The 57671-nt window shown below is 47.2% G+C and carries 48 protein-coding genes (1 of these 48 running past the window's edge); 38 read left to right on the forward strand and 10 right to left on the reverse strand.

Translation table 11 applies throughout. From position 1 onward, the window contains the following. A partial coding sequence (locus tag HPT30_RS09795; RefSeq protein ID WP_217622327.1) for an S-layer homology domain-containing protein occupies positions 1-2754 on the forward strand: 2754 nt, incomplete at its 5' end. A gap of 24 nt (positions 2755-2778) precedes the next feature. On the opposite strand, the gene HPT30_RS09800 is transcribed toward HPT30_RS09795, so the two are convergent. Beyond that, positions 2779-3750 (reverse strand): SDR family oxidoreductase, encoded by a 972-nt coding sequence (locus HPT30_RS09800; protein WP_175371332.1) that lies wholly within the window; start codon positions 3748-3750, stop codon positions 2779-2781. A 207-nt stretch (positions 3751-3957) separates the two neighbouring features. Here HPT30_RS09800 and HPT30_RS09805 point away from each other — a divergent pair, with 207 nt between their 5' ends. The 3 genes from HPT30_RS09805 to HPT30_RS09815 are packed head-to-tail and all read left to right on the forward strand — an operon-like array spanning position 3958 to position 5923. After that, positions 3958-4152: a helix-turn-helix transcriptional regulator gene (locus HPT30_RS09805; protein ID WP_175371218.1), complete on the forward strand. Its 195-nt coding sequence runs from the start codon at positions 3958-3960 to the stop codon at positions 4150-4152. Next, positions 4153-4638, forward strand: a complete 486-nt coding sequence (locus tag HPT30_RS09810) for a DUF6773 family protein (protein WP_175371219.1) — start codon at positions 4153-4155, stop codon at positions 4636-4638. A 31-nt stretch (positions 4639-4669) separates the two neighbouring features. After that, on the forward strand, positions 4670-5923 hold the full coding sequence (locus HPT30_RS09815) for an erythromycin esterase family protein (protein WP_175371220.1): 1254 nt from the start codon (positions 4670-4672) through the stop codon (positions 5921-5923). A gap of 150 nt (positions 5924-6073) precedes the next feature. Here the strand turns inward: HPT30_RS09815 and HPT30_RS09820 are convergent, their stop codons facing one another. The 4 genes from HPT30_RS09820 to HPT30_RS09835 all read right to left on the reverse strand — a co-directional run bounded on the left by HPT30_RS09820 (position 6074) and on the right by HPT30_RS09835 (position 11514). Next, positions 6074-8476 carry an ABC transporter permease gene (locus HPT30_RS09820; RefSeq protein ID WP_175371221.1) on the reverse strand — a complete coding sequence of 801 codons (2403 nt, stop codon included), beginning with the start codon at positions 8474-8476 and terminating at the stop codon, positions 6074-6076. A 5-nt stretch (positions 8477-8481) separates the two neighbouring features. Further along, complete coding sequence (locus HPT30_RS09825) at positions 8482-9240, reverse strand: ABC transporter ATP-binding protein (RefSeq protein ID WP_312876324.1); 759 nt, start codon at positions 9238-9240, stop codon at positions 8482-8484. A 107-nt stretch (positions 9241-9347) separates the two neighbouring features. Next, entirely contained in the window at positions 9348-10793 is a 1446-nt protein-coding gene (locus tag HPT30_RS09830; protein ID WP_175371223.1) for a sensor histidine kinase, read from the reverse strand. Between the two features lie 19 nt (positions 10794-10812). Continuing rightward, positions 10813-11514, reverse strand: coding sequence for a response regulator transcription factor (locus tag HPT30_RS09835; RefSeq protein ID WP_175371224.1), 702 nt, complete (start codon positions 11512-11514; stop codon positions 10813-10815). A gap of 235 nt (positions 11515-11749) precedes the next feature. Between HPT30_RS09835 and HPT30_RS09840 the strand changes: the two genes are divergently transcribed. The 8 genes from HPT30_RS09840 (at position 11750) to HPT30_RS09875 (ending at position 20110) form a co-directional block, all read left to right on the forward strand. Continuing rightward, a complete protein-coding gene (locus tag HPT30_RS09840) occupies positions 11750-12352 on the forward strand; it encodes a TetR/AcrR family transcriptional regulator (protein ID WP_175371225.1) in 603 nt (200 codons plus the stop codon). 244 nt (positions 12353-12596) lie between these two features. Beyond that, a complete protein-coding gene (locus tag HPT30_RS09845; protein ID WP_175371226.1) occupies positions 12597-13622 on the forward strand; it encodes an aliphatic sulfonate ABC transporter substrate-binding protein in 1026 nt (341 codons plus the stop codon). A 79-nt stretch (positions 13623-13701) separates the two neighbouring features. Next, positions 13702-14550 carry an ABC transporter permease gene (locus HPT30_RS09850; protein WP_175371227.1) on the forward strand — a complete coding sequence of 283 codons (849 nt, stop codon included), beginning with the start codon at positions 13702-13704 and terminating at the stop codon, positions 14548-14550. Then, on the forward strand, positions 14547-15365 hold the full coding sequence (locus HPT30_RS09855; RefSeq protein ID WP_175371228.1) for an ABC transporter permease: 819 nt from the start codon (positions 14547-14549) through the stop codon (positions 15363-15365). Before HPT30_RS09850 ends, HPT30_RS09855 begins: the two co-directional genes overlap by 4 nt. A gap of 27 nt (positions 15366-15392) precedes the next feature. Then, on the forward strand, positions 15393-16763 hold the full coding sequence (locus HPT30_RS09860) for an LLM class flavin-dependent oxidoreductase (protein WP_175371229.1): 1371 nt from the start codon (positions 15393-15395) through the stop codon (positions 16761-16763). Positions 16764-17021: 258 nt separating this feature from the next. Continuing rightward, a complete protein-coding gene (locus HPT30_RS09865; RefSeq protein WP_175371230.1) occupies positions 17022-18230 on the forward strand; it encodes a helix-turn-helix domain-containing protein in 1209 nt (402 codons plus the stop codon). 51 nt (positions 18231-18281) lie between these two features. After that, positions 18282-19313, forward strand: coding sequence for an ABC transporter substrate-binding protein (locus HPT30_RS09870; protein WP_246317011.1), 1032 nt, complete (start codon positions 18282-18284; stop codon positions 19311-19313). Then, positions 19310-20110 (forward strand): alpha/beta hydrolase, encoded by an 801-nt coding sequence (locus HPT30_RS09875; protein WP_175371231.1) that lies wholly within the window; start codon positions 19310-19312, stop codon positions 20108-20110. Before HPT30_RS09870 ends, HPT30_RS09875 begins: the two co-directional genes overlap by 4 nt. 135 nt (positions 20111-20245) lie before the next feature. On the opposite strand, the gene HPT30_RS30935 is transcribed toward HPT30_RS09875, so the two are convergent. Continuing rightward, complete coding sequence (locus HPT30_RS30935; protein WP_175371334.1) at positions 20246-20467, reverse strand: TetR-like C-terminal domain-containing protein; 222 nt, start codon at positions 20465-20467, stop codon at positions 20246-20248. 704 nt (positions 20468-21171) lie between these two features. On the opposite strand from HPT30_RS30935, the gene HPT30_RS09885 reads away from it, so the two are divergent. The 3 genes from HPT30_RS09885 to HPT30_RS09895 all read left to right on the forward strand — a co-directional run bounded on the left by HPT30_RS09885 (position 21172) and on the right by HPT30_RS09895 (position 27887). Next, positions 21172-22239 carry an LLM class flavin-dependent oxidoreductase gene (locus HPT30_RS09885; protein WP_175371232.1) on the forward strand — a complete coding sequence of 356 codons (1068 nt, stop codon included), beginning with the start codon at positions 21172-21174 and terminating at the stop codon, positions 22237-22239. Between the two features lie 123 nt (positions 22240-22362). Next, positions 22363-22986 carry a hypothetical protein gene (locus tag HPT30_RS09890; RefSeq protein WP_066372548.1) on the forward strand — a complete coding sequence of 208 codons (624 nt, stop codon included), beginning with the start codon at positions 22363-22365 and terminating at the stop codon, positions 22984-22986. A 182-nt stretch (positions 22987-23168) separates the two neighbouring features. Next, complete coding sequence (locus tag HPT30_RS09895; RefSeq protein ID WP_175371233.1) at positions 23169-27887, forward strand: cadherin-like beta sandwich domain-containing protein; 4719 nt, start codon at positions 23169-23171, stop codon at positions 27885-27887. A gap of 378 nt (positions 27888-28265) precedes the next feature. On the opposite strand, the gene HPT30_RS09900 is transcribed toward HPT30_RS09895, so the two are convergent. Beyond that, on the reverse strand, positions 28266-29159 hold the full coding sequence (locus HPT30_RS09900; RefSeq protein WP_175371234.1) for a fructose bisphosphate aldolase: 894 nt from the start codon (positions 29157-29159) through the stop codon (positions 28266-28268). 138 nt (positions 29160-29297) lie between these two features. On the opposite strand from HPT30_RS09900, the gene HPT30_RS09905 reads away from it, so the two are divergent. The 16 genes from HPT30_RS09905 (at position 29298) to HPT30_RS09980 (ending at position 49247) form a co-directional block, all read left to right on the forward strand. Beyond that, positions 29298-29951 (forward strand): M48 family metallopeptidase, encoded by a 654-nt coding sequence (locus HPT30_RS09905; RefSeq protein ID WP_175371235.1) that lies wholly within the window; start codon positions 29298-29300, stop codon positions 29949-29951. 104 nt (positions 29952-30055) lie between these two features. Further along, positions 30056-31465 carry a DEAD/DEAH box helicase gene (locus tag HPT30_RS09910; RefSeq protein WP_175371236.1) on the forward strand — a complete coding sequence of 470 codons (1410 nt, stop codon included), beginning with the start codon at positions 30056-30058 and terminating at the stop codon, positions 31463-31465. A gap of 271 nt (positions 31466-31736) precedes the next feature. Then, positions 31737-32525 (forward strand): DUF4253 domain-containing protein, encoded by a 789-nt coding sequence (locus tag HPT30_RS09915; RefSeq protein WP_175371237.1) that lies wholly within the window; start codon positions 31737-31739, stop codon positions 32523-32525. Positions 32526-32679: 154 nt separating this feature from the next. After that, on the forward strand, positions 32680-33423 hold the full coding sequence (locus HPT30_RS09920) for an FCD domain-containing protein (RefSeq protein ID WP_175371238.1): 744 nt from the start codon (positions 32680-32682) through the stop codon (positions 33421-33423). 329 nt (positions 33424-33752) lie between these two features. Then, complete coding sequence (locus tag HPT30_RS09925) at positions 33753-35798, forward strand: hydantoinase/oxoprolinase family protein (protein WP_175371239.1); 2046 nt, start codon at positions 33753-33755, stop codon at positions 35796-35798. Continuing rightward, a complete protein-coding gene (locus HPT30_RS09930) occupies positions 35798-37768 on the forward strand; it encodes a hydantoinase B/oxoprolinase family protein (RefSeq protein ID WP_175371335.1) in 1971 nt (656 codons plus the stop codon). Before HPT30_RS09925 ends, HPT30_RS09930 begins: the two co-directional genes overlap by 1 nt. A gap of 537 nt (positions 37769-38305) precedes the next feature. After that, entirely contained in the window at positions 38306-39463 is a 1158-nt protein-coding gene (locus tag HPT30_RS09935; RefSeq protein ID WP_175371240.1) for an extracellular solute-binding protein, read from the forward strand. A 38-nt stretch (positions 39464-39501) separates the two neighbouring features. After that, positions 39502-40605, forward strand: a complete 1104-nt coding sequence (locus HPT30_RS09940) for an ABC transporter ATP-binding protein (RefSeq protein WP_175371241.1) — start codon at positions 39502-39504, stop codon at positions 40603-40605. 2 nt (positions 40606-40607) lie between these two features. After that, positions 40608-41516, forward strand: coding sequence for an ABC transporter permease (locus HPT30_RS09945; protein WP_175371242.1), 909 nt, complete (start codon positions 40608-40610; stop codon positions 41514-41516). Between the two features lies 1 nt (position 41517). Next, positions 41518-42333, forward strand: a complete 816-nt coding sequence (locus HPT30_RS09950) for an ABC transporter permease (protein WP_175371243.1) — start codon at positions 41518-41520, stop codon at positions 42331-42333. Positions 42334-42447: 114 nt separating this feature from the next. Continuing rightward, on the forward strand, positions 42448-43647 hold the full coding sequence (locus HPT30_RS09955) for a M24 family metallopeptidase (protein WP_175371244.1): 1200 nt from the start codon (positions 42448-42450) through the stop codon (positions 43645-43647). Positions 43648-43689: 42 nt separating this feature from the next. Continuing rightward, complete coding sequence (locus HPT30_RS09960) at positions 43690-44898, forward strand: MFS transporter (protein ID WP_175371245.1); 1209 nt, start codon at positions 43690-43692, stop codon at positions 44896-44898. Between the two features lie 357 nt (positions 44899-45255). Further along, on the forward strand, positions 45256-46515 hold the full coding sequence (gene tyrS / locus HPT30_RS09965) for a tyrosine--tRNA ligase (protein WP_175371246.1): 1260 nt from the start codon (positions 45256-45258) through the stop codon (positions 46513-46515). A 77-nt stretch (positions 46516-46592) separates the two neighbouring features. Then, complete coding sequence (locus tag HPT30_RS09970; protein ID WP_175371247.1) at positions 46593-47201, forward strand: dienelactone hydrolase family protein; 609 nt, start codon at positions 46593-46595, stop codon at positions 47199-47201. A gap of 231 nt (positions 47202-47432) precedes the next feature. Continuing rightward, a complete protein-coding gene (locus HPT30_RS09975; protein ID WP_175371248.1) occupies positions 47433-48320 on the forward strand; it encodes a YwqG family protein in 888 nt (295 codons plus the stop codon). A 21-nt stretch (positions 48321-48341) separates the two neighbouring features. Next, a complete protein-coding gene (locus HPT30_RS09980) occupies positions 48342-49247 on the forward strand; it encodes a DUF4261 domain-containing protein (RefSeq protein WP_175371249.1) in 906 nt (301 codons plus the stop codon). 77 nt (positions 49248-49324) lie between these two features. On the opposite strand, the gene HPT30_RS09985 is transcribed toward HPT30_RS09980, so the two are convergent. Further along, positions 49325-50074: a WecB/TagA/CpsF family glycosyltransferase gene (locus HPT30_RS09985; RefSeq protein WP_175371250.1), complete on the reverse strand. Its 750-nt coding sequence runs from the start codon at positions 50072-50074 to the stop codon at positions 49325-49327. Between the two features lie 72 nt (positions 50075-50146). Beyond that, positions 50147-51019 carry a LysR family transcriptional regulator gene (locus HPT30_RS09990; protein WP_175371251.1) on the reverse strand — a complete coding sequence of 291 codons (873 nt, stop codon included), beginning with the start codon at positions 51017-51019 and terminating at the stop codon, positions 50147-50149. Between the two features lie 111 nt (positions 51020-51130). Between HPT30_RS09990 and HPT30_RS09995 the strand changes: the two genes are divergently transcribed. Together HPT30_RS09995 and HPT30_RS10000 are read left to right on the forward strand one after the other, a co-directional pair. Further along, positions 51131-51550: a tautomerase family protein gene (locus tag HPT30_RS09995; protein WP_175371252.1), complete on the forward strand. Its 420-nt coding sequence runs from the start codon at positions 51131-51133 to the stop codon at positions 51548-51550. Next, a complete protein-coding gene (locus HPT30_RS10000) occupies positions 51547-51870 on the forward strand; it encodes a carboxymuconolactone decarboxylase family protein (RefSeq protein WP_175371253.1) in 324 nt (107 codons plus the stop codon). Before HPT30_RS09995 ends, HPT30_RS10000 begins: the two co-directional genes overlap by 4 nt. Positions 51871-53144: 1274 nt before the next feature. On the opposite strand, the gene HPT30_RS10005 is transcribed toward HPT30_RS10000, so the two are convergent. Then, positions 53145-53711, reverse strand: a complete 567-nt coding sequence (locus HPT30_RS10005) for a TetR/AcrR family transcriptional regulator (protein WP_175371254.1) — start codon at positions 53709-53711, stop codon at positions 53145-53147. Positions 53712-53907: 196 nt separating this feature from the next. On the opposite strand from HPT30_RS10005, the gene lpdA reads away from it, so the two are divergent. The 5 genes from lpdA to HPT30_RS10030 form a co-directional block, all read left to right on the forward strand. Beyond that, positions 53908-55293 carry a dihydrolipoyl dehydrogenase gene (gene lpdA, locus HPT30_RS10010; RefSeq protein WP_175371255.1) on the forward strand — a complete coding sequence of 462 codons (1386 nt, stop codon included), beginning with the start codon at positions 53908-53910 and terminating at the stop codon, positions 55291-55293. Between the two features lie 30 nt (positions 55294-55323). After that, positions 55324-55956, forward strand: coding sequence for a biotin/lipoyl-containing protein (locus tag HPT30_RS10015; protein WP_175371256.1), 633 nt, complete (start codon positions 55324-55326; stop codon positions 55954-55956). After that, the gene (locus tag HPT30_RS10020; RefSeq protein ID WP_175371257.1) at positions 55940-57079 is read left to right on the forward strand and encodes an ABC transporter permease; all 1140 of its coding nucleotides are present in this window, start codon (positions 55940-55942) and stop codon (positions 57077-57079) included. Before HPT30_RS10015 ends, HPT30_RS10020 begins: the two co-directional genes overlap by 17 nt. Before the next feature lie 78 nt (positions 57080-57157). After that, positions 57158-57580, forward strand: coding sequence for an SRPBCC family protein (locus HPT30_RS10025; protein WP_175371258.1), 423 nt, complete (start codon positions 57158-57160; stop codon positions 57578-57580). 1 nt (position 57581) lies between these two features. Beyond that, a protein-coding gene (locus HPT30_RS10030) for an ArsR/SmtB family transcription factor (RefSeq protein ID WP_175371259.1) crosses the window boundary here: on the forward strand, positions 57582-57671 show its 5' portion. 243 nt of this gene lie beyond the right edge of the window; 90 of the gene's 333 nt are visible here — the first part of the coding sequence; it begins with the start codon at positions 57582-57584; its stop codon lies off the right edge, out of view.

Below are 57671 nucleotides of genomic sequence, written 5' to 3' on the forward strand. Positions count from 1 at the left end.
ATCACGGTAACGGTGGCGCCAGCCGTCAATAGCGTAACGGTCAGCCCAAGCACGGCAAGCATCTTGCCAGGCGGAAGCAAGCAACTCACAGCGGCAGTTGATGTCGTTGGCGGAGCAGCAACCACGGTTACGTGGAGTAGTAGTGACGCCAGTAACAAAGTGGCAGTGGACAATACAGGGAAAGTAACCGTAGCAGCGAATGCAGCACCAGGCGTTTATACGATCACAGCAACGTCGACAGCAGACGCAACGAAGAAAGCGTCTGCGGCGATCACGGTAACGGTGGCGCCAGCAGTTAATAGCGTAGCGGTCAGCCCAAGCACGGCAAGCATCTTGCCAGGCAATAGCAAGCAGCTCGCAGCTACGGTTGATGCCGTTGGCGGAGCAGCGACCACGGTTACGTGGAGTAGCAGTGACGCGAGCAACAAAGTGTCGGTGGACAACACAGGAAAAGTAAGCGTAGCAGCGAATGCAGCACCGGGCGTTTATACGGTCACGGCAACTTCGACGGCAGACGCAACGAAGAAAGGTACCGCAACGATTATGGTCACAGCGGCACTTTCTTATTCGATTGATGAAATTACGGATCAATCGTTAGCGGCTCTTACTCAGGGATACCATTCAGGTACCCAAGAAACTAGACCAATCACCCTCACGAATACAGGTACAGGCGACCTGGTAAACTTGTCGGTAACGCTTAGCGGCAAGAACGCCAATGATTTTGTAACGACGCATCCATCATCAAACTTAACTAGCGGCACAGCAACAAGCTTTGACATCCATGCCAAGGACAATTTGCCTTCGGGCACCTATACGGCAACGGTTACGATAGCAGCGGATCATATGACGCCTGTAACATTTACCGTCACGCAATCCGTAAACTTGTCGAGTGTTCCTGCTAATCCGCAAAGCCTGGTCGCTGTTGACGGCGATCATGAGGTTACTCTTAATTGGAATACGGTAACGGGAGCTACGTATTACAACATTTATATGGCGACGACTTCGGGCCAATATACCGACGTTGAATTGACAACTGTCACTTCTTCTACCCACATCGTTAAGAATCTGACAAACGGTACGACCTATTACTTTGTGGTGAAGGCCGGGAGTGAAGGTGGTTTGAGCGCAGCATCGAATGAAGTTAGCGTGACTCCATCAACGATCCCTGGAGAGCCTACAAATGTGACGGTGACCGCTGGTGATGGAATAGCGATCGTTACGTTCACGGCTCCTATTGAAAACGGAGGTATCCCAATTACGGGATATGAAGTGATTGTTTCACCAGGCAATGTGATCGTTACCGGAGCGACAAGCCCGATTACTTTAACAGGGTTGACCAATGGAACGAGTTATAGCTTTACTGTAGTAGCGATCAATGCTGCAGGAAAAAGAAGCACAGCATCCGCCGAATCGAATACAATCATACCGAGAGCAGAATCTAGCAACAATGGCAATTCGGGCTCATCCCAGCCTTCCTCACCGACGGTACCTGTCAATACGAATACAAGTGTTGACATCCTTGTTAACGGGAAAGTGGAGAATGCGGGAACGGCCACAACAAGCAAGCGAAATGACCAGAGCGTTACAACGATTATCGTCGACCAGAAGAAGCTGGAGGATAAACTGGAGACTGAAGGTCAAGGGGCCATTGTTACGATTCCGGTCGGTTCTAATTCTGATGTCGTTATTGGTGAGCTTAATGGTCAGATGATCAAAAGCATGGAAAGCAAGCAAGCTCTTGTAGCGATCAAGACGGATCAAGCGACGTATACGATCCCGGCACAACAAATTCAAATCGATGCTATATCGGAAAAACTGGGCAAGTCGATTGTTTTGCAAGACATTAAGATACAAATCGAAATCGCCAAGCCAACAGCGGATGCAGTGAAGGTTGTAGAGGACGCGGCAGTGAAAGGCACGTTCACGCTTGTAGTTCCACCGCTGGATTTTACGATCAAAGCTGTTTACGAAAATACTAGTGTTGAAGTATCGAAGTTCAATGCTTATGTGGAAAGAACGATCGCCATTCCGGCCGGGGTTGACCCGAACAAGATCACGACAGGCGTTGTTGTTGGTCCGGATGGAAGTGTTCGCCACGTACCGACTAAGATCGTTCAAATCGATGGCAAGTATTACGCTCAGATCAACAGCTTAACTAATAGTACTTACTCTGTCGTCTGGCATCCGGTCGAATTCCTTGATGTCGTGAACCATTGGGCGAAAGATGCGATTAACGACATGGGATCACGGATGGTCATTGATGGTACGGGCAGCGGTCTATTTAGTCCAGATCGAGATATCACCCGAGCCGAGTTCGCAGCTATCCTTGTGCGCGGACTGGGATTGAAGCTGGAAGATAGCTCAACGGTGTTCTCTGATGTGAAGACATCAGATTGGTCTAGCAGCGCGATCAACACGGCATATGCGTATCAGTTGATTAGCGGGTTTGAGGACGGTACATTCCGGCCGAACGACAAAATTACTCGAGAACAGGCTATGACGATTCTCTCCAGAGCAATGACGATTACTGGACTGAAGGCAACGCTGTCCATCCAAGCGGAAGATGCAGCACTTCTTTCATTTGGGGATGCAGCAAACGTATCTGGATGGGCGCAAAGCAGCGTTGCTGACAGTGTTCAGGCTGGCCTCATATCTGGACGAAGCGCTACTGAGCTTGCACCGAAGTCATTCATTAGCAGAGCTGAGGTTGCAACCATTATTCAAAGACTTTTACAAAAATCAGGTCTGATCTAAGTAGAGATATCCCGTAGGTATAATTTAACATCCCTTCCCGGCAAGAGTTTCAATGTTGGGAAGGGATGTTTTTTTGTATTTTATGTATCTATAACCCTCAACATTCGCTGGTTTACCAGCATCTATGACCTCGGTTATGTAACGCCAACAATCCGGTTGTGAGCTGTCGAGATCCGTAAACCCATAAACCTGCGCAAGCTCTCCGCTTGAAAGGGATCGTCCATTCCATCTTGCTAATTCAGAATCTTGAGCAAGAGCAGCAACAGCCCGGCCAACAAAACGGGGGGATTCCGAAATGATAAAATGAGGTTCCTTGACTGCAGCATCTTTCCAATTTTCTTCATGTACTCCATAATGTTCGAGCATCATTTCCGAACGAATCCAGCCTGGCGTGAGCGCCACTGCTGTACATCCATAAGGCCCAATTTCTTGAGCAAGAGCCCATGCCATACGAATAACGGAGGTTTTAGCCTGATCGTAAAACATAGATACTCTGTAATTTTTATAATTATAATCAGCTGTTCCGTCGGTCATTTCTACAATTAAACCATTCTTATTTTTAAGCAGGAGGGGGAGTGTAAAATGGTTTGTAATGAGATGCGTGTCTATAGCGAGCCGCAACATACGCAGACCCTTTTCAAGTGAATGTTTCCACACAGGGGCATCCCAGTCAATCATCTTTTCAGCTCCCCATATATCATTCACGAGAATATCAAGCCGGCCTTGCTCTTGCTCAATGCGATCCACTAATTTCTTGACCTGATCAGGATCTAAATGATCGACTTGAACCGGGATTCCGTGACCGCCAGCCATGGTAACTAGTTCAGCCGTTTCTTCTATAGTTTCAGGACGATCGTATTCGGAACGATGAGCTATAGTTGACCTTCCTGTCACATAAACCGTCGCGCCTGATGCCCCTAACTCTACAGCGATACCTCGTCCAGCTCCCCGTGTAGCCCCAGCCACTAAAGCAATTTTTCCTTGTAAACAAGTCATTTCGTTCATACCTCCTTTGTTGAATACAACTTAATTATAGATTGTAATCACGACATCTCTTGTCATATATGGATCTTACTTTATTCTTAAGTCATTGCAATTTATATATATCTAAAAGGATAATATAAATTACTTTATGCAATATATAGTTTACATTTTGGAATGTATAACATATAATAAAATCCATAATAAGGAAGGATGGATTTCTTGAAAAATAAAAAAATGAAAATGGCTCGAATTGAAAACGATATGAGTCAAGAGGATTTAGCTGTCATTGTGGGTGTAACACGGCAAACGATTGGCTTGATAGAATCCGGCAATTATAATCCGACATTGAAACTTTGTATTGAAATCTGCAAAGCTCTTAACAAAACACTTAATGACTTATTCTGGGAGGACTAAATGAAAAATACGAAAATCAAAGATGAACAAATTATGCAGTTAAAGAACAAAGTTCAGAGCGAAGCCTATTGGGTAGTAATATTCTTGGCAGCTATTTCTTGCTTTATTAAATCCAATGTGCTGGATTTGGACTTTTCACAGTTCGCAGTTGAACTTGGGATTATTATTTTGTCCACAGCTTATATCGCAATAAGGAGCATGTTAATTGGATATGTTCTTAATTCCAAAGGTGGAAAAGTATTAACAATAACGTCTATTTTAGCGATAAGCCTTGCAATAAGTATTATAAACGGAGTAAGAAACTATTCTCTTTACAGTGATAAGTACTCTGGGATTTTCGATGGGTTATTTATTTCAGTATTAGTAGTAACGTTCATTTCTGCGCTTGTTTTTATTTCAGTTATATTTGCTCTTCTATATTGGTCCAACTTGCTAGGACAAAGAAGAATTGAAAAGAAACTCAATGAAATAGAAGAAGACGATTGAAATCTACAATAGAGATGGAAGGAGGTTAAGAATGAGAAGAAAAATGTTAACTATTGCAGCTATAGCAACCTTGAGTATTTCTCTGCTTGCAGGCTGTGGAAATGGAGCAGCAAAACTGCCAACGGACTTATCTATTTTACAGACAGATATCAGTACTCTTACTGTTTCAGAAAATGTGCAGGTTGTAGGGCTTGGAGAAGCAAGTCATGGCACAAAAGAATATCAACAGATGAAAGCAGAAGTGTTCAAAGCTTTGGTAGAAAACAATGGGAGTCGAACATTTATTATTGAGGGGGATTTTGGAGGAGCATTAAAGGCAGATGCTTATATTCATGGGGCTGAGGGATCCGCCGAAGATGTTGTTAAGGAAATAGGCTTCAAGATTTATAACACGCAAGAAATGGCTGATTTAGTTGATTGGATGCGTTCCTATAATAAAAACGCCCCCGCGGGAAAAGACTTACACTTTTATGGAATGGACATACAACGATACGATAATAACAAGGAAAAGCTATTTTCCATTTTAGATCTAGCTGCACCTGAATTGAGTGAAAAATATAAAACTGCTTTTTTACAATTGACTGATGAGGATAGACTGGCTATAAGTGTAGAGGTTTTGAAAAAGTCCAAAGAAGATGCTTTAGAGTTGTTGAAAGAAATGGACACTTACGAAAAAGATATTGTTGCCATTGCTGGACAGACTGGTTTTGATTTTGCAAGAGAAAGTGCAAATACAATCTATGCGTATAGTGATTTGCTATTAAGCAGTAATTCTGATTACAATTCTTTGCGAGATAAGTATATGTCTGAGAAAGTAAGTTGGTTTTTACGGCACGGAGACGGTAGTGTACTGTTTATTAATGGTCATAATGGTCATATCGGCAAAAAATCAGTTTCTAGTTATACTTCTTTAGGCGAACATTTAAGTAATGATGTAGGAGATAATTATTTCGCTATCGGAACTGATGCAGAGAATACGGAATTTCATTCACAAAACAGTAATGGAGATTTTAGTGTGATGGAAGTTGAAAATCGAAATGAATTAAATGATCAATTTGATCATATGGAGAATAAATATTACTATATGGACTTCTTGAAAGCAGCCGATGATGAAAATTTGAACAGAATTTTAGAGGGTAAGCAAACCATTACAACCTTAAACGTTGGAATTTCAAGTTGGCAAAAGATTCTGAAGCATTTTTATACAACAACCATCGTCCCTAGAGATACATTTGATGGAATGATTGTTTTCAAAAAGGTTACTCCTTCAACACTTCTTGAATAGAAGGTTGTTGGTGAAAGAACGCGTAGGGAGCCCTACATTTAAAAGCCTCTTCTTACACTTCCGCCCTAAGTCCGAAAACATAAGAAGAGGCTTAACATCTCCCCGAAAGATTTCATTTTCCAAAGTGGATACTACCGCCAGCTAAACCCGCTATTCCGAAACTAAAATACGCGGGGTAGTCTTCAAAATCACTCTGGATGCAATCCAGCAGCCGAGGCCTGCCACGGTTATACTAAGCAGAGCAAGTAGAGAAATCCCTGTCCAGTTCATAAAAAGCGGTAGTTTGACAATACCGTATGAGGATAGAAGCCCGCGCAAGAGGTGAGGCAGGAGAGAGATACCACATAAAATCCCTAATCCAGCACCTATAAGAGATAGCCCCACAATGCCCCAGGTTACAGCTCCACGTATTGTATTTGAAGTCAGTCCAATGGATTTATAGATACCATAGGGTTTTGTCTCCTTCCGGATATGAATCCGGCAAGTGCTATAGATGATAAGCCAGCTGACCATGAGAAATAGTAATCCCAATATGCTCATAGGGATGATCAGGACAGCACTGGCCTCCTTGAAGACTGAATCCAGCAGTGTCTGCTGCTTAACGGCCTGAATGCTGGAGCTGTATTGGTCATTTAGCTGCCGCACGATATCATCGGAATCCTGAACGTCCGACAGATTCATATATCCGTCATCCGGATTTAATTTGGTCACGACATCCGCTGTGACTCTGGCTTGAAAGGACATATTAGCAATGGATTGATAAATGCCGGTGACAGTAAAAGAGTGCCGTTTTCCTTCAATATAAAGCTCGATAATATCTCCAAGCTCTTTGCCAAGTTGCCGTGAAATATTAATACCGATCGAGATTTCATTTGGATTCTGCGGATTACGACCAGTAATATTGGCAAGGCCCATCTCATCCATACTTCCTTCTACGACGGTAAGCGGGATGCTGATGGATTGTGCTTGACCAGTTGTACTTGTAGAATGCTGCATCCGGTTACCAGGAACGACTCCAATAGCATGACCAGCCCAGTTCAGGTTCACAATTCTGGAATCGGCACGAATGTCTCTTTCCAAGGCTGCACGGTCCAGCTCCGATGCATTCACAATCCTTATGACAACGTTAGCGGAATCATAGCCCCACAGCGGAGCTGTTTTCTGCATTTGTGAGATGCTGTTAACCAGGACCAGACCAAAGACAAGTACCGCTGTGGTCACTGTGGTCAGCAGCAGCATCAACAGAGAACCTTTGACATTGCGGGTTACATTTCTCAGCCCAATTACTACAGACACTGGCCAGCGCTCAAAATCACTGCTACGTCGTTTATTTCGGTTCCCTCGTTTGTTGATGCCGCTATAGGCGGCTTCTGACATTCCGTAACGAATGGCTTGCATTGGCTGGATGGGTCTTGTTTTGCTCGCATACAGCCATACGCATAGTAGAATTACAAGGAGCATGCCGGCCCCCACGGATACACTTGTCCCTATGTTCTGAATGGGGATGGAGGTCTGTGCTGTTTTTAAAAAGGATAAGGATTGTTCAATAATGATGCGGGATAACAGGCGGCTGAACACGACCCCCGGAAGGATGGCGACCAGCGACAGCAGACTATATTGGAGAATATAGGTGACAATAATTTTCCTTGAAGATAGCCCTAGGGATTTGAAAATCCCGATGGTTGTGTAGCTGGACAGGATCGAGTCTGAAATGGTAAAGCCAATCGTAAACAAGGCAACCAGGATCATGACAATACCGAGGAAGCTCATTACAAAGCCGATGATTTTGTTCATGATAAAATAGAACGAGGAAAGTTCCTCATAGGTAAGCCGTTCCTCCATAAAAGGGACACCCAAGTAATTCTCAAACCGCTCCCAGTAAGCCTCATGTTGACTATAGTCAGTGAAACGAATACCCATGAAATAGGAATCGGAGCCTGGCAATCCTCCAAGATAATGACCATAATCCGTGTCGTTCAACCAGATGCGCGCAGTTGTGGAAAAGGGACCGCCCAGCGGAAGATCGATCACGATCGCTGAAACTTTTAGCGTAAGCTGTGTAGAACCAGCCTTGAACTGAAGCTCGTCTCCTACGGCAATCTCATTCTTATAGGCTAGAGAGGTAGGAATCCACACCGCTCCTGGCGCGGGAAGAGGCGTTTCCTTTCCTTGGGCAAAAACCAGCTCATCCGTGCCGAACGGCCGATCCGGGGTATTCATCATATATAAATACTGATTCGGTATTTCTTCTCCCTTGTAGGTCACGCCAGCTAAAGGCCGGTAAGGCAGCAGCACAGACGCCGTGACGCCTTCTTGGGAAGCCCACCAGTCAGCAATCTGCTGTGGATTGTGAAGCCCTTGAGTTAGATTCAGGATTTCATGCGACCCTTGTGTCTCCTGATGCAGGTCTTCATAGAGATCTTCTGAATTGGCAATAACGGTAATGGAAGTGTTCATTAAAAGCGTAGACAGCAGAATAAGCAGTGCAATCAGCAGGTTCTGAACCTTACGTTTTCGCAAATTCCCGAGGCAAATGGACGTGATCGCAGCCATCGACGTTACCCCCTCCCAGTGATATAAGAGAAGATAAGGGATTCTCGATCCTGCAGGCCATCCGGAGAATAGGGATCTAGTTCCAGCATGCCGCCCACTTTTCCATCCCGGATAAAGATAATTCGATTCGCCCGGCAGGCGGACTTGATATCATGTGTGACCATGACGATGGACTGGCCTTTGGCATTCATCTGTGTCAGGATATCCAGCACTTTAACCCCTTGTTCATAATTTAAGCTTCCAGTCGGTTCATCCGCGAAAATAATATCCGGTGTATTCATTATCGCCCGTGCAATGGCGGCTCTTTGCTGCTGTCCTCCCGATACCTCGGCAGGCAACCGTTTCTGCTGACCATCAATATTCATGGACTCCATCAGGGATAAGGCCTTTTGCTTCACTTCACGTTTGGACGTTCCTGCAACATAGCCGGGCAAGGCGATATTTTCAAAAAGGGTGAGGTCTGGCACCAGGTTGCTGCTCTGATAGACGTAGCCAATTTTTTGCGTTCGGAAAGCACCTAGCTCTTTTTCGAAAAATTGGTCAATACGCTGTTGTCGGAAATAGACCTCGCCCGCAGTTAGGGAATCCAGGCCGCTAAGCATATAGAGCAGTGTAGATTTTCCCGAACCGGAGTCACCCATAATTACTGTGAAATCACCCTGGAAGATATCCAGATCGATATTACGGATGGCGTGGAACTGTTCGCTGCCTGTGGAATAGGTTTTGCACAGGTTTTTAGCTTGGATGATGGCAGTATTCAGCACAATTAGATTCCTCCTGTAAGCTTCTTTCATTCATTGTAGAAGGGGAATCCTGCAATAATCTTATCAGAATATTAATAAAGTATTACAGCAAGACAGGATTACGCCAATTAACATAAGGGCAGAGTGAAGTAAAATGCGCTTCCCTGATGTTTAACACTTTTAAAAGAGATCGTTCCATGATGCGCTTCAATAATATGCTTGCAAATGGACAGGCCCAGGCCAGAGCCATCCTTTAATCTATTTTCGTAAGATGGAGGGGCTTGACCCTGAAAATATCGTTCAAAGATAAAGGGCATATCCTGCGGATGAATTCCTTCACCTGTATCCGATACGGTCACTTTTAACTGGTCTTGTTGCTGAATAATCTCTATTGATATTAAGTCGCCCGCCGAAGTGTGCTTAAGCGCATTCGCAATCAGGTTGGAGAGAAGCTGTTCCAGTCGCACCGGGTCTATCCGGATCAACACATTGGGAATCTCCGCAGGTTCAATAAAGTTGACGCCTGTGGTGCGGATATACGGACCGATGGGTCTCAGGATACTCTCGAACACCTCTTTGCTATAACACTCCGTAAGGGTAACGGAGATTTGTCCTAAATCTCTTAGGGCATGCACAAGCAGGTCTTCAACCAGCACAGCCATTTTGTTCGTTTGCGATTGCATGATCTCCATGTATTCCATGATGGCAGGCAGATCGGGGCAAATTCCCTCCTGTATGGCGTCAATATAAGCTTTCACAGTGGTCAATGGCGTCTTCAGATCATGTGAAATATTCGAAATCAGTTCTTTTTGCGCCTTACTCTGTGCATCTCGCTGCTGGCTGAGCTCCATAATCTCTTGTCTCATCTGGTCGAATACGGCATAGACTTCACCGATTTCATCTTGTTCCACATACTCTGCTTTCTGTTCATAGTTCCCCTTGAGAATCGCCTCGGAATGATCCTTCAAGCGGTTGATGGGCCGCAGTAGGCCAAGGTTTATTCTTCTTTTAAGCTGTAACAGGAGAAGCAGCAGAACGAGGAGAGCGGTAAGCATCAGCACTGGAAAGACGATGGGAACTGAAGAAGGTTGTTTATCGCCGAGGAGTTCTTCAGGTAAGGTGAAAATGGCATTGCCCGTCTGTCTTTTCGATACAGGATCGACCACAGGGAAGGCGAGTGTAAAGATGCCCGGACTTGTTTTGGAGGCATGCAGATCATAGTGCACACTGTTCTTGAGATCAAGTTTGTCTATAAGCGGCTGAAACTGATGGGAAGAATCAAAGAGGACTGTTCCGTCCAGTCCAGCGGACACCAGGTTCAGTTTTTTCTGCTGGCTCCAAGTCAGTAATTGATCTTGCAAGTCTTGCCGGCTAGGCAACACTGAATGCTGCTGCTCCAGAAAAAACATGATCTCGCTTACCTCTACCCGTGCTTGATTCACGGTATAGCGGGCGAGATCATTATGTTCTTGGGCCTCTAACTTGTAATAAATGAAGGCCCCGCATCCTACAAAAACTAAAATACAGGTTATCACCGAGATGAGCCATGTTTTGAACCAATTGCTCCAATACATCTCCTCTTACCCCATTCTCTCATTTCATCAGATTAAATTTATAGCCGACACCCCACACGGTTTTGAGATAGACTGGATTGGAAGGGTCTGCCTCAATCTTCTCTCTCAGCCGGCGAATATACACGGTAATGGTGCTCTCATCGCCATAAGAGGTATACCCCCAGACCTGATCCAGCAGCTGGCTTTTGGAGAATACTTGATTTTTATGCTCGGCCAGAAAATATAACAATTCGAATTCTTTAGCCGACAAAGAGAGTTCCTGTTCGCCTAGAGTGGCTTTATATGCTTTTTTATCTATAGTGAGAGAATCCAGAGTAAGCACCTCATCCTGCCGGGGTTGGAACTCCATGCCATCCATTCTGCGCAGATGCGCCTGAATTCTTGCTACCAACTCGCTTAAGGAGAAGGGTTTGGTCATATAATCATCTGCTCCGAATCCCAGTCCCAGCACTTTGTCTGTATCACTGCCCCGGGCGCTCAAGATGAGAATTGGACTGCGGGTGATATCCCGGATCTGCTGGCACAGCTCGATTCCGTTGACATCGGGCAGCATAATATCCAGGATGATGAAATCAGGGGTTAGTGATTCAACAAGTTGTAAACCCGTCGTGCCGGTGTCGGCGATATGTACTTCATAACGGTGCAATTGAATATAATCCTTCAGAATACGGGAGATGTCCTGTTCATCCTCGATAATAAGTATCACTTTAGTCTGATTCATCGATGTGCTCCTAATGGTAGATTCTTCTTTAATTTTACCATAGGAGGGGTTTTCAGGTAATGGGAGATGGGTAAGTGATTCTTGCGGCTGAAGCAGAGGATTTTGAATATTTAACTATAAAGAGATAGAATATGCAGATGAGCAGAGCGAATGGGGTGGAGTTGGGGGGTACCATCGCTATCTTGTTGTTGTCCTATCCGCGCTCTATACTTCGTATACTTCTAGGAGGTTTCCAGTGTCACCGAGAAATGTAGAGAAAGATCAACAATTAAGAGAAGTGAGACGGGAGCATATTCTGGATTGCTCTCTTCAGGTGATTGCCAGACGGGGGATTGATTCCGCCAGTGTGAAGGATATCGCCAAGGAAGCCGGACTTAGTGTCGGCAACGTCTACAATTATTTTGCGTCGAAGGAAGATATATTCAGTGCGGTGCTGCAGCGGGGGCAGATCGATTATGGCCTTCAAATCTCTAATCAAGCTGCGCTAATTATGGATGCCCGGGAAAAGCTGCATCTCATCTGTGAGAGCTGGATCGCCACACCTGAGAATTGGGCTTTTACGATCATGCTGCAAAGCATCCGGACGAACGAAACGGTGAATCCGGAGCTGCGGGAAGCGGCTACACGCAGATTCACTACAAATCTGGAGCCGATGGCCGAAATTATGCGGCAGGGACAGCACGCGGGTGTCATTATTGAGGGTGATCCGAAGGAGCTTGCCTTCTATTTTGTCAGCTTGATTCAAGGCTTGACACTACAATTGGCGCCCGGCTATGAAATTCCGGTGAAGATTCAAGCTGCAAACATCGTAACCTTATTTAGTGTGCCTAAGAAATGACAAAAAATAGTTTGACAAGTGATTTAAGTCATTGCTAATATAACAGGTAACAAAACGAATACATATTCAGTTTGTGGATGAACAATTGAATATTGTCCAATCGACCAGACAACCGGAGATTGACGGGGCAATACTGCTTGCAACAATGCAGCAGAATGTACCGTGGCATCTCTTTTTTTTATGCCTAATACCTAGTAATCATGTGAGAAAAGTTTATTTAAATCAATCGATGGGGGAATGGGAGATGAAATTATTCAAGGTATGGGCTTTGATTCTATTGATAGCGGTGCTTACAGTGGGTTGCGCCAACACAGAAAAAAGCGGAAGTGAAGCTAAAGAAACCAAAGAAGTCAAAGAAGTCAAAGAAACCAATAACTATGAGGGATTGACCGTGAAGCTGGGCGTTCAGGGCAGCGGCGGGCTGTGGGGCAAAGCGCGGGAGGAGAAATGGTTTGAGGATGAGTTCGGACAGTTTGGTGTGAAGGTCGAATGGGCAGAGTTCCAGAGCGGACCTCCGATGACCGAAGCCATTGCGTCCAATCATCTTGATTTTGCCGGTCTTGGTAACATGCCGATCATTGCCGCTCAGGCAGCGGATATTCCGTTCAAGGTCATCTCGCAATTGCTCGAAGGAAAGAACAATGTGGCGATCATCACGCCAACCAACAGTGCGCTTAAAACGATTGATGATTTGAAAGGTAAGAAGATAGCTGTAGCCAAAGGGAGCAATGCCTACAACTTCCTCTATCGCGGTTTGGCCGAATCCGGAATTAAAGACTCCGATGTCGAAATTATTCAGCTTCAGCCGGATGAAGCGCAGCCGGCATTCGAGTCGGGCGGTGTAGACGCATGGGCTACCTGGGATCCCTATATTACGCTTAATACGTTGACGGGCAAAGCTAAAGTGTTGACGGACGGCGAGCAGTTGGGTGTATTGTCCCCGTCTTTCCAGATCGTGCGTAAAGAGTTTGCTGAGAAATATCCGGAGCTCGTTACACTTTACCTGAAGGTATTCGAGAAAACCCGGCTATGGGAAGAGCAGAACCTGGACGAAGCGTTGAACCGTTATGCAACAGAACGTAAAGTTCCGGTTGAGGTGATCAAAGGAACACAGGTACGGTCTAAAATAATCAATATCCCTGTAAGTGACGAGATCATTGCCGAGCAGCAGAAAACGGCAGACTTCCAGTATGAGATCGGAAATATTCGCAAAAAGATTAACGTATCCGAGGTATTCGACAACCAATACGTGAAAGAAGCTTTGAAATAAAGGGAGTAAAGGTGAAATGGAACTACAGATAACAACTAAAATACTAGATAAATGAAATGAATGTAACGAGGTGGTAGTGATGGAGAATGCGGCAGCAACGCCGCTCGTACAGGAGAAAACGGGAACATCGAAGAGACCGAAGCGGCGGCGATCCATACAGGTTACTAATGTAGCGCTGGGGATCTTGCTGCCTGTAGCAACGGTTGTGTTCTGGGAAATTGCTGCTGGAATGGGGAAGCTGAATCCGATTTTATTGCCTGCTCCCAGTAAAATAGTAGAGGAATTCGTCAGTCTGACATCTTCCGGCGAGCTGATACGTCATCTAGGGATCTCGGCATGGCGGGCACTGCTTGGCTTCTTGCTTGGCGGGGGATTGGGGCTGGCGGCCGGCATTTGGGTAGGCTTCTCCTACAAAACAGAGCGGCTGCTCGATCCGCTGCTGCAAATGCTGCGTACGCTGCCTCATCTCGCAATTGCGCCGTTGTTCATTCTATGGTTCGGCTTTGGTGAAACGTCGAAAGTGCTGCTGATCGCCAAAGGGACGTTTTTTCCGCTCTACGTCAATACGTTCCTTGGCATTCGCTCGGTAGACAGCAGGCTGTTCGAAGTCGGCCGGGTGCTTCAATTCAGCAAATGGCAGATGATCACGAAGCTGGTCGTTCCCGCCGCCATGCCGAACATTTTGCTGGGAGTAAGGTTGTCAGTCGGGGTTGCCTGGCTGGTGCTTGTGGTTGCCGAGATGATGGGCTCCAGCTCTGGCGTTGGTTTTCTGATCAATGATGCCAGATCATTTTCGCTGACCTCTGTCGTGTTCGTCGGAATTATTGTATTTGCCGTTGTCGGTAAGCTGACGGATTCATTGGTGAAGCTGCTGGAGCGCCGGTTACTGCGCTGGCAGAACAGCTATAAAGGAGATGGGAAGCTATGAGCGGGCAAGTATTGGATGAGAAAAGGTCGCGCCCATCAGAAGAAGGCTGGCTCCGAGTGATTCCGAGGCCGCTTCACGGCTGGCTTGTGCCGGTAGCGATCGCAATCGTCTGGGAGGCTGTGGGACAGCTCGGTCTTGTACCGGCATCTATGCTGCCGACACCGAGTGACATTGTGAAGCAGTTTGCGGAGCTGATCGCCAGCGGCGAGCTCTATAAGCATATGAGCATCAGCCTCTATCGGGCAATGGTCGGCTTTTTGCTGGGTGCTGGGACGGGATTGCTGTTTGGTCTATTGACTGGTCTGAATAAAATCGCCGAAAAGACGCTCGATCCGTCCCTACAGATGATGTGGACCATTCCGCTGCTGTCGCTGATTCCGCTCTTTATATTGTGGTTTGGCATTGGCGAGTTTTCCAAAATATTAATGATCTCACTAGGTGCCTTTTTTCCTGTCTACGTCAATACGTTTCTTGGCATCCGCAACGTGGATTTGAAACTGTTCGAAGTCGCACGTATCCTTCAGTATTCGCGGTTGCAGCTCATTACGAAGCTGATTATTCCGTCTGCTCTGCCGAATATTTTACTCGGTATCAGGCTGTCGCTTGGGATTGCCTGGCTGGTGCTTGTCGTCGCGGAGATGATGGGCACAAGCGCGGGCATCGGCTATATGATCCAGGACGCAAGAGCGTATATGCGAACGGATGTCGTCTTCGTCGGCATTATCATTTTCGCCTTAATCGGCAAGATATCTGATTCAGGTGTCCGGCTGCTGGAGAAGCGCTGGCTTCGTTGGCGTGACACGTTCAGAGGGTGACTAACACCAGGGCAGGAGGGAGTTACGATGGGAACAAGAGATGAGCAGCTTCATTTGGGCGCCTTCATCTACTATAGCGGCCATCATCATTATGGCTGGCGGCATCCGGAGTCCGGAGCGGAAGGGCTGTTTGACTTCAAGTTTTATAAAAGATTGGCACAAACCGCCGAACGAGGCAAGTTCGATATGATGTTTCTGGCCGATCTGCTGTATGTTCGCGGTGTCGAGGATGCAGCTTCCGGCATGCTGGAGCCGGTTCAGCTGCTCGCAGCCTTATCGACGGTGACGGAGAAGCTTGGACTGACGGCGACCGTATCGACAACCTACAACGAGCCTTATAACGTTGCGCGTAAATTTGCCTCACTGGACCATCTAAGTGAAGGGCGCGCGGGGTGGAACATCGTAACGTCGCAGCTGGATGTTGAAGCTTACAACTACGGCAAGGACAAACACCCGGAGCATGGTCTTCGCTACGAGATGGCACGAGAATTCGTCGAGGTCGTCACCCGGCTCTGGGATACTTGGGAGGATGATGCGCTTATCATCGACCGCAAGGCAGGGATTTTCGCTGACGGAGCAAAGGTGAAGGAAGTTGAATACAAGGGACAGTGGTATTCGACTAAAGGGGCACTCAATGTTCCCCGCCCGCCACAAGGTTATCCTGTATTAATCCAGGCGGGTTCTTCCGCTCCGGGGCAGGATTTTGCGGCTGCGTTCGGGGAAGTGATCTTTACCGCGCAACAGTCGCTGGAAGCGGCGCAGGCATTCTATGCCAGTGTCAAAGGGAAGCTTGTGGCGAATGGCAGGCAGGCGGATAGCATCAAGATCATGCCGGGGCTGTCACCAATCATTGGGGCAACGGAGGCGGAAGCGCAGCAGAAATACAAGGAGCTACAGGATTTGATTCCGTCTAGTGTAATTGTCGGTGCCCTGTCCACCATGCTTAATTTTGACCTCTCCGGCTACCCAATAGATGGGGAGCTACCGGACATTCCCGATCCTGTCGAAGCGACCAATGGCATGAAAAGCCGCGTACAGCTCATCATGGACATGGCGCGCAAGGAACGCCTTTCGATTCAGGATCTAGGCGGGCGTCTGATTGGTGCCCGGGGGCATATGCAGTTTGTAGGCACCTATGGTCAGTTAGCTGACTTTATGCAGCATTGGTTTCAGGAGTATGGCTGCGATGGCTTCAACATTATGCCGCCGGTGCTGCCAGGCAATCTTGATGAATTCGTCGACCATGTTGTGCCGATTCTCCAGCAGCGGGGGTTGTTCCGGAAGGAATATACTGGAAGCACACTGCGCGAGCATCTCGGTCTGGAGCGGCCGGGTCTCCGCCATTTCCAAGCAGGCCATGAACGAGCGGCTGCATCCGCTGCACCGGCTGCGACTTGAGAAACGGATTGGCTTGATGAGGTCGCGGCTATCCAGTCGTCGACGATAGCCGTGCCGTCTACTGACAATCCGCGCTAAAGATCCTCTCTTCATGGAGAGGATCTTTTTTTTGTATAAGCTAATCCAACAACCGGTATAGTCAGGAAGACGGGAAGCTTGTACATACGTTGCTATAAATTAAAAGATCACCTATCATTGATAATGATTGTTATTATCAATTGATGGAGGCCGTCTAGATTGTGAAGGAGGAAGGTTTCAATGGAGAATCGGCTTGCAGCAATTGCTTCCGGTCGAGTGGGAGAGGCTCAGGAACGGGTGCCTATGAAGCAAATGCGCGATTATATATCCACTCATTTTGGAGAACCGTTAACTCTAGATATTCTAGCTCAGGCAGCAGGGCTGAGCACAAAGTATTTTAGTGAAGCATTTAAGAAAACCTTCGGGCAAAGTGTGACGGATTATTTGACGTCCCTGCGGATCGGCCATGCGAAGCAACTACTGCGCGATACTGAGTGGGGGCTGCGTGATGTTGCCCGGGCTTGTGGCTATAGCGATGAATTTTATTTCAGCCGCAAGTTTAAGAAGGAGGTCGGGATTGCGCCGTCTGTGTACAGTAAAAAGTTCTTTAACCGTATTTCTACGACCTGCACTGAGCTGACTGGAAATTTGCTGGCTCTAGGGATCATTCCGATTGCCGCTCCAATGGACCCTAAATGGACACCCTATTACCATTATTATTATCAATCCGCCATTCAAGTGCATTTGCATTACCAGAATAGTGGTAAGGATGAAGAGAATATGAAGATGCTGCTGGCAGCAAAGCCGGACATTGTGTTCATCCGGAAGCCATTTGACGAAAATGCGGATCGTTCGGTGGAGATGGCGGGCATACGAACCGTTAATGTCAAGTCCGAAGACTGGAAATTACAGCTTAGAGAGATGGCTGATGTATTGAACAAGCAGGAGGTAGGTCAGGCCTGGATAGATACCTATGAAGCAAGATTAACCGAGATCAGACCGGAAATTCGTCAAGCGGCGGGACAGGATCAATTTGCTGTGCTACGTCTATCGGACGAAAATCTCTTTCTTTATACCAACAGAGGTATTCGTGACGTGCTCTTTCAGGATCTGGGTCTGTCCACAGCATTCCAGCAGCAAGAAGTTTGCAACAAGCCGATTACTTTAGAAGAAGTGTTAGCGATAAATCCGGATCGGCTGCTGCTCATGGTCTGTCTAAATGCCCGTACACGGCATCACTGGCTTGCTCTTCAGCACAATCCGCAGTGGCAGAAGCTTCGTGCGGTCCAGCTGGGACAACTCTATTTGCTGCCATCCAATCCTTGGCTCGAATATTCGGCAGTGGCTGTTTATCGTATATTGGAAGAAACGTTCATGCTGCTGACTGGGAAAAATCCAAATCCCGATCCTGCCTCTGTCCATGGCCTATGGGCAAGGGTGGGCGTATAATCCATTCTTGTGAGAATTATTATCAATACAAGTATTGGGGGGTGAACGATTTTGATTAACGTATGGAACAAGAAGTATCAAAGGCTGTTGTTGATGCTAACAGGAATAAGCTTACTGGCTGTTCTCATGGCTGGATGTGGTACAGGGGAGAATAACACTGTGTCTGAGTCTACGACGGTCCCGGCAGAGGAAGCGCCTGTTGCAGCAGAAGCAGAGCAGGCCTCAACAGAGGAAGCACAGGCCACAGCAACTTATCCACTAGTAATTAAGGATGAGCTTGGACATGAGGTGACGATCCCTGCAAAACCGACGCGGATTTTTGCTCCTATACTGGAGGATTCACTGGCATCCTTGGGGGTTAAGCCCGTTGTTCAATGGTCGAATGGGGCTCGAATTCAGGAATACTTACAGGATCAACTAGCCGATGTACCTGTTATTACCTTTACAAAGGGCTTACCGCCTGCCTCCGAAGCGGTGATGAGCTATACGCCTGATTTGATTATTTTGCATAACAAAAATTTTGCCGAGAATGGCATTTACGAGCAATACTCGAAGATCGCCCCGACCTATGTATTTCAGAGCGCCACAACCGATTTCTCTCATTCACTGCTAACGCTCGGGGAAATGTTAGGCGAACAGGAGAAGGCAGCAGAAGTTCTGGCAGGTTATGCGGAGAAGGTGACAGCTGCCAAGGAGAAGCTGGGGACGGTCATTGAAGGGAAAAAGGCGGCGGTCATTCGCTTTAATTCTAAAGGGATGTTTTTTATGACTAGCGATTATTTCAGCGGATATGTACTGGCACATGATCTGGGCTTAAGCCAGCCTGAATCTATCCAAGGCTCAACTGCTGCAGTTTCATATGAGGTATTGCCTAAACTGGATGTGGATTATATCTTCCTTGTTAAGGACGGTAATTCAGGGGATGCCACTTTAAACGAGCTGAAGGAAAGCAGCATTTGGAAGAGCACTCCAGCTGTGAAAAATGGCAATGTATTTGAGACGGCGAGCGAATACTGGCTTACAGGGGGCGTTATTGCACAGAGCAAGGTTATAGATGATATTGTAAGCTTCTTGACACCATGAACAAGCTGACCAGGAACCCCTACATTGCCGACCGCTGTTATGAATATGAGATGTCATCTAGTCGTGGCGATCATTACAGAATTCTGATCGGAACTCCAGTAGAAGAAGCTCCGGTTAACGGATATCCGGTTATCTATGCGCTGGATGGGGATGCGTTGTTCCAGACCGTTGCCGAAACAGTCAGGCTGCAGACGCGAAAGCCCAAGGGGTTAGGGCCTGTTCTTGTTATCGGGATCGGGTATCCGTCCAAAGAGCCGTTTGATATGAATCGGCGCTGCCTGGATTTTACGATACCAGCAGAAGGTAGCGTACTCCCGGCCAGGCCCGAGGGCCGACCGTGGCCACCGCATGGTGGGGCGGATCAATTTCTGGATTTTATTGAACGGGAGCTTAAACCGGTAATTGCTGGTGAATGGCCGATCGATTCAAGCCGACAACTGATTGTTGGTCACTCGCTGGGTGGACTGCTTGTACTGCATGCTTTATTTGCAAGACCGCATTTATTTACGCATTATGCTGCCGGTAGTCCATCCACCTGGTGGGCTGAAGATAAGATCTTCGAAGAGCAGATGCAGTTCACGCAGACGTGGCAGAGCAGCGCAACTATTCGTCTACAGCTAACTACTGGTGCTCGTGAGTTGCCTCATATGCTGGACGGAAGTGATCGAATGGGGCAAGCGATGCGGGCATTAAGTGACAGGGGAATTACCACGGATGTAATCCGGTTTGAGGATGAGGACCATGTAAGTGTTCTTCCGGGAATGCTGGCCCGTTTGCCGAGGTTTATATGGTCGTGAGGATCGATCAGCCGACTTGATAAAAGAACCTAGCCGCAGGCAAATTGCCTGCGGTTCATTTGTGTACGTGGTTAATTTATGACAGCAACACTTTGATAAAATCCATAAACGTGTACCTGTGATTTTACATGTGATTTAGAGCATTTCACCAACCGTTTTAGGTTTTAAAATATCACTAACCAGAAGTGCCAATTCGTCAATGGGCATTGCTTTATTTTGTTTAAACCAATACACCAGAATACCCACCAAGCCAGATGAAATAAAGGCTAATGAGTATTCGGTGTCAGTCTGGCTAAGCTGCAGAACAGTACCAATTTCATTTAAATAATCATAAAACTTTTGATTCAGAATATGGATTAAATCATTTTAGATCAGGTGTTGAATAAAGTTTTCATTATTATGGAAGAAAATAAAGGTCAATAGAGTAGTCAATTCAATTATTAAAACTATGAATTTTTTTATTAAAAATCCAGAGTGTATATGCTATTTTCATACAATAATGTTATGATTTTGTCGATGAGAAAACGAAATATTGAATATAAGAGTAGTGAAAGGAGGATTTATGATTGAGAAGATAATAAATGCAGTAATTTCGTTAACTATCTTCAGTTTAATTATATTTTATCCTTCGGAGTTTAATTTATGGTTGGCAGCTTCGATATTTGCTATTTGGATAATTGTTGATCTTATTTGTAAACCTACCAAGATAAACATAATAACAATACTGCTTTTTTCTTTAGGAGCAGTCATTTTATTTACTGTATTTAGATGAATATATCAAGTAGATCCATAAATAAATAGTCGATTTTATTGGAGAGAGTATGTAGCAGAAACCAAATGGGGTGTTCATTGATTAGCCGATTAATTATCCTGTAGTGTAGCTGACGACCGAGCCTTACGTTTGGACCTTAAGTTCGTCTTATATATACAAAATGTTCATATTTAATATTTTGAATATTTAACTATAAAGAGATAGAATAGAATGATCAACTTGATTTGTTGTCGTTTACTATGGTAGCTAGAATCGTAGACAACAAATACGTACTAGGAGGAAACAAGTAGTGGAAATTGGTGTAAGCACCTTTGTTGAGACAACGCCTGATGTACATACTGGTAAGACAATGAGTCATGCTGAACGCATAAGTGAAGTGGTGGAGGAAATCGTGCTGGCAGATCAAGTGGGATTGGATGTGTATGGTGTTGGTGAACATCATCGTCCTGATTTTGCAGCTTCAGCACCTGCTGTGGTCATGGCCGCGGCTGCATCCCTGACTTCAAGAATTCGGCTTACGAGTGCGGTAATGATTCTTTCGTCTTCTGATCCGGTGCGCGTATTTCAGGATTTTGCCACGCTTGACGCAGTATCCAACGGCCGTGCAGAGATTATGGTAGGGCGTGGATCGTTTATGGAATCATTCCCGCTATTCGGCTACGATGTGAAAGATTATGAGGAGCTCTTTGATGAGAAGCTGGAGCTGTTGCTGCAAATTCAGCAATCGGAGAAAGTCACTTGGAGCGGTAAACATAGAGCAGCAATAGATAATCTGGGAATCTATCCCCGCCCGGTGCAGGATCGTTTGCCGGTATGGATTGGCAGTGCGGGTAGTCCGGAGTCAGCCATTCGCGCCGGAGCCATGGGTTTACCTTTTGCACTCGCGATTATTGGGAATGTGAATCCTTCACAATATGCAGCGCATGTAAAGCTTTATAAAGAAGCGGCTGCCAAAGCGGGCCACGATGTCTCGCGGTTGCCGATTGCCACGCACTCCCATGGTTTTATTGCAGAGAGTAATGAGAAGGCGCTTGAGCAGTTTTTCCCTTCCACACATGCCCGGACGAATTTTAGAGCAGTGGAAAAAGGGCTGCCCCCCTATCATCGTGCAGATTATGATGCAGCGTGCAAGTTTGACGGGGCCTTATATGTAGGTGATCCGGAGACCGTCGCGAACAAAATCATTTATCTGCGCAAAGAAGTGGGCATTACGAGATTCCTGCTACATGTCCCACATGGTACAATGCCGCATGCAGAGGTGATGGAAGCCATTAGGCTGCTCGGAACCGAAGTGGCACCTCGTGTGCGTGATGAAATTTCTCGCTGGGAGCAAGAGCAGGACATGGAGAGAGCTTGACGCTTGTAGACTTAAGTGGCGGGATAACTTATAGCATAGTCGTAACCCCTGGCAAAGTACCATCAGGATGTCACTATTGCCCTATGAATTTTGATGGTATGATAGATGTGAGGTGAATTTATAATGACTAATGAGACACCAATTGAGGAAGAGAACAACAAGCAACCGGAAATGTCCGAAGAGGATTGGACTGAACTTCTGAAGGCAGTCCATCATAACAGCCTCGTTGCATTGCGAATGAAATTCCAGGATGTTGAAGGGCAAGTATTGAACATGGAAGCTTACGGCCCAGTTTTTGTGTACAATGTGAAGGATGAGTCCGGCAATGGATATTCATGCGGCTTTTTCCTGCGGGAATTGGTTGCGAGATTCCAGTCGGGCAATAAACCGGAAGTGTGGCTGGCTTCGTTCTACTATGAAATGATGAAGATTCCCGGGGGCAAGGCGCTTCCTAAACCGCCAGAGAGCGAAGAGGAAGCAAAAGCAGTCATCGATAATGTACTGGTTCCGCATTGCATCGCGGCTGTCCAGGAAGAATTCGCACCCCAGCAGGTTCATGCAGGCCTGGCCTGGAATCAGGAGCACGGCCCTATGTTCGAAACCGGATTTCCAGAGATTACGGAAGGCAGTAATGTGTGCGCAATTCCGCTTCATTTATTGCTGACTCATTTGCAACTCAACCGTGACCCTGCGGAACTGCTTGTTCAAGGCTTGTATCATATCCGTAAAGAACATGGCTTGGACTAAAATGGAATCAACATAGGAAAGACTTCGGAAAAACGGCAGAGATGCCGTTTTTTTGTGTTTTAGAATAGGGAGTTTGTTAAACTTTTATTAATTTAATTTTATGCTGCTTTTCCCTTAACCCTCCTATTACATTCAGTTGATATAATAACGTGAATTTTTAATTGGGAGAGGGGTCAACTAACTTGAAGATAAGGAATCAGCGCTGGCTGGCGGTCGTTCTTGTAGCAGCGATGGTCGTTCAATCATTGTGGTCTTTCGCAGGGACAGGCCAAGCAGCAACAGGCCCGATAAATACCAATAATCTGGCGAAGAATATAGTCATCAGCCAGTTTTATGGAGGCAAAAAAGATGATGTTCTCGATCTGTATACTAACGACTTTGTAGAATTATATAACCCTACAGCGGAGCCGATTTCGCTTAACGGCTGGTCTATCCAATATGCTGATAATAAGAAAAATAGCTGGAAGGCAGCAATTCTGGGTTCGCCAACTGCCAATATACCGGGGTACGGTTATTATCTTGTTGCGCTTGGCAGCAATGGGAATGTTGGAAGCCAATTGCCTCAGCCGGATGCTGCAGAGAGTTCTTTTAAAATAGGAAATAATAGCGGTAAGCTGGCACTCTTGAATACTACCCAAAGCTTGACCTCCAATGACCCGATGAAGGACACGTTAAAAGACAATGTCATTGATTTTGTTGGATACGACCCGGAAGTGGATGCTTCCTTGGGCAGTCCGGCGGCGCAAACGGGTAAGCAGTCCACGATACAACGATTAGTATTCGATCCGCTTGATCCCGAGAAGAGCACGAATTCAGCTGCGACTCCAAATCGGGGGAATAACTGGGATACCCGCAATAATAGCAAGGACTTTGAAAAAATAAAAGATAGCAAGCCACGCAACTCCAGTAGTACAGCCGCGTATGCGATTCTGGAGAATAATCAGAGCGTACAAATGAAATCTGGGTCAACCGTTGATCCAGCTCATAACAAAATCACCCTCACCGCTTTTAACGGTATTGTGAAACAAGGCCAATGGGCTTCCGAAGACTTCACTGTAACCGGACTTCCTGCGGGATTGTTTGCGACGGCTAGTGCCAGTGGTGAGGGGATCGAGATTACGATTACCGGTGATGGCACGGCCAACATTGTTAGCGATGCCAATCTTACTTTTGAGATTAACCCTGGAGCTTGGGACCAATCCAACAAACCAACTAATCCAGTAAGCGTATACCAAAAGAACAACACCGCGACATTAGTTAAATTCACACCATCCAACAAAATTGCAGCGGTTCCAGCGTCATCTTCTATTAAAATGAGTGGTGCGAAGGATCTGAACGCTCGCTTCCAGTTGAATCTTACGGCAGGGATTCCGGCCAATGGGACACTGAGCTCCGATGCATACAGTGTGTCAGGACTTCCTTCTGGAGACTGGAAAATCGCGGCTGAGGGGCAAAGCAGTGACAACACGATTACCTTCTCCATTTCGGGGACTGCTACCACTCCTGTGATGGATACTGCGCAACTTAAGGTGATTGTGAAGTCAGAGGCTATGCAGGATAATGATTGGTTAGCTTCTGAACCGATTAGCATTTCTCTACTACGTTACAGCTCGCCGGTTCTTTCGGATGAGGCACGCAAACAGAAAGTAGAACATAGTATTGTAGATGACAACACCAGTTTCAATGATGCAATAACCAAAGAATATAAGTATGGGAGCAGCGCCATGGGAGCGAACGAGTACACGTTCTTGCGTGGTACGCATTCGTTGTTCAAATCCGATCTTGCGTCTGGGCTGATCCCATCTCCTGCTTCGATCATTGCCGGGTGGAAAGACAAGGATATTTTAACCTACACGCAAGGCGATGCGCATATTCAGAATGTCGGTACTTTTAATGATAGCAAAGATCTGATGGTGTTCAGTCTGAACGACGTGGACTCCGCCGGAATCGGAAGCTTCTATGATGATTTAATCCGTTTTGTCACAAGTACTTATGTCGTAAAATACGATAAAGACAGCTCGGGTCTCGCGAATTTGCAGGATGCTGATTTCCGTGACGTCTCTAAAACGTTCCTGGATACTTATAAGGATACACTGATTGAGATTAATAACGATAACAGCAAGAAAGCGACCAAGCTTACGAGAAGCAATGTTACGGCATATACCCAAAGTGTCATGGACAAAGTCTCCAAAGTGTCTTATGCCGAGGCGCTGCAAAAGCTGCTGGGTAAGCGGGCGTTGAATGGGAAATTAAATATCGATGGTAATCCCGATAAGTTTGAACTGGCCACTGAGGCTGAAGTAGCATCATTAAAAGGTGACTGGGAAAATTATAAGACGCAAGTCAGAGCCAATTTCCCGAACCTTAGCGATGACCAGTTTAATGCCTATTTTACAATTAAGGATATTGTACGCCGTATTCACCAGGGTATTGGCAGCATAGGGGTAGAACGTTACAATGTGCTGATCGAAGGTCCAAGTAATGCCAACACGGATGATATTTTGCTTGATGTAAAAGAACAAACGCGGGATGCTTATATCTCTAAAGATGCATATATCAAGACCGCAGTAGATACCGATGCTTATCTGGGCGTACTCGAAGCTTCGAATCGTTCGTTCCTGATCCGGGAAGTCTCGCCGTTTAAGGGAGATTACACCGATAAGCCATTCAAAAATAAGGATGAGCTGGAGCAATATCTGATTGACGCAGCCAAGGCTTATGCTTATGCGGATTCTCGCCTGGATAAGGTGTCCGATGAACTGGATTATAAGTTTGAAGAGCGTTTTGTAACGAATATTTTGCCGGTTTGGAACGACCTGGAGAATTTTATTCTTAACGCTGCTGAGGACTATTCGCATCAGGTGGTAGCAGACTTTGCACTTGTTCAAGGAGATATGCTGGCTGGAAAATTAATTGATGTTTCAACACTGGACAAGTTGACTGTAGATACAGGTACGTTGTCTCCATCGTTCGATGCCGGAATCACCGAGTACAGTGTGACTGTCCCTCATTCCGTTGAATCGTTGAATATCACGGCAAAGGCTAGTGATGCAAAAGCGAGTCTGACAGCCCAAGGCGAACCGTACACCAATGAAACAGCTCATACATTGAAGTTGTCTGTTGGAAAGAATGACATTCCTTTCACTGTGACTGCACGTAATGGTTCTACTAAGACCTATACCGTGACCGTGATTCGGGAAGCAGCGGAAGAGGATAGTAGCAGCGCTGATTTGAGCGACCTGAAGTTATCCAGTGGAACTCTGAATCCTGTGTTCGAAGGTGCTTTGACTCACTACACATCACAGGTGGACAATGACGTATCGGGCATTACCGTAACCGCAAGCGTCTATGATAGTGCTGCTACATTCACTGTGAACGGCACTCCAGGAACGAGTGGTCAAGCCAGTGACTTGATCAATTTGAATGCTGGCAGCAATGAGCTCACCATTGTAGTGACAGCTAAGGATGGCTCCAGCAAGACTTATACTGTGGACGTGATTAGAAAAGCAGCAGAAGAAGCAAAGAGTAACGCTGATTTGAGCAGTCTGACCTTGTCGAGCGGTACGTTGAATCCGCTCTTTGCACCTGACGTAACTAGTTATGCGACTCAAGTTGACTACAAAGTATCAGGCATTTCGGTAACAGCGAATGTCTATGATAGTGCGGCTTCGTTCACTGTGAACGGTACTCCGGCGGTCAGTGGACAAGCTAGCGGGGGTATTGATCTACAGGTTGGAAGCAACATTATTCCGATCGAAGTGACAGCACAAAGCGGTTTCAAAAAGACATACAGGGTGACTGTGACCCGTGCTGCAGAGAGTATCCCGGATCCTACAGGCCCGACAACACCGGATCCTGGGACACCGGGTCCCGGAACGCCAGATCCTGGAACACCAGGGACTCCGACCCCTTCGACTCCGTCAGGAGGGACGAATAGCGGGAATATTCCAGTTCATTCGGGGAGTATTCCCGTGAACGGTGGCGTGCTTACCTTGAATGGAGCAACAATCAGTGTGCCAGCCGGATCGATCGAGAGCGGGATCGAGATTACTGTTTCTAAAGTAACTCAATCCTCGAACTTGTCCACTGATGACACATTGAAGCTATTGGGTGATGTTTATGAGATTACGAAGAATAAGGCTGGCGATTTTGGCCAACCGGTGACCATTACTCTGACTTTCGACCCGTCGAAGGTGAACTTCAATAACTCGGTTGTAGGCTTGTACTGGCTGAATGAGCAGAGTAAGAAATGGGTGAAGCTGGACAACCTGAAAGTGGACCAAGCTAACGGAACAGTGTCCGGAACAGTTACCCATTTCACGAAATTTGCTGTTCTGGTATCTGATAAAACAGAGCCTTCGATTCCGAAGGTAGAAAAAGATTTTGCTGATATCCACGGACATTGGGCAGAGGTCAGCATCAAGGAATTGGTATCCCTCGGTGGGCTTACCGGTTACCCGGATGATACTTTTAGACCCGACAACAAGATTACAAGAGCCGAATTCGTGACGATGATCGCGAAGACCCTTAACCTTCAAGCTACGAATGGAAAAGAGTTTGCTGACACTAAGACGCATTGGGCGCACGATACCATTGCAACAGCGGCAGCACTTGGCATTGTTGACGGTTATAACGGAGACACCTTCGGTCCGGATGAGTGGGTGACCCGTGAGCAAGTTGCAGCAATGGTTGTTCGAGCTGCTAAACTGGCTTTGGCTGACAAGGACATCAGCTTCTCCGACAGCTCCAAGATTTCCGCTTGGGCGCTTCCTGCGCTTAAGACAGCGATTGATCAAGGGCTAATTAACGGATATACCGACGGTACAGTGAAACCGACAGGGAACACAAGCCGCGCAGAAGCGGCAACAATTCTCCTGAGAGCACTCCAGTTAAAGAAATAAAGCATAGCTATAAAAGGCTGTTTCCCGGCAGGTAATACCTATCTGGGGAGCAGCCTTTTGTTTTAAATAAAGTATTAGTTTCACGATGCGTCATTAAGCTAACTAGTTTGGCGCTCGTGGTGTTTTATGGTATAAGCGTGTTCATCTATGGGGCCATCCTGCAAAGGTCTTAAGTGAGAATCTTAAGCTGATCTTGTATAAGCATAAGTTGGCTTTCGATGAAGGTTTATTATTATTTTGAACTTGATGATCTTTACTATAATAACGTGTGTCTGTAGTTAATAAAACAGCGACAGTCTAGGATTTTTCTCGTCCAAGACTGCCGCTGTTTCTTTTACTAAGGTCAGTTTAATATCGTTTAATATTTTATATGCTAGCCTACTTAATGGAAGCCTCATAAATAGCATGAATGGACTTGGACAGCAGGGCGTTGAATTCCTTGTCGGTCTGTCCCGCACTTAATCCTTCGGATAAGCCGCGAGAGAAGCTGGCGATCAGTCCGTGATGACGGGCCAGCTTCTCGTTGGCTTCAGATTGGCTGTAGCCGCCTGACAAAGCCACTACGCGCAGCACATGTGAATCATTTATAAGATCCCGGTAGAAATTATCTTCTGTCGGGATGGAGAGCTTGAGCATAACCTTCACGTCAGAGCCAAGGTTAGATAAGTGTGCGGTAAGTTCTTCTTTTAACAGTTTCTCAGAAGCTTCTTTATCTGCACTGTAGATATCAACTTCAGGTTCGATAATCGGAATAAGCCCGCTATCAAGGATTTGATTGGCGACGGCAAACTGCTGTTCAACCACTTGTTTGATCCCAGCGGGATTTGCTTCCTTAATCACCGAGCGCATTTTTGTTCCGAAAATATGTCGTTCGACTGCCCGCTTCAGAAGCTCGTCCAAGCCAGTAATAGGCTTCATAAGCTGAACTCCGTCTGTCTGATCGGCCAGTCCTTTATCGATTTTTAAAAAGGGTACAATGCCCTTCTGTTCCCACAGGTAATCCGCGGTATATTGTCCGTCAATGAAACGGTCCATCGTGTTCTCGAATAAGATCGCACCCAGAATGTACTGTGCATCAAAAGCCGGGCTCTTGATAATGCGTGTTCTCATCTCATGGACTAATTCATACATTTGGTCTTCGTTCGAATAGCGATCTTCTTTAACACCATATTGCAGTAGCGCTTTCGGCGTACTTCCTCCGCTTTGGTCCAAGGCCGCGATAAATCCCTGTCCGGAGTGAATTCGATCCAGTTGCTTCGTATTCGTATTCATGAATGTTCCCCTTCCCTTTCGTGGATTGTGGCAATCATGTATGCTTTTATTATAGCACTTACAATAGAAGGTATACATTTTTAGAGATCCCAGAGCAGCTTGCTCGAATATTCTATTCATAAAGGAAAGATGGATAATATGAAAGTCGATTTAGGCCACGATAGTATAGAGGTTCATGTGCAGTATGGGAAAAGAAAGAAGCTTAAGATCCAGATCGATTCGATTGGTCTCATTACCGTTAAAGCGCCCAGAGCAGCAAGCGAAGAAATGATTAGAAGCGCTGTGGCACAACACGGGGCATGGATATTGGAGAAGAAACAGAAGATTGCCAAGGCTTTGGCGGCCCCTAAACCAAGAGAGTATAAAGAACAAGGTAAGTTTCTGCATCTGGGAAAAGAATATGACCTTCATGAACTTATAGATATGAGTGAGGGAAGTGAAGAGGAGCTTAAAATGAACCTTAAGAAGTTCTATTTTTCAAGCTGCAAGAAGATCGTAGGGGAACGAATCCAAATTTATCAGGCACAGTTAAGAGTAAAGCCGAAGACGATTGACATCGTCGAGTCCACCACGAAGTGGGGCAGCTGCAGCTTTGATAAAAAACTTACCTTCAACTACCGTCTGGCTATGGCTCCGCTTGAAGTGATAGATTATGTGGTCATCCATGAACTATGCCATCTGCTGCATATGAATCATGACCGGTCTTTTTGGCGACGTGTCGGGAGTATCATGCCGGATTATAAAGAGAAGGAAGAGTACTTGGCAAGATATGGACATGCAATGACACTTTGAAATAACCATATACAGACGATCCTTTTTATGATATCTTTATGTGTTACGTTTTAAAATTGAAAATTACGTTTGATTTATATATGTACGTAAATTAAGGAGACAAAATGACATTTAAAGAATTGAATATTATCGCCCCCATCTTAGAGGGTTTGAGCAGAGCGAACTACACTTCCCCAACACCTATACAAGAACAGGCGATTCCAGCTGTGCTGGCCGGCAGAGATCTGCTTGGTTGCGCGCAAACAGGAACAGGTAAGACGGCAGCATTTTCTGTGCCGATCATTCAATTACTATGCGAAAAGCCGAATGCTCCCAAACAGGTACGCCGTATTCGTTCCTTGATTTTAACACCGACAAGAGAACTGGCTATTCAGATTTCGGATAATATCAAGGCGTACAGCCGGTACACCGACATTCGTTGTGCCGCTATCGTGGGTGGTGTTTCCCAGAAAGTGCAGGAGCGGGCGCTGAACCAAGGTGCAGATATTATTATCGCGACGCCTGGTAGACTTATCGATTTAATCAATCAAAAGCGTATTGACTTGCAATATGTGCAAATATTAGTGCTTGATGAAGCCGACCGGATGCTAGATATGGGCTTTATCCATGATGTGAAGCGGATTATCTCCAAAATGCCGAGTAAGAAACAGACGCTGTTCTTCTCTGCAACGATGCCTCCAGAAATCACTAAAATGGTAAAATCGATACTGGTCGATCCAGTAAAAGTAGAAATTACCCCGGTATCCTCTACTGCAGAGCGCATTGAGCAATCGGTGTATTTGCTGGAGAACGGTAAGAAACAGAACCTGTTGAACCATATTTTACAGGATAAATCGATTGTTTCAGCATTGGTATTCACCCGTACCAAACGCGGAGCGGACCGTGTTACACGTGATTTGTCCAAAGTGAATATTACTGCACAGGCCATCCATGGCAACAAGTCTCAGACAGATCGTCAAAAAGCATTGAACAATTTCAAGAGCGGAGCTACACGCGTGCTGGTGGCAACGGATATCGCGGCAAGAGGTATTGATGTTGAGGAGCTCTCGCACGTAATTAACTTCAATCTTCCTAATATTCCTGAAACGTATGTTCACCGTATCGGTCGCACGGGCAGAGCAGGGAATAGCGGAATGGCGATTTCTTTCTGTGAGATGGATGAAGTTCCGTTCCTTAGAGATATTGAGAAATTGATCAAGAAGTCGATTCCTGAAGTGAAAGATCATCCTTATCCGATGACGAGCGTGCCTCCGCAATCCTTTAAATCTGGCAAAGCCTCGGCACCAGCCAACAAACCGGCCAAGTCCAAGGCGAACCCGGCGCGCAAGCCTAAATCCGAGTGGTTTAAAAAGAGTGGCAATGCCAGCCACGATAAAGCGGGTGGCGGTAAAGCTAGCGGCGGTAGAGCCAGCAGTGATAGAGCTAGCTACAGCAAACCAAACGGCAGTAAACCTAACGGAAATAGAACAAACAGTAATCCAACAAACAGCAATAGAGTAAGCAAAGTTCACTAAGGTGAACGCTAACGGATAAATATTTGCATAATAGAACAGCGGTAGCCCAGGACAATATCTTCTCGTCCATGGCTGCCGCTGTTTTTTATTGGGTCAAATGTTAATTTTCAGGACCAAAGAGTCGATACTCATTCTATATCTAATCATTCACCTTCAATGGTTTAGACTGCAGCGATAATGTTGTTTGCCAATTGTAATAGTGTAGTATAATTACCAATGATGCACTGTTTCGTTTTTATTTCAAATTTTATGGAATAGAAGGAGAAAGAATATGATTGAAGAACTGGTAGATTCCTTTGCGTCCTGTGACATTGAGGTTGTAGCGGTAGAGGAATTATCACTGCCTCTGACACAGGAAGGGAAGCACCGAATTCTGGTTGTGCCCAGCTATAACATCGCAGAGATGCTGGAAGAGATTTTGGAAGAAGAAGAGAAGTCTCTTGCAGAAGTTGTTGATAGAGAGCTGAAAGAAGTACATAGCCTATCTATCGTGGATACATTTCGGCGCATTGCTGAGTCTATTCTTGTGGATGCAGATCTTCCGCTTGAGCAGAAAAATCTTGAGGGGAAGAGCTTTGAAGATATTTATGCAGCCTATGCTTTAGTGTGGGAAGGCCATGAAATGCTGAATGAGAAGATGGCTGTGAGAGAAGAAAAGATAAAGATAGAAACAGAAGCAACTTCTGTTCTGACAACGGAGTGGGTAAGAGAGAAAATCGAAGCTGCAGATGACGTTATTATTTTGACATTGCCTGCGGGTTCAGGATATGAAGCGCCCCTATGGGTTCCGATGGGGGGATACAATGAATGTCCTCTACCTGTATACCAGGCAGCTGTTTTTAAGCATTGGGAGGAGCAATACCATGTTACCCCTCTGGCTGTTACTCAAGACAAATGGGTTCTACAAGCCGGCACACGGCCGCTGACGTATGAAGCAGCACTGAGACTGTCCAAGGAGCATTTTATATTTTGCCAATACGTGCTGGAGCGGTTCGATACACTGGGGCATTATGCGGATTATTTAATGGAAAATAATGAATGGGATTTCTGGTGGGATTAAAAATCTCTATTAGAGTTTAAGGCCTTTTAAATTAAATCCACACTAAATTAGTGCGAATAGTTGAAATATAAATAAAATAGATTTATAATCAGTTAATCATCAGTGAGTAACGACGTGAGAGATTAACTGTTTATAAAGTGAGAGGATGTTATGAATGTCATCATTTGAATGGACATCTTTACAACTCGAGCATGAACTGCTCTCTACAATTTCATTGGTGGGGGAGCCTGTGGGCGCAAGCACACTGGTTCACACAGTAGGCAAGAAGTATGAGCTCAGCCAGGCAACAATCGGCCGCAAGCTAATGGAATTAGATATGAAAGGTTATGTTCAGCTAGAGGGAAGAAAAGGGCGCATTCTCACAGAGAAGGGGGCAAATCGGCTCTCTCAACTGGAGAAAAGGATTCATCAGGAGACCCTCAATTCCCGTCTACTGGAAGTGCTCAATGTGTCCGGGCAGAAGGCCATGATTAATGTACTGGTCGCCAGAAGGGCGCTTGAGCGCGAAATTGCCAGCCTCGCTGCGCAGCGGGCCACACCCGATCATATTGAACTTTTGCGGAATTCCATAGAAGAACAGCTTGAAATGTTATCCGAGAATCAAATTCCTTATGAAGGAGATCGTGAGTTCCATCATTTACTCGCATTAATTGCGCGCAATGACATCTTGATGCATGCGGTTCAGCTGGTATGGGATCGAAGCCGCGAACTGCCTGCCACAGCCTTTATTCGTAATTCTGTCGGTAGCAAGCTGGTTGTCGATCACCAAAGAATCGTCGACGCGATTGCAGAGGGCTCGCCTGAGAAGGCGGAGCAAGCGATGGTGGATCACATCAATCAAATGATTGAGGATGTAAAACGCTATTATCAATTGAAGCAGGATTCACAGTCGCTATAGTGGTTTTGCGAAGCAAAGCTTAAGTATGTAAGCCGAACAAAAGGACGTAACGAAAAGCGAAGAGGAACGAAGGGGGAAGTTTGGAACTGTAGGAGCGAAGCGCTCGCCTTTGTCGCCAGATTTCAACCGCTAGAAGCGGTTTATAAAAAGGAAATCTGGGGACAACAGCGACCGGAAGTCCAAACATTCCACTGTAGTGACGACCGAGCTTTACGTTTGCTTCTTAAGTTCGTCTTCTATAGATGCTTACGAAGTAGTTTTGCTTCGCAAAACTTAAGAATATGCTTACGAAGTAGTTTTGCTTCGCAAAACTTTAAGGAGGAAGAGAAGTGGAACAAGGCTACCGGCTGGGCATAGATATCGGAGGCACATTTACGGATGCGATGGTCGCGGATGCAGACGGTCGCGTGGTCGCCTCACTAAAGACGCCTTCGATACCGGATGCCCCGGAACAAGCTATATTTAATGCGTTGGAGCAACTGCAGAAGGCTTCTATTAATATTGCGGATATTGGCCTGTTCGTGCATGGGACGACGCTTGGTGTCAACACGTTAATCGAGCGAAATGGAGCGGTAACCGGACTCCTTGTGACTGAGGGGTTCCGGGATGTGCTTGAAATTCGCCGGTTGCGATTAGAAAATACCACGAATCTATACGGCGACAAGGCACTTCCACTAGTGCCCCGGCGTTTGGTCAAAGAGATCGATGAGCGCTGCCTCGCCAGCGGCGAAGTTTTTCGCAGCTTGAATGAGCAGCAGCTTCTGCAATCCGTTGAAGAATTGGTACAAGAGGGCGTGACGGCCATTGCCATCAGCTTCTTGCATTCTTATAAAAATGCCGGGCATGAGCAGCTTGCCGAGCAGCTCATCAAGCAGCACTATCCAGAGCTGTTTGTCTGCACAAGCAGCGGTGTATGGCCGCAGCAGCGCGAGTACGAAAGAACGCTGGCTACGGTGATGAATGCCTATGTCGGGTCGCAAATGGGGGGATACTTCCAGCGGCTGGAGCAGGGCGTGCAGCAGTATGGTTTGACAGCCAAGGTGCTATCCACGATGTCCAATGGCGGAATCATGTCCTCGACCAGAGCGTCCAGTGAGCCGGTGAAGACATTGCTGTCCGGTCCGGCTTCCGGGGTCATCGGCGCTACGCATGTAGCTCGTATGGCAGGACTGAATCAGGTGGTTACATTTGACATGGGTGGAACCAGCGTGGATGTTGCGTTGATTGATGGACAGCCCGCTTATTCCGTTGATAATCAAGTCGGTGATTTTCCAGTGATTATTCCGGCCATCGATGTGACTGCCATTGGAGCTGGAGGCGGCTCCATCGCCTGGGTAGATTCAGCGGGCGTATTGAAAGTAGGTCCTCGTAGTGTCGGGGCCCGTCCGGGCCCGGCCTGTTACAATCGCGGAGGGACATTACCGACTACAACTGATGCTTATCTGCATTTGGGCATTTTGCAGGCGGATCGGTTCCTGGGCGGACAGATGGAATTAAGACCAGATCTGGCTCAGGCGGTGCTGGAGCGTCTAGGCGAGCAGCTCGGAATGAGTTCCTATGCAGCGGCACAGGCCATACTGGATGTGGCAACAGCCAACATGTATGCCCAGTTTACACCGCTCATGGCTCGCAAAGGCGTCGACCCGCGTGATTTTACACTGCTGGCTTACGGCGGCGCCGGTCCTATGCATGCATTTCTAATGGCTCGTGAGGTGGGGATCCGCAAAGTGCTGATTCCGCCTTCACCGGGAACACTGTGTGCGATGGGCTGTGTAGTCGCCGATTTACGAAATGACTTCGTTCATTCTCTGAACAAGGTAAGCGATGAACTGCAGCCGGGTGAGCTGGGTCAATGGTTCGAACATCTTGGGGAGCAGGGGAGACGCTGGATCGCAGAGGAAACAGAACAGGGTATTGAGCTGGACCATACGTATCTGATGTACAGTGCAGACATCCGCTACGAAGGACAGGCCTTTGATCTCAGTGTGACACTTTCCAGTGAGGCATACGGAAGTATTGCTGATGCCGAGGCAAGATTCCACCAGCAATATGAGGCTGTATTTGGGACTAGTCAACCTGAATCTCCTGTAGCCTTTGTAAACCTGCGGGCGACTATTATTGGTGTCACGCGCAAATCGGAGACTGTTGTTGTCCCAGCGCCTGTAAAAACCAACTATGAAGCAGAGCGGAGAACGATTGTTTTTGATGGACAGGAGTATCAAGCCTTCATTACTGACCGGGAACAATTGAACGTAGGTGAGATGTTGTCAGGACCGGTTATTATCAATGAGTACGATACCACTGTATTCGTTCCACCAGGATACAGTCTGACTAAGGATCGTTTTGGAAATATCATCGGGGAGGCCGAATTGTGATGACAGACAAGGTCTTTCTTGAGATTTTTAAAAATCGGGTGCAAGCGATTGTAGAGGAAATGGCCAATGTCGTTCTTCGGACAGGCTTTACAGCATTCGTCAAGGAAACCGGAGACTTCGGTACCTATCTGCTGACACCAGCGGGAGAAACTTTTGGCTCGCCACTGGATACGGGCTATAATCTTTCCCTTGGCATTCCGGCGGGCGAAACTATTGAAGCCATCGGGGATTGGAAAGAAGGGGACATCGTCATCACGAATGATCCCTATGCGACAGGCGGAATGGCGACCCATTTACCAGATGTGCATCTGATTAAGCCTTTTTTTCATCAAGGGAAAATAGTAGCTTTCGGGATGTGCTTCGTACATTCTTCCGATGTTGGCGGTAAAGTGCCAGGCAGCGTCTCGCCGACATCTTATGATATTCACATGGAGGGCATCCGGATTGCTCCGGTGAAGCTGTATGATCAAGGCGTGCTCAATGAGCAGGTACTTCGTCTATTCCTGGACAACAGCCGTATTCCCGACCAGAACTGGGGCGATCTGAAGGCGTTGATGGCAGCATTGCATCGGGGTGAGCTGAGGCTTCAAGAGCTGATTGTCCGTTATGGCCTGGATAAAGTTGAGCAAGGGATTGTTGATTTGCTGCAATATTCGGAGCTTAAGGTAAGAGCCATTATCCGTGATATTCCGGATGGTTCCTATGATTTCTGGGATTATCTGGAGGATGGTCCTGGTGGCTATCCGATCCGTCTTCGCTGCCGGATGGACATCGCCGGTGAAGAAATCTTCCTTGATTTTGATGGAAGCGATCCGCAGGTTCGTGCTTCTTTTAATATTGTCACGGCGAATAAACAAGGTCACTATATGCTTGTCCCGGCACTGATTCGCTATTTCAGAACCGTTGACCCCACGATTCCGTGGAACTCTGGCATGATCCGTATGGTTCGTAATGATGCGCCGCCAGCAACGATCCTCAATCCTGAACCAATGGCGGCGGTTGGGGCCAGAGCTGCGACCTTCATCCGTGTCATGGATGTACTGACAGGGGCGATGAGTAAGGCGCAGGCCGATAAACTTCCCGCCGCGGGAGCAGGACAAGCTTGTATCGTCATGCTGGCGATCACAGATCCTGTCACAGGCCGGAAGAAGGTTGGTGTCATTCAGCCGATTTGTGGTGGATCGGGTGCGCGGCCGATGAAGGACGGCATAGATGGCATGGATTTCGCTGTCGGCCATTTGCGGAATATCCCCGCGGAAGCGGTGGAAGCTGAGATGCCGATTTTGATTGAAAGATATGGCTTGCGTCAGGATTCAGCAGGTGCGGGCAAGTATCGCGGCGGTAGCGGCATTGATCTAAAAGTGAAAATCCTTAGTCCGGATACAATTATGACCGCCCGTAATATGGAACGGATGCAGTTCCAGCCTTGGGGCCGGCTCGGCGGCGGTGTAGGGCAGGTTGGTGCAGCGATTCAAAATGCCGGGACTGCAGAGGAGCGTTCCTTGGGGAGAATCGATGAGCTTCTGCTTCATCCCGGTGACACGGTAACATTCCTGTCGCAGGGTGGAGGCGGCTATGGCGATCCCTTCCTGCGTGATCCGCAGGAGGTGCTTGAAGATGTACGCAGCGGGTTACTTACGGAAGACGCAGCAGAGACGCTGTACGGAGTTGCACTTGCTGGGCAGGGTATCGATGAGTCGGCAACAGCTATTCTTCGGAACAATCATCAGGAGAATATGGAGGATTTCAGCTTTGGCAGCAAGCGCGAGCAGTTCGAGCAGCTATGGAGCGATGAAATGCAGCGGGCTGTCGGACAGGCGCTTCGACAATACCCGCTTGCGCTCCGTGATTATCTGAAACGAAGAACGATGGATAAAGCTGAAGCACTGGCACAGCAAGGCGTGCAAATCGCCCCTGATGATATCGTGAAGCTTATGAAGGATATAAAATGTCAAACGGGAATGCATTAGCTTATAAGACTATATGAATTGAAATTATCATTCAAATAGAAGACTAGGCGTTATCCTGGTGATGTCAGGACTCTAGGAATGAGGTTAGGGCTCTAGGATTTAAAACTCCCATCTACTCTCTCCGTCTTCTTAACAGAGTTGGGTGCAATTAGACGGAAATGGTCGGAATAACAGGAGTTTTTCCTGTTAATGCGCCACATTTCTGCAGAATGAGCGAAATAACTGGAAAAACTCCCGTTAGTCAGCTCGTTTGGACAGGTTTAGAAAGTAATTAGACGAAATAACAGGAGTTTTTCCTGTTAATGTGCCCCATCTCTGCGGAATGAGCAAAATAACTGGAGAAATTCCCGTTAGTCAGCTTGTTTGAACAGGCTTAGAATCCGATTAGAGTTCAAGTCCAAACATCACCGTAATGACGACCGAGCTTTACGTTCAGATCTTACATTCAGATCTTACGTTTGTATCTTACGTTCAGATCCTAAGTTCATCTTGTATAGATTCATCTTATATAGATCCATTAAACAAGGAGAGATTACCATGAAATTGAAGAAACGTTCCCTGGCTCTGTCTGCACTTACCTTGGCGACTGCGTTAGCTGTAACAGCTTGCGGCGGTAACAACACAGCTTCTAACAACGGATCTAATACGAGAAGTAACACAGGTTCAGAACAAAGCACTAATACAAGCACTAGTAAGGAAGACAAAGTTAAGCTGACGATGTTCATCTGGGCAGGCTCCAATCAGGATGTAGTTCCTAAAGAGGTTGTAGCGAAATATGTGGCAGCTCATCCCAACGTCGAAGTAACCTTCGAGGAATCATCCAACTCTGTAATGTATCCGAAAATGGTTGCCGGCAAGCAAGCTGATCCGAATAACCCGATTGTCAACTTCGGATATTTCAATGCTGACGCTTCAGCCAAAGGCCTGAAGGACGATATGTGGGAATCGCTGGATCCTTCTATTGTGACGAATCTTGCTGACATTCCAGAGCAATATCATCAAGCTGACAACAAAGGGATTGTATGGGGTATCTCCAGCTTCTCCCTGGTATACAACAAGGATCTTGTGAAGACCCCGCCAACCAGCTGGAATGATCTGTGGGACAATGAGCAATTCAAAGGCAAAGTCGCACTTTGGGATTACATGTTCTACCCAGTGATTTCGCCGCTGATTGCCGTTAAAGGCAACGAGCTAGGCGCAACGTATGACAATCCGGAACCTGCCTTTAAGTTCTGGGGTGATCATAGCAGCCAAATTCAGACCCTGGTGACCTCAAACGATCAGCTTAAGAGCCTGCTTGATTCAGGGGATGCCCTAATCGCACCGTTCAGCGCCCAAGTCGCACAGACCTGGATTGATGGCGGTTCGCCACTGGCAGTTGCCTATCCGAAGGAAGGCGCGATATCCTTCCCGTACTCCTTGCAAATTGTAAAAGGATCTACACCGGAACAAGCTCGTGTGGCTAATGAAATTATCAATGAGCTGATCTCTGCGGATGCGTTGACCCGCTATGCTGAAGAGACAGGCACACCATTCACTAGTACGAAGGCAACCGTTCCAGACAAGTATAAGAATGATCCATCCTTCTCCGCAGAGGTGCAAAGCAAAGGCATCAACCCGGATTGGAGTAAAATGGCTGAGGACAGCTCCAAGTGGAAAGAACTATGGGATCGTCTCGTCAAAACGAATCTGTAATAGCTGTAAAGTAAGTGGAGGAAGGTGGGATTGGCATCATGAGCAATCAGCATGCTGAGACAACAGCCATCGAGGCCCGTAATATTGTGAAACAATTCGCCGGGCATACAGCCTTGAATCAGGTTTCACTGGAGGTGAAGCGGGGGGAGTTTATCTCCCTGCTTGGCCCCAGCGGCTGTGGCAAAACAACGCTGCTGCGGATCCTTGGTGGATTGGAGCATCCGGATGAGGGGGCCGTTCTGCTCTCCGGCAAAGATGTTTCCGGAGTGCCGGCTTATGGACGCAATACGAATATGATTTTCCAGCAGCTGGCGCTGTTTCCCCATATGGATGTGTATAACAATATTGCATACGGCCTTAAGGTGAAAAAACTGGGCAAGGCTGAAATCAAGAAACGTGTGGCGGAGGTGCTGGAGCTTGTGCAGCTGTCCGATTACAGCAATCGCAGCATATCGCAGCTGTCGGGTGGTCAGGCACAGCGGATTGCCATTGCACGGGCTTTGGTCAATAAGCCGGAGGTGCTGCTGCTGGACGAGCCGCTATCTGCGCTTGATATGCAGCTGCGACTGGATATGCAGCATGAACTCAAGCGTATTCAGCGCGAATTCGGCGGGACCTTTATCTTTGTTACGCATGACCAGAATGAAGCGATGAATCTGTCTGACCGCATTGCTGTTATGCGCTCCGGCGTCATTTTACAATATGGTACACCTAGTGAAATCTATGAGCGGCCGGTAGACAGCTTTGTAGCCAAATTCATCGGGGATACGAATTTGCTGGAAGCTAAGGTGATTGAGAGTAGCGGCTCCAAGCTGATCGTGGAGTGCTGCGGCCGAACGTTTGAAGCGCGGAACCCGGGGGCAGCTGGCGTGGGATCGACAGGTCATCTTTCACTGCGCTATGAATATGTCGGGCTGGGAGAAAGCGCGGAGCGCTGTGATAATCAGTTGACCGGAAAGATCCTGGAAAGTGTATATGGCGGTGCGAGCATCCGCTACAAACTTGATATTGGCGGCGGCTATGAGTTGACAGCTAATGTACAGTACCAGCCCGGAAACCCTATATATGGCGTGGGGCAAGAGATTGCGCTTGGTTTTCAGCGAGAGTATGCGCTGTTCCTTGATGACTCGAGGGAGGCGTAATCATGACCAAAGCATCCAGCAGGCCTGTTAAAAGGCCGTCGCAGAGCCAGTCCTCCTGGCTCATGCGCTTGCTGTTACTGCTGCCTGCGCTGCTGCTGATGGGGATTATTTATTTGGCCGGAATGCTGATTTTTAGCCGGTTCAGCTTCGATGCTTTTGAGCAGGGGACCATTGTATCAGCCTGGCGCTTGGATACGTACAAGGCATTCTTAAGTGATCCATATTATTGGAAATTGATAGGCTCGACCTTCCGGCTGGCGCTAAAGGTGACCTTCTGGAGCTTGCTATTGGCTTATCCGCTGGCATATGTCATAGCAGGAGTGCGCAGTTCCGGCTGGCGGCAAGCCATGCTGCTTGTTACCTTCATGCCGCTGCTCATCAGCGCTGTGGTCCGTTCTTATGGATGGATGATCATCCTTTCCCGGCAAGGCTTCCTAAACTGGATCTTTATGAAGCTGGGCCTTACGGAGACGGGCTTTAATCTGATGCATAATGAGACAGGTGTCGTTATTGCGCTCGTGCATATCTTCCTGCCGTTCATGGTCTTTCCGATATTGAGCGTGCTGCTTCAGAATGACGGGGTACTCAAGCATGCCGCACATGATTTGGGAGCCGGAAAATGGCGGACATTCTTCACGATCACCTTTCCGTTATCGGCAAGAGGAATTGCCAGCGGCGTACAGATCGTGTTTACGCTGTGTCTCACGGCTTTTACAACTCCCCAATTAATCGGTGGCGGACGAGTGATGACCCTGCCTGTGTTCATTTATCAGCGGACACTCGATACGAACTGGCCGATGGCTGCGGTAGCGAGTCTGTTTTTGTTCGCAGCTTCGATACTGGTCTCCCTACTAGTGAACCGATCCGCTGAATGGTTGATGTACAGACGCAGTACTGTAGGAGGTCGATAAGATGCGTACAAAGAATGTTAGCTTCAAATGGGTACTGTACGTTGCAGCGATCTTGATCTGTCTGTTTCTGACGCTACCGTTGCTGATAATTATCCTGACCTCCTTTGGTGCCGGCACTTCCAGTGTGTTTCCGCCCAAAGGCTTCTCTACCGAATGGTACAGTCATTTGGCGTCACAGAAGCAGTTCGGTCAGGCGTTTGTTAACAGTCTGATTGCCTCCAGCGGTGCAACCCTGCTTGCTTTGGTTGGGGGGACTTTGGCGGCCATGGCGATTCTGTATTATCCCTTCCCGGGCAGCGGCGTTCTGAAGGCCTTCTTCATGTCGCCGATGGTCGTTCCGAAGATTACACTGGGCGTTGCCTATTTGATTCTGTTCTCCAAAATGCATATCGCAGGCGGCTTATTCGCACTGATCTTAGGCGAAGCGGTCACAGTGTTTCCTTTTGTGATTTCTATCGTCGGCAGTGCGCTGGCGAACCTGAAGCCTGCGGATCGTGAGGCCGCTGCCGATCTTGGCGCCAAGCCGCTAAGAGTTTTCTTCACCGTTACCTTGCCGCAGTTGAAGATCAGCTTGCTCATGGCCGGTGCGATTTCGTTTGTCTTTACTTTCGATCAGGTGGAAACCGCGTTGCTCATTTTACGTCAGGGTAGTTATACCTTGCCGATTCAGCTGTTTATTTATATGGAAAAATGGCAGGACCCTACCATCGCCGTTGTGTCTGTCATGATGATTGTATTTGCTCTGCTGCTCTTCTTTGGCATCAAGGTCGCGCTGAAATCAGCGCCGGCCATGGAGAAAATGCTGGGCAAAAAGTAGAAACGGCTTTGCCGTCCTCTAAGGGACGACATCCGTTTCAGCGAGAAATATAAGGATGATTTATAGCGTAAAACATATAAATTCTTATATTTTTAAAAATAGGAGGTTGTTCCCTTGAGTGATGTCGTCATTGCCAACCGCAGCCGGGCAGCGGCCTATATGGAGCGTCACGGCTTGGCTGCTCTCATTGCAACCACACCGGAGAATGTAGCTTATACGATTGGCTCACAGCTTCGCGCGACCAATTGGACGATGCAGATTTATGCGGTCATGCCAAAAAATCCAGAGCAGCGTCCTTGCATTATTATCCCGACAAACCGGCTTGGCGTGATTGCCCAGATGGGCATTTCAGGTGCGGACCTCTACGTCTACAGCGATTTCTTTGTGGAAGGGTCCATTGCAGGTAAGCCTTCAACGCCTGATATTGATCTCTTCTATGACCTGCTGCAGACAACTCCATCCTATGCGACTCCTTTTGCAGCGTTGGAGGCGGCTCTAACACAGCTGGGCATTAAAGGACAACCAGTTGGCGTCGATGAGATGCGGATGGCTCCGGATATTTATAGCAAGCTGACTGAACTGCTACCGAGTGGTGGAGCGTTCCCGGCGTATGCTCTGTTCCGGCAAATCCGCGGGGTGAAGACAGAGGCCGAGATTGCCCTGTTGAAAAAAGCTGCGGCGCTGAACGAGCAGGCAGAAAGCGAGCTGATTGCGATGATCGCCGCAGGCGTTCATGAAGCGGATATAGCACAGCATTATCGTCTTGCCGCTGTGAAGGGTAAAGCCGTTCCGGCAATGACCGCTGTGGGTGCCGGTCCACGCAGCGCCTTGCCGCTAATCGAAAATTATTTTCACACCATTGCACCGGGAGATCTCGTCCGCTTCGATCTTTGTCTGCAACTAGGCGGGTATTGGGCCGATACCGGACGTACGGCCGTATTGGGTGAGCCGACGGAGTGGCAACGGAACCATTTTCATTACGTTAAGACCGGCTGGGAACGGGCACTCGACATGATCAGACCTGGTGTCAAAGCCTCCGAGGTGTTCGAAGCGGCGCTGACTACTGTGCAAAAGGAAGGGATTCCGCATTACCGCCGTCAGCATGTAGGCCATGCGATTGGTTTGGAACTCTACGATGGTATAACGTTATCGCCAGGCGATCATAGTGTGCTTGAGAAGGGAATGGTCCTTTGCGTAGAGGTGCCATATTATGAGCTGGGTGCGGGTGGATTCCAGATTGAGGATACCGTTGTTGTGACAGAGGATGGTTTCGAATTTATTACTCACATGGAGCGTAGGCTGTATCAACAGTAGTAAAGGCACAAAGCATGAATTAATCAACGAAGGATAGATGTAATGGGAATACAGCAAGGAACAAGAGAATTTAAACACAGCAGTCTAGCGTTGTTCGCTGGCGGTTTCAGTACATTCGCACTTCTTTATTGTCTCCAGCCTATAATCCCTGAGTTAACCTTGGATTTCAACATTACGCCTACTCTGGCGAGCCTGGCGATGTCGGTTACGACAATTGCTATGGCGCTTACGATGCTGTTCGTCGGTGCACTGTCGGATGCATGGGGAAGAAAAACGATCATGACCGCGTCGCTGGCGGCAGCTTCAGTAATTACGGTGGCCTTCTCTTTTAGTACCAGCTTCAACATGCTTTTGCTGTTACGTATCGTACAGGGTATTGTGCTTGCAGGCTTGCCTGCTATTGCGATGACCTATTTGTCGGAGGAGATGGATAAGAATAGTCTCGGCTATGCCATGGGCTTATACATAAGCGGAAATGCGATTGGTGGCATGGCTGGGAGGATTATAAGCGGGCTGTTAACTGACTGGTTCAATTGGCGCGTGGCGACAACAGTGCTGGGAAGTCTCAGTATACTGGCTTCAATCGTGTTTTGGCTGACCATTCCGGCATCCCGGAACTTTGTGAAGCGTAAGTTAGAGCTAAGCAAACTGGTGCCGCTGCTCTGGACGCAGCTCGTTAACGTGAGGCTGTTATGTCTGTACGGTTTGGGATTTTTGTTCATGGGCGGATTTGTGACGTTGTTCAACTATATCGGGTTTGAGCTGCTAGGGGCACCTTATAATCTAAGTCAGTCTTTGGTAGGTAGTATTTTTGTCGTATATATCATGGGTTCGATTAGCTCGACCTGGATGGGCAGAATGGCCGACCGATATGGACGGATTCCGATCATGCTGGCAGCCTTGGGTATTTTTTTGAGCGGTGCATTACTTACCGGCTGTGGAAGCTTAGTATTTAAAATACTTGGGATTACGTTGTTCGTGTTCGGTTTCTTTGGTGGCCATTCGATTGCCAGCAGTTGGGTCGGACTGGTGTCCAAGGAACATAAATCGCAAGCCAATTCATTGTATCTGTTCTTCTACTATGTAGGCTCCAGTCTGAGCGGTACAGGCGGCGGTCTGCTGTATCATGAATTCGGCTGGTCTGGTATTATTGGCTTGATCGCAGTGTATGTCGTTATCGGAGTTCTGTTATGTGGCGTTCTTAAACGGCTGGGAGCTGGGGACAACAGCATTTCTACTCTAAGTGGTTGACATCGATGTCAGAATTCACATATACTGTCTGTATTCTAATATACGATATACGTTGAAAGAGCCCAGTAGCAGCTTAGTCCCTGTCACAGAAAGCCGGGGGTGATGGAACCCGGTATACACTAAGCCTGTCGAATTACACTCTGGAGTATCTCGGGTAATGCCGAGCGGAATGGCGATCGATACTTCGCTAAGAGTGGCAGCATTGGTGTGCGTTAGCACAGGTATCCATCGCTGCAAGCTGGGTGGTAACACGGTTATTGAATCGTCCCTATGTCTACAATAGACAAGGGGCGATTTTTTTTTTTTCGTGGAATCATGTTTGGATACTAGATAACTATGACTGAGGAGTGGAATGATTTGAATATTATTGACGAATTGGAATGGCGCGACGCCATCAATCAACAGACGGATGCCGAGGGACTGCGGGAACTGACGAATCAAAAAGCAGTCTCGCTGTACTGTGGGGTAGACCCAACGGGTGACAGTATGCATATTGGTCACTTGATTCCGTTCATGGTGCTCAAACGTTTTCAGCTAGCTGGACACCGTCCGGTGATTCTGATTGGCGGAGCTACAGGAACGATTGGTGATCCAAGCGGCCGGCAAAGCGAGCGTTCCCTGCAGACGCTGGAGCAAATCCAGGACAATGTGAATGCACTGGCGGCTCAATTGAAGAAGCTGTTCATCACCGAAGGCGACAATCAGATGCGTATGGTGAACAACTACGATTGGACCCATAAGATCAATGTTATTGAATTCCTGCGTGATTATGGTAAAAACTTCAGCATCAACTCGATGCTGGCGAAGGATGTTGTGGCGAGCCGTCTGGAGAGCGGGATCTCTTTTACAGAGTTCTCTTACCAGATTCTGCAATCACTAGATTACCTGCACCTGTTCCAGAATGAGGATGTGCAGCTGCAAATCGGCGGTTCCGACCAGTGGGGGAATATTACAAGCGGTCTGGATCTGATCCGTAGAAAAGAAGGCTCTGAATCTAAAGCGTTCGGTCTTACGATTCCGCTGATGCTGAAATCAGATGGCACCAAATTCGGTAAATCAGCCGGTGGAGCGATCTGGCTTGATCCGAATAAAACAACGCCTTTCGAATTCTACCAATTCTGGGCAAACACTGACGACCGCGATGTCGTGAAATACCTGAAATACTTCACCTTCCTCTCTAAAGAGCAGATTGACGAACTGGCTGAAAAGGTACAGACCGAGCCGCATAAACGTGAAGCACAAAAAGCATTGGCTGAGGAAATGACGAGATTCGTTCATAGCGAAGAATTGCTGGAGCAAGCAAAACGCATTACAGCGGCGTTGTTCAGCGGGGACATTAAATCACTAACGGCCGATGAGATCGAGCAGGGCTTCAAAGAAATGCCGACATTTGAAGCGACACAAGAGTCGAAGAACATTGTCGATTGGCTTGTGGATCTCGGTATTGAGCCGTCCAAACGTCAAGCGCGCGAAGACATTACGAAGGGTGCGATCTCGCTGAATGGCGAGCGCGTAACCGATGTAGCGTTCGAAGTAACGGCAGATCAGGCGATCGGCGGCCGTTTTATCATCATCCGTAAGGGTAAGAAGAACTACAGCCTGGTGAAATTGTCTTAGTAGCTTGTATCCCGATTGCTGGTACGTCAAGATTTCGAATCTCGATGTGCCAGCAATTGTTATATAAGGAGAGTGTAATGCTAACCTATCTGAATAATTCTGACACAGCTGTTGTTGTTGTTCATGAGATTTATGGGATAAATGAGCATATGACCAACACCTGCCAAGCGCTATTTGAACAGCTGCTGGTCGATGTATACTGCCCCGATTTGCTGAATGTAGAACGGTCTTTTCGTTATGATGAAGAAAAATTAGCTTATGGGCATTTTGTTCACAACGTAGGTTTTAAAAAGGCCTTTCCGCAGATTAAAAGCCTAATTGGCCAAATCAGAGAACAATATCAGGCAGTGTTAGTACTCGGCTTCAGCGTGGGAGCAACTACCGCGTGGTTGTGCACGGAAGAAGAAGGCTTATGTGATGGAGTCATAGGCTACTACGGTTCACGGATTAGAGATTACACGGATATTGATCCTACATGCCCGGTCTTGTTATTTTTCCCTAAAGAGGAACAATCATTTAATGTTGAAGAACTAAGTTCGGCATTGCGTAAGAAAAATAACGTGCGTGTTGAAGTTTTAGGCCCTAAACATGGATTCAGCGATCCTGGTTCGAGCCATTATTGCCAGGAGTCAGCGCTCAAAGCTAATAATGAAATGATTGAATTTATAAAGGCGCTTCAGAGTTAAGACTCTGAGGTGTTTTTTTGAGTACAATCAAGCCGAATACGCTTCAGATAAAGATGCTGGCAGGACCTGCTATAGAGTAGGCTTACTAATGGGAGGCATCGAATTGTAACTTTGTGAAAATAGTAGTGCTCTCCCTGTATAGCTCCAAGGTACCTGGGCACATAGCATTATAGAAGGCACTCCCAGGATCAGATAGAATAGATTTATGCCTATGACCTGAGGAGGACTACTTTGAACCTGAATGAAGCTAATCGCAAACGGCTGGAAAGCTTGATATTGGAACATCATTTGACACATGCCGCGCCCTATTTGTTGCAAAATACGAGACAAACCATTAGCTGCACTAAGGCTGTTGCTGAAGACTATACCACGCCAGGCATGTCCAGAATCGGGGGAGACCCGGATCTCTCACCTCATATAGAGTGGCCTTTAACGACAGATGGAGTGCCGATGACCTTTTTAACACAACTAAACCTCAAAGAATGCGCCCGATATGACGAGTCGTCATTGCTCCCGGGAGAAGGGATGCTTTATTTTTTCGTAGGCTTGGATGAGCCGGCGTACAATATTGAGCATCGTGTGCTTTTTGTGCGGGAAGATCAGCTTGCTGGTGCAGAGCGGCGTGTAGCTCCCGAAACGACGGTGCTGGAAGAAGAGTTCAACGGCTATCAGCTTGAAATCAAAGCCTCGCTTGAAGCACCGAATTACGCTTATGTCGATAGCGACCAAGTTGAGAACGAGACGGTGGATTATGAGGAGTATGAGGATTTTAGTTATGCGCTCAGCGACCGTCAGAGCAGCGAAGTAGTGCGGATGTTCGGTTATCCGATTGGCCAGCATGATGATGCGGAATATGAAGCGGCGTTGATGCTGCTGACCGGTGAGGAATACAACTATAGTAAAAAAGATGCGCTGGCCCAGATCACTGATCATTTTGGCGGAGATGAGGCAGCAGCTATGCAAGAAATTCAGGATACACTTATGTTACTTGAACTGGAATCGGATAACGATGTGGGCTTCTGCTGGTGGGATGCCGGGTTACTGCACTTTTTTATCCGCAAGGAGGATTTATTGGCAGGGAATTTTGAGCGTACATATTGTTCGCTTTATTCTAGTTAACAGCAGGAGGACAATTGAATTATGACTGATGTTATAGATGAGCAAAAGGACTTTGGCTTCGCAAGAGTTTACGGCATTGAACTGAAATACAGCAAGAAGCCGAAGCTGGACAGAGATTTGCTGTATGCGAAAATGGAAGCCTACACGGGTCAAGTCGAACAGTCGGCAACCGGGGACAACAAAGATCCCAAGCTTGCCGTATGGGAGGCTAATGAAGCTGAAGAGAAGGAAATGCTACACTTTTTCCATTTGAATTATCAGGTTCAATATACAGATGGGGCGATTCCCGCTCAGACCAGTCTGATGGAAGTGGACCACCGTTCGGCTGATCAATATGCGACAGCTATTCAGCAAGCTTGGCATTGGCCGGAGGCAGCGCAGGCGCTGGAGGGCTGCCACTACTCGTTGATGCTGACAGACTTGATGAGCTCCGGATTGGAGCCAAAGGCCAGATTGCAGCTTTTAACTGGGACGCTCAGGGCTATCCTGGAAACGGCACCTTGCGAGGCTATCTATTTTCGGGAGAGCGATAAGCTGGTGGAACCCGGGGCCTATCTAGCTGCGGTGGAACAGGGTGCGATTCTGTATGGGGCGATGAATATACGTTTCTACAATGTGGAGGGCACCGGAAGCGGACGGCGGGAAGGTCTGATGGATTCGCTGGGACTTGCCGCGCTCGGAATACCTGATGTGCAGTGTCATTTCTACGATCTCGAGCCAGGTGAAGTAGCTGGACAGTTAACGGATATCGCTTATTATCTGTTCGATCAGGGAGACATTATTGACGATGGGGAGACGATTGGTTTCACCGAAGAGATGCGCTGGCGCTGTGAGCACCAGTACGCACTGGCCGCGCCGCATCGGGTCGTGCTGGACATTGATCCGGGAGAGCCTTATTACGCTGGAAGACAGGGGCATGCGGAGTAGTAGGCAAGAGGATTAAACATAAGATATATGGAATAGAGGGGGAGACCCCTCTTTTTGCGCTGTTGGGAAAGGGGGTATTAGCCCTTGATGATGGCCCGGTACACAAATTTTGGGAGGGCGGATTGTCTGCGCCAGCGTGATTTTTGACCTTTTACAACGGGGACAGTCAGTAATCTATGTAGCCACTCCAGATTGAGAGTCTTCCAGACTCTCGGGGTAGGGTTTACTTTTCCGGCAATGACGTCCAGACTTCCCCCAACGCCAAAAACCACCTTAACTTGATTGAGTTCTTGCTTATGCTTATAGATCCATTTGTCGGAGTAAGGTGCCCCCATCGCAATAATAAGTATATCCGGCTTGGTGTGCTGTATGTTCTCAAGGATGCCAGCTTCTTCTTCACTGTTGAAAAAGCCATTATGCCGCCCTGCAATTTTAACATTTGGGTAACGCCTGTTGATTGCTTCAACAGCTTTACGGTTTGTCTCCTCGTCCGTCCCCAGAAAAAAGAAGCTCCAACCCAATGCATTTCCTTGTTCCAAGAGCCGAAGCAGCAGATCATAACCGGTTACTCTTTCAGAAATAGGCTGCCCTTTTCTTTTGGACGCAATCACAATGCCAATCCCATCCGGAGTAATTAAATCAGCCTCTCTTACGATGGTTTGAAGTGCAGTATCTGTTTGATGGGTTATTGTAATTTCCGGGTTGGCTGTGATTAGATGATACAGATGGGGCTGTTCCTTTTGGATATGTCTAGCTAGTTGTTGTGTAGTTTCATCAAGAGTTAGTTTGGAGAAAGGGACACCTAATATATTCACTGTGCCTTCCATATAATCACCTTCCATTGAAGAGTATAGAAAGATTGTAACATATTAGAGCTTTTGAGACTGTATCTTTGCTATTTACCGTCGTACCTTCTCCCTTATCAAATCCATCATTAGCGATCTCGAAGCTGGAAGATACTCCTCTTTTCGAAGCTGAAGTAGACCAACCGGAATCGCAGAATCATTCATTTCGATCCCTATTTTAACGACCCCCTCAGGTAAACGCGTTGACTCCAGAACCACACCAACAACGTCCAACTCCCGCACGAAACCTGGAATGGCAGAGATTTGGCCCACGGTATTTAGGAATGGTGCTTTGTCGAAACGGGATAACTCTCTGGAAAATCGTAAAAAATATAAGCAGGTGTGTCCACCAGCTATAAGGGGATAGTCCAGCAGATCTGCGAAGGATAGATCCGCTTTTTTGGCTAAAGGGTGGTTGGCAGGAACAATAAAGGACATTTTTTCTTCATACAGCGGTTCAAAGTGAAAAGAGGATAAGTCTGCTGGCTCGCCGCAAAAGGCGAAATCCAGTTCCTTGTGCAGCAGTGCCTGTGACAGGAAATCGGTATTCCCGATGATGATGTTGCACGCAATCCGGGGCTTACGCTCCCTGAATTGGCGTAGTACGCCAGGTAGCACATGACTAGCTAAGGATTCCAGCCCACCGATGGTTAAGGTTCCAATTTCATCTTGTTGCAAGGCTCTGGCTTGCTCCGCAGCATAATTCCAGTGCTGGATCAGCTTATCGACCTCTGAAGCGAACATGACTCCGGCCTCCGTTAACTCCGCTTCCCATCCTCGTTTAAAGAGCTGGATACCGAGTTCTTTCTCCAACCGCTGAATCTGATTCGTAATGGTGGATTGTGCGTAGTTCAATTTTGCCGCCGCTTTGGCAAAGGTTCCCTCTTGAATAATAGTGTGAAACGCAGTGAGTTCTCTTAGATCCATGGTTGGCGCCTCCATCTATATTTTAAAACAAGAATATCAGTTTATTCAATTATATAGATGGAGATAGAAGTTGTACAATGGAGACACCCCACAAAAGGAGCGAAAATGCACATGCCATTTATTCGAGTAAGCTACCAGGAAGGGCAGTACAAGCCTGAGGAATTGCCTTTGATCAGCGAAGTGATCATGGAAGGTCTGGTGGAACATTTTAATGTGCCGGAAGATGACTTTTTTCAAGTATTTCATGCCCATAAGCCTTATGAATTTTACTACAACCGGAATTATCTGAATGTCGAGCGGAGTGATCGGCTGTTGTATATTCAGGTTACTTTGAAGTCGGGCAGAAGCACTGCGCAGAAGACGGGTTTTTATAAAAGCTTGGCTGAAAATTTGGCGAGCAAAGTGAATATTAGACAAGATGATGTCTTTGCAATCTTAGTTGAAACGGAGTTCGAGGATTGGACGTTTGGCAACGGTATTGCACAGATGATCCAAACCCAGGAGAATCGGAAGGAGGGTGGCTTGGCATGAAGCATCCCCTTATAAAATCGACTGCGCGGGACTCTTTTGGCGAGATCGCCCCTGCTTTTGTCCAATATTCCGAAGATGTCCTCTTCGGGGATGTATGGAGAAGAACAGAGCTGGCACTTCGTGAGCGCAGTCTGATTACCGTCGCTGCCTTGATTGCCGGAGGACAATCGGAGCAGTTGCCTTATCATCTCCGGCTAGCCCGGGAGAATGGTCTCACAGAAGGCGAGCTAGTCGAAGCGATAACCCATCTTGCCTTTTATGCAGGATGGCCGCGGGCCGCTACGGCGCTACAGATTGCGAAGGAAGTGTTTGGGGAATGAAGTAGAGGGTGTCTCAAAGCCAGGGGCTTTGGGACATCCTCTTCTCTTTTTGTGAGATGTTGGAAGGAAACTGGTGGCTGGGTGGAAAGATTTCATTTGGTGGTAGATAGCTGGTAGTTGATAACTGATGGCTCTTGGTGGCTAGCTAGTAATGGGGAGTAGATAGCTGTTTGAGTGATGCGTGGCATGGAATGTGGAATGAGACAAGCGGTGGGGAGTAGCTGAGAGGTGCTCTAGAGTATGAGCTCTATTTTGAAGGTGGTTGTAGTAGGTGGGGGGGAGAATGGCAGACGGCTGAAGAAGAAGGAGGAAGGAAGAAGTAAGAAGGAAGAAAGAAGAAAGAAGAAAGGGGGAGGCCGTAGTTGGTGCTGGATAGTTGATGACTAAATACTTTTAAACAAACAAATCTAACCAAGCAACACTAACCAAAAAACACTAACTAAGCAACACTAACTAAGCAACACTAACTAAGCAACACTAACTAAGCAACACTAACTAAGCAACACTAACCAAAAAACACTAACTAAGCAACACTAACTTAGCAACTCTAAGCAAACAGCCCTATCTAAACAGCTCTACCTAAATATATGCCGAACGCTGGCAGTTGGGGTATCGAAATAAGAGCGATTTTGTACCTTAATTTTACTCAAAACAGCATTATCAGGGAATTAAGTGCAATATTGTACTCTACTTTCTCAGATATAACCTCTTTTCAAGCCATGTAGCAGAATTAACATACATTTTTGCCCTTAATTAGCATTTGAACGAAATATACGAGGAATTAACGTACATTTTTGCTCTTAATTCTTACTTTACACCAACACATTCAAATCAACGAGGTTATGCCTCTCAATTGAACGGTCCCCCAGGGCGCTTTAGGGCGCCTTATGCTTGAGAGACCGTTACATAGTTAGATTTTCGTACAAATTTGGCGCGCTAAACGCAGCAATCAGCACTATCCCCAGCAGTAAGTTTGCAGATTAAGCTCCGAGTAGCCGGGTAGGCCAACTACAAGCCTGCCGCAAAAGTAGCAACTAGCACTTCCTCCTGCATCAAGCCAACCGCTAGTGCTACAATCAACACTTTCCCCCTGTATCAAGCCAACCGCTAACGCAGCAACCAGCACTTCCCCCTGCATCAAGCCAACCGCTAACGCAGCAACTAGCACTTCCCCAGCATCAAGCCAACCGTAAACGCAGCAATCAGCACTTCCCCAGCATCAAGCCAACCGCAAACGCAGCAATCAGCACTTCCCCCTGTATCAAGCCTACCACTTACGCCGCAAGCAGCGCTTTAGCCTGCTGTTTACCTGCTGCAAGCAGGCTGTCACTCAATTCGGCATCGTTGACGGAACGAGCCAGTACAACCGTGCCAACCATGGTACTGAGCAGCGCACTGCCGACGGACTTGTCTACCTCTGCAATATTGGAGATAAAGTCAATCATTCGCGCCAGCTCCTGGGTGAAGATGTGCCGGACCTCTTCCGAGGCGCGGGATATTTCGCTGGAAAGAGCGGGCAGAATACAGCCCATCTCTGTCCGGTCGCGGTGATGCTGGCTTAGATAATAATGAATAACCGCATGAATTTTAGGGTTTTGCGTTTCCTCATCGGCAGCTTTTTGCAAAAGCGCAATCGTATCACTGATGGCATACCGGCAGACTTCGGCCACCAATTGTTCTTTATTTTCAAAGTGTGAGTAGAACCCTCCATGGGTTAGTCCGGCCCCTTTCATAATGAAGGGAACACTGATCTCACGGATGCCATGGGTGCGAAAAGCCTGGGCTGCACTTTCGATGATTTTGCCGCGAACCTTTAACTTATGTCCTTCGGGATAAGGCATGGCCATCACTCCGTTGTTAAATATAAATGAATTCTTAAAATATTATAATCATCATAATAAAAGGTGTCAAATTGTCTTAACAGGCCTACCTTTTATGAAATAACAATAAACTGGGCTATTGACGATTCTAAAATATGATGATAATAATATATTACGATCATAATATTTTAAAAATAAAGGATTGGGGGTTACAAACATGAGTCAGGTTGAAGTTGATACATTAGTTATTGGATCCGGTCCAGGGGGATATGTGGCAGCCCAGCGTTCTGCCCAGCTCGGATTGAAGACGGCGGTTGTCGAACGTGATCGTCTCGGTGGTGTCTGCACCCATGTCGGCTGCATTCCCTCCAAAGCATTGATTGCGGAGTCACATCGTTTTAGTGCATTCAGAGAATGGGCAACCGTGGATGCCGCAGCTTCCTTTGCAGGTGCCCAGGCATTCAAACAGGCGGTTGTGAACAAGCAGTCGGGTGGCGTAGGTTACTTGATGAAATCTGCCGGTGTCACTGTACTGGAAGGCGAAGCGAGCCTGCTGGATGAGCACACTGCGCGCATTACTAAGGATGGGCAAGAACAGGTTGTTTCTTTTAAAAATGCCATTCTGGCAACCGGCTCCCGTCCGATTGAGCTGCCATCACTGCCGTTCGGCGGACGTATCCTCTCCTCGACCGGGGCATTGTCACTCTCTGAAATTCCGCAGAGCCTGGCCATCATTGGCGGGGGATACATCGGCGTAGAGCTCGGTCAAATGTTTGCCAAGTTTGGAACTAAAGTTACGATTCTCGAAGGTGGAGGGCAAGTGCTGCCAGGATTCGAGGCGGAGCTTGCGGCGCCAGTGATCAAACAGCTGAGGGCAGACGGTATCCAGATCATCACCGGGGCGATCGCTGCTAAAGCTGACCAGGGTGAGAACACCATCACACTCCATTATTCCAAAGATCAGGAGCAGCATCAGTTGACCGTAGAATACGTGCTGATTACTGTTGGCAGAAAGCCGAATACAGACGGAAATCTGGGACTGGACCGCATTGGCTTGCAGGTCACGAATAGAGGTCTGATCGAGGTTGACGCACAATGCCGGACGTCCATCCACAATATTTTTGCGATTGGTGATATTACAGCCGGTCCCGCGCTTGCACATAAGGCTTCCTATGAAGCAAAAATTGCCGCCGAGGCCATTGCAGGACATACAGCCTCTATAGTCGATTACAAAGCTTTGCCGCTGGTCGTCTTTTCCGAACCAGAGTTAACAAGTGTTGGCTTGAGTGAGACGGAAGCCCGGGCGAAAGGGATATCCGTGGTCATCGGCAAATCATCATTTTCTATTAATGGCAGAGCTTTGGCTCTGAAGGCTGTGGATGGATTTGTGAAAATCATTGCCGATGCGGAATCGGGGGTTGTAGTGGGTGCGCAAATCGTTGGTGTAGAGGCCTCCACCCTTATTTCAGAACTGGGATTGGCGATTGAGATGGGGGCTACTGCCCTGGATCTAGCCATGACGATTCATCCCCATCCTACCTTGGGGGAAGTGATTATGGAGGCTGCCGAAAGTGCTGCCAGGAAAGTTAAGATTCACGCATAGAAACGATCAGATCAAAGGGGAGTCAGAATAATGAAATTGAAAGCAGGTTTATCTATTGGTTTGGCGGTTATATTGATCGCAGGCGGCATACTTTTAACTGTCAAGGGCAATGATGCTGTAACTCAGGCAGAGCACAGAAAACAGGGTATACTGGAGGCGGAGCAGACAACAGTCCTCTATGATAAAAGTCCGGGAGCCATTGTAGCGGTCAACGCGGTCGTAGGCGATTCCGTAAAGCAGGGGCAAAGTCTGTTCACGGTGCAAACAGCCGATGGTGCGGAAGCAGATATCGTGTCGCCGGGAGATGGGCAGCTTAACAGACTGGTAGTCAAGCCAGGAGATAAGCTGCAGCCCGGAATGCCGGTAGCACTTTTGCAGAAGAACACGTATTACACCGATCTTTATGTCCAAGAAGAGGTTATTCAAAAGCTTAAGCTAAATCAGAATGTTACTGTTCATTTCCGTAATTTGGATGAGCCTGCCGAGGTTGAGGGTGTGGTAGCTTCCATTGCGACTGCGCCACAATTCGCGAGCCTGCGGATGACACGTGAGAAAGGGCAAGCTGATTTAAGCATGTTCCTGGTCAGATTATCTATGGATGCCAAGGCTGAACTGCTTCCCGGCATGACAGCGGAGGTTGATCTTGATGAACTCGCTAATTGACGAGTGGAAATTCGTAGCGGGCAGCAAGTATGTCCGGATGATTTTCATAGCTCCGCTAATTGCGGCTCTGTTCTTTGGTTTAATGTTCTCCCATAATCAGATTAACAAGTCGCCCGTTGTAGTGATTGATGAGGATCACAGTGCCTACTCCCGGTCGCTGATTAACAAATTAAATGCATCCCAATATATGAAGGTCACGAATGTTTTTCCTAATCGAATGGATCCTGACACCTTGCTGGCGAACGAAAAAGCAGTAGCGGTTATTATGCTGCCAAGCCAATTAGAGCTGCGCCAGCTGCAGGGGAAATCATCAAATATCGGAATACTAATGGATAACTCCATGCCTTCCGGATTAACGGGTATCCGAACCGCGATTTCTGAGGTTATCCAGACGGAAAATACGACCATCTCCCTGACCCGGCTGGGCCAAAGTGGAATGGATGCCGACGCTTCCAAGGGACTGGTGTCTCCGTTAGCCCTTCAACAACGAATGCTGTACAATCCGACTACAAGCTATGTCAGCTTTATGGTCCTGGGCTTTGTGAATATCGTCGTCCTAATGATTACTACTACTGCTGCGGGTTCTGTGGCACCCCGGTTAAGAAGGGAAGGGAGACTGTTCGCTGGTGGCGGCAATCCGGCACAGCTATGGCTCCGTAGTGTTCCTTACGCTGTACTAAGTGCACTTTCTTTATTTTTGAGTTATGGGCTCCTTAAACAGCTAGGCAGTATGCGTTTTGAGGCTTCACCGTTTCTATTCTTGATTCCGTTATTGGTCTATTCATTTGCCTTATCCATTCTGGGAATGCTTCTAGGGTATTCTGCAAAAGATATTTCCAAGGTCGGTTCCCGGACCAGTATTGTACTGTACCCTTCCTTCTTGGTAACAGGTATTCAGCTGAGTCCGCTTGCGTTCCCGAAAGCTTTTCAAATCTCCGCCTGGGCTTTGCCAATGAATTGGCTTAACCGTCTCATTCGCGGAATGGGGTTCCGCGGGGGCTCCCTGACCTCTTATAGTCTGGAAATCGGGGCGCTGTTGATTATTATTGGTGCTGCGGCTTTGTTCATTGGTTTACTGATGCTGCGGGAAGCCGGGAAGACGAATACTGCGCTGGAACAATAGTGAATTGACATAACACCTAAAGGTGTTATAATCAGATGTGAACCCAAATGGTGTTACATTGAATACTGGAGGCCAGTTATGTCAACGCAGGAATCATTGCCAGAAATTCGTCAGACTATTGTTCTTAATGCCCCAATAGATAAAGTATGGAAGGCTGTTGCCACGGCAGAAGGCATGGCCGCATGGTGGATGCCAAGCACATTTGAACCTGTAATCGGACATGAGTTCATCCTTCATGCCGGCCCATATGGCGATTCGCCTTGTAAAGTAACGGAGCTTGATCCACCGTACCGGCTGGGTTTCAATTGGGGCAAGGATTGGCATCTGGCCTTTGAATTGAAAGAAGTCGACGGCAAGACAGAATTTACGCTGATTCATTCTGGATGGGACCCGAACAAGATGACCGAATTTGGACAACCGCATCCAATCGTCCGTGGCTTCATGAACAGCGGTTGGGAGAAAATCGTGCAGGAGAAGCTTCCTGCCTACCTCGAGGGTTAATATGCCTGTTGCGGAATCAGGTCATGATGTCTTTCAAGCGATCGCAGATCCTACCCGCCGCAGTTTGTTAAAGCTGTTAGCCGACAAGGAA

The sequence above is a fragment of the Paenibacillus agri genome (assembly GCF_013359945.1).
Lineage (GTDB): Bacteria > Bacillota > Bacilli > Paenibacillales > Paenibacillaceae > Paenibacillus_AQ > Paenibacillus_AQ agri.

Coding starts and splice junctions, on each gene's coding strand:
- HPT30_RS09945 (WP_175371242.1), top strand. CDS start 40,608: ATGACCAAAGCATCCAGCAGGCCTGTTAAAAGGCCGTCGCAGAGCCAG.
- HPT30_RS09995 (WP_175371252.1), top strand. CDS start 51,131: ATGCCATTTATTCGAGTAAGCTACCAGGAAGGGCAGTACAAGCCTGAG.
- HPT30_RS09915 (WP_175371237.1), top strand. CDS start 31,737: ATGATTGAAGAACTGGTAGATTCCTTTGCGTCCTGTGACATTGAGGTT.
- HPT30_RS09910 (WP_175371236.1), top strand. CDS start 30,056: ATGACATTTAAAGAATTGAATATTATCGCCCCCATCTTAGAGGGTTTG.
- lpdA (WP_175371255.1), top strand. CDS start 53,908: ATGAGTCAGGTTGAAGTTGATACATTAGTTATTGGATCCGGTCCAGGG.
- HPT30_RS09920 (WP_175371238.1), top strand. CDS start 32,680: ATGTCATCATTTGAATGGACATCTTTACAACTCGAGCATGAACTGCTC.
- HPT30_RS09935 (WP_175371240.1), top strand. CDS start 38,306: ATGAAATTGAAGAAACGTTCCCTGGCTCTGTCTGCACTTACCTTGGCG.
- HPT30_RS09820 (WP_175371221.1), bottom strand. CDS start 8,476: ATGGCTGCGATCACGTCCATTTGCCTCGGGAATTTGCGAAAACGTAAG.
- HPT30_RS09810 (WP_175371219.1), top strand. CDS start 4,153: ATGAAAAATACGAAAATCAAAGATGAACAAATTATGCAGTTAAAGAAC.
- HPT30_RS09855 (WP_175371228.1), top strand. CDS start 14,547: ATGAGCGGGCAAGTATTGGATGAGAAAAGGTCGCGCCCATCAGAAGAA.
- HPT30_RS09875 (WP_175371231.1), top strand. CDS start 19,310: ATGAACAAGCTGACCAGGAACCCCTACATTGCCGACCGCTGTTATGAA.
- HPT30_RS09980 (WP_175371249.1), top strand. CDS start 48,342: ATGACTGATGTTATAGATGAGCAAAAGGACTTTGGCTTCGCAAGAGTT.
- HPT30_RS09860 (WP_175371229.1), top strand. CDS start 15,393: ATGGGAACAAGAGATGAGCAGCTTCATTTGGGCGCCTTCATCTACTAT.
- HPT30_RS09930 (WP_175371335.1), top strand. CDS start 35,798: ATGACAGACAAGGTCTTTCTTGAGATTTTTAAAAATCGGGTGCAAGCG.
- HPT30_RS09905 (WP_175371235.1), top strand. CDS start 29,298: ATGAAAGTCGATTTAGGCCACGATAGTATAGAGGTTCATGTGCAGTAT.
- HPT30_RS09900 (WP_175371234.1), bottom strand. CDS start 29,159: ATGAATACGAATACGAAGCAACTGGATCGAATTCACTCCGGACAGGGA.
- HPT30_RS09940 (WP_175371241.1), top strand. CDS start 39,502: ATGAGCAATCAGCATGCTGAGACAACAGCCATCGAGGCCCGTAATATT.
- HPT30_RS09970 (WP_175371247.1), top strand. CDS start 46,593: ATGCTAACCTATCTGAATAATTCTGACACAGCTGTTGTTGTTGTTCAT.
- HPT30_RS10005 (WP_175371254.1), bottom strand. CDS start 53,711: ATGCCTTATCCCGAAGGACATAAGTTAAAGGTTCGCGGCAAAATCATC.
- HPT30_RS09865 (WP_175371230.1), top strand. CDS start 17,022: ATGGAGAATCGGCTTGCAGCAATTGCTTCCGGTCGAGTGGGAGAGGCT.
- HPT30_RS10025 (WP_175371258.1), top strand. CDS start 57,158: ATGTCAACGCAGGAATCATTGCCAGAAATTCGTCAGACTATTGTTCTT.
- HPT30_RS09985 (WP_175371250.1), bottom strand. CDS start 50,074: ATGGAAGGCACAGTGAATATATTAGGTGTCCCTTTCTCCAAACTAACT.
- HPT30_RS10020 (WP_175371257.1), top strand. CDS start 55,940: ATGAACTCGCTAATTGACGAGTGGAAATTCGTAGCGGGCAGCAAGTAT.
- HPT30_RS10000 (WP_175371253.1), top strand. CDS start 51,547: ATGAAGCATCCCCTTATAAAATCGACTGCGCGGGACTCTTTTGGCGAG.
- HPT30_RS09990 (WP_175371251.1), bottom strand. CDS start 51,019: ATGGATCTAAGAGAACTCACTGCGTTTCACACTATTATTCAAGAGGGA.
- HPT30_RS09890 (WP_066372548.1), top strand. CDS start 22,363: ATGACTAATGAGACACCAATTGAGGAAGAGAACAACAAGCAACCGGAA.
- HPT30_RS09960 (WP_175371245.1), top strand. CDS start 43,690: ATGGGAATACAGCAAGGAACAAGAGAATTTAAACACAGCAGTCTAGCG.
- HPT30_RS09845 (WP_175371226.1), top strand. CDS start 12,597: ATGAAATTATTCAAGGTATGGGCTTTGATTCTATTGATAGCGGTGCTT.
- HPT30_RS09815 (WP_175371220.1), top strand. CDS start 4,670: ATGAGAAGAAAAATGTTAACTATTGCAGCTATAGCAACCTTGAGTATT.
- HPT30_RS09830 (WP_175371223.1), bottom strand. CDS start 10,793: ATGTATTGGAGCAATTGGTTCAAAACATGGCTCATCTCGGTGATAACC.
- HPT30_RS09950 (WP_175371243.1), top strand. CDS start 41,518: ATGCGTACAAAGAATGTTAGCTTCAAATGGGTACTGTACGTTGCAGCG.
- HPT30_RS09835 (WP_175371224.1), bottom strand. CDS start 11,514: ATGAATCAGACTAAAGTGATACTTATTATCGAGGATGAACAGGACATC.
- HPT30_RS09850 (WP_175371227.1), top strand. CDS start 13,702: ATGGAGAATGCGGCAGCAACGCCGCTCGTACAGGAGAAAACGGGAACA.
- HPT30_RS09800 (WP_175371332.1), bottom strand. CDS start 3,750: ATGACTTGTTTACAAGGAAAAATTGCTTTAGTGGCTGGGGCTACACGG.
- HPT30_RS10015 (WP_175371256.1), top strand. CDS start 55,324: ATGAAATTGAAAGCAGGTTTATCTATTGGTTTGGCGGTTATATTGATC.